This window comes from Streptomyces sp. NRRL S-455 (assembly GCF_000717875.1).
Taxonomy (GTDB): Bacteria; Actinomycetota; Actinomycetes; order Streptomycetales; family Streptomycetaceae; genus Streptomyces.
In genome coordinates this window covers 171,788-228,719 of record NZ_JOCT01000018.1, presented here as the reverse complement: position 1 = coordinate 228,719, position 56,932 = coordinate 171,788, and the positions used below count along the sequence as shown (strand labels likewise).

Genomic DNA, 56,932 nt, shown 5'->3' with positions numbered 1-56,932 from the left:
ACGGTGCGGCGCCGCCCCCTTCCTTCAAACATACCGACCGGTTAGTCTGACGCCATTGCGAAGCCGCGTCTAAGGAGCCGATGGTGGGAGCCTTTCAGGGGTCTGGGGTCGTTGTCACGGGGGCCGGCGGTGGGATCGGGGCCGCGCTCGCCCGGCGTTTCGCCGCCGAAGGCGCCCGGGTCGTCGTCAACGACCTGGACGCCGAGCGGGCCAAGCACGTCGCGGAGGAGATCGGAGGGATCGCCGTGCCCGGCGATGCCTCGGCGATCGTCGACGAGGCCCGGGACGCGCTCGGCGGTGCCGTCGATGTCTACTGCGCCAACGCCGGAGTCGCCTTCGGGGGCGGCGACGCGGACGCGCCGCTGGACGAGAAGGGGTGGGCGACCTCCTGGGAGGTCAACGTCATGGCGCATGTCCGCGCCGCCCACGCACTGCTGCCCGCCTGGCTGGAGCGCGGGAGCGGTCGGTTCGTCTCCACCGTCTCCGCCGCCGGGCTGCTGACCATGATCGGTGCCGCGCCCTACGCCGTCACCAAGCACGGCGCCCTCGCCTTCGCCGAGTGGCTGTCGCTGACGTACCGGCACCGGGGGGTGAAGGTCCACGCCATCTGCCCGCAAGGCGTCCGCACCGACATGCTCGCCGCCACCGGCAGCGCGGGCGACCTGGTGCTCCAGCCGACCGCGATCGAGCCGGAGGCCGTGGCGGAAGCCCTGCTGAAGGGCATCGAGGAGGACCGTTTCCTGATCCTGCCGCACCCGGAGGTCGCCGCGTACTACCAGGCCCGGGCAGGTGACCCCGACCGGTGGCTGACCGGCATGAACCGTATCCAGCAGCAGTGGGAGGAGAACCGGTGACCGGGTCCCGTTACGCGGCCAAGCCCTGGCTGGGCCTGCTGAGCGACGCCCAGAAGAGCGCGATCAGCCCCGCCGGTTCCCTCGTGCACGCCCTGCGCCGGGTCATGGCCGAGGCGCCCGACACCGAGTGCCTGGCCTACTTCGACGGCCGGCTGACCTACCGGGACGTGGACCGGCTCAGCGACTCCGTCGCCGGGCACCTCGCGGCGCGCGGGCTGGAGCCCGGCGACCGGGTCGCGGTCCTCCTCCAGAACTCCCCGCACTTCGTGCTCGCCCTGCTGGGCGCCTGGAAGGCGGGCGCGGTCGTCGTGCCGGTCAACCCGATGTACAAGTCGGGCGAGGTGGCCCACGTCCTGCGGGACGGCGAGGTGACCGCGCTGATCTGCTCGGACCGGGCGTGGGAGTCCTATCTGCGCGAGACGGCCGCGGACTCGCCCGTCCGGATCGTGCTCACCGGATGCGAACGGGACTTCCAGAGCCGGGACGACGCGCGCGTGCTGACCTGCGAGCGACAGCCGCAGGCCTCCGACGCAGACGACCTGGCGGCCGTCGCGCGGGCCGGGAACAAGCCGCCCGAGGGACGCGAGCCCGGCCCCTCCGACATCGCGCTGATCAGCTACACCTCGGGCACGAGCGGCACGCCCAAGGGCGCCACCAACACGCACGGCAACATCATGTACAACGCGGAACGGCAGCGGACGGGGCTCGGGCTGCCCGAGCGGCCGGTGTACTTCGCGCTGGCGCCGCTGTTCCACATCACCGGCATGGTCTGCCAGCTCGCCGCCTGCCTGAACAGCGGGGGCACGCTCGTGCTGGCCTACCGCTTCGAGGCGGGCGTGGTGCTCGACGCGTTCGCCGAGCACCGTCCGCACTACACCGTCGGCCCGTCCACGGCCTTCATGGCCCTGGCCGCCCACCCCTCCGTCGCCCGCGACCACTTCTCCTCCTTCCGGGTGATCTCCTCCGGCGGCGCCCCGCTTCCGCCGGCGCTGGTCGAGAAGTTCCGGGCGGGTTTCGGGCCGTACATCCGCAACGGCTACGGGCTGACCGAGTGCACCGCGCCCTGCGCCTCCGTGCCACCCGGTCTGGAGGCGCCTGTCGACCCGGTGTCCGGCACCCTCGCCGTGGGTGTGCCCGGCCCCGACACGGTCGTACGGATCGTCGACGACAACGGCGACGAGGTCCCGTTCGGCGAGCAGGGCGAGATCGTCGTACGGGGCCCGCAGGTCGTGCCCGGCTACTGGCGCCGCCCCGACGCCACCGCCGAGACCTTCCCCGGCGCGGAACTGCGCACCGGCGACATCGGATTCATGGACGAGCAGGGCTGGCTGTACGTCGTCGACCGCAAGAAGGACATGATCAACGCGTCCGGCTTCAAGGTGTGGCCGCGTGAGGTCGAGGACGTGCTCTACACGCACCCGGCGGTGCGTGAGGCAGCGGTCGTCGGCGTGCCGGACGGGTATCGCGGGGAGACCGTCAAGGCGTACATCAGCCTGCGTCCGGACACCGAGACGGACCCGGATGCGCTCGCCGCCTACTGCAAGGAGAGACTGGCCGCCTACAAATACCCGCGCCAGGTGGAGATCCTGCCCGACTTGCCGAAGACGGCCAGTGGGAAGATCCTCCGTCGGGAACTGCGTTCCCGGACGCGAGACAACTGACAGCAGAACGGAAAGGCAGGTGGCGGCAGTGCCCAGGACCACGGACTCGGACGGCACTCCCGTGCCTCAGCGGCTCCTGGCCGCCGCCACCCGGCTCTTCGCCGAGCAGGGCTACGACCGCACCTCGGTGCAGGAGATCGTCGAGGCGGCCGGAGTCACCAAGGGTGCGCTCTACCACTACTTCGGCTCCAAGGACGACCTCCTGCACGAGGTGTACGCCCGCGTGCTGCGCATCCAGCAGGAGAGACTGGACGCCGTCGCGGACGCCGACGAGCCGGTGGAGAAGCGCCTGCGGGCCGCCGCCGCGGACGTCGTGGTGACGACCATCGACAACCTCGACGACGCGATGATCTTCTGGCGCTCCATGCACCACCTCAGCCCCGAGAAGGACAAGCAGGTGCGCGCGGAGCGCCGCCGCTACCACGAACGCTTCCGCGCGCTGGTCGAGGAGGGCCAGGAGTCGGGCGTCTTCTCCAAGACGACCCCGGCGGACCTGGTCGTGGACTACCACTTCGGCTCGGTCCACCACCTGTCGACGTGGTACCGGCCGGACGGGCCGTTGACCCCCCAGCAGGTAGCCGACCACCTGGCCGACCTCCTGCTGCGCGCCCTGCGCCCGTAACCAAGGGGTTCCGCCCCTGGGGCCACATCCAGCCCGTCCGGCGCTTGAGGACGAGGCCGTTCAGGCCGAAGGGGGGTCTGGGGGCGCAGCCCCCCAGCGGGGCCGGAGGGGCAGCGCCCCTGGGATGGGACGGGAAGGGGCGGCGGGGGCGAAGAACCCCCACCGCCGGCCCCCGGTCACAGGTACTTCTTCAGCTCCCGCCGAGCCAGCGACCGCTGATGCACCTCATCGGGCCCGTCCGCGATCATCAGAGTGCGCGCCCCGGCGTACAGCTCCGCCAGCGGGAAGTCCTGACTCACCCCGCCCGCACCGTGCAACTGAATCGCCCGGTCGAGAATCTCCACCACCGCCCGAGGCGTCGCGATCTTGATGGCCTGGATCTCGGTGTGCGCCCCCTTGTTCCCCACCGTGTCCATCAGCCAGGCCGTCTTCAGCACCAGCAGCCGCAACTGCTCCACGGTCACCCGCGCGTCCGCGATCCAGTTGTGCACCACCCCCTGCTGAGCCAGCGCCTTCCCGAACGCCGTCCGCGACACCGCCCGTTGGCACATCAGCTCGATCGCCCGCTCCGCCATGCCGATCAGCCGCATGCAGTGGTGGATGCGCCCGGGACCGAGCCGCGCCTGCGCGATCGCGAAACCGCCGCCCTCCTCACCGACCAGGTTCGACACCGGCACCCGCGCGTCGTCGAAGATCACCTCGGCGTGCCCGCCGTGGTAGTGGTCCTCGTAGCCGAACACCTGCATCGCCCGCTTGACGGTGACGCCGGGAGTGTCACGCGGCACCAGCACCATGGACTGCTGACGGCGGATGTCCTCCCCATCCGGGTCCGTCTTGCCCATCACGATGAAGATCTTGCAGTCGGGGTGCATCGCCCCGGAGATGTACCACTTGCGGCCGGTGATGACGTACTCGTCGCCGTCCCGCGCGATGTGGGTCGTGATGTTGGTGGCGTCCGAGGAGGCCACCTCCGGCTCGGTCATCGCGAACGCCGAGCGGATCTCGCCAGCCAGCAGCGGCTCCAGCCACTGCTTGCGCTGCTGCTCGTCGCCGAACTGCGTCAGCACCTCCATGTTGCCGGTGTCGGGCGCCGCGCAGTTCGTCACCGTCGGCGCCAGCTGCGGGGAGCGGCCCATGATCTCGGCGAGCGGCGCGTACTGGAGGTTCGTCAGGCCCGCCCCGTACTCGGAGTCCGGCAGGAAGAGGTTCCACAGGCCCTGCCTGCGTGCCTCGGCCTTCAGCTCCTCCACCACGGGCACCGTCTCCCACGGGGAGGCCAGCCGCTCGCGCTGCTCGTGCGCGACGGCCTCGGCCGGATAGACGTACTCGTCCATGAAGGCGAGGAGCTTGGCGCGCAGCTCTTCGGTGCGCGCGTCGAAAGCGAAGTCCATGTGGATCAGCCCTCCTGGAGGCCTTCGTGGAGCGTGGTCAGTCCGTGCCGGACGAAGACGGGCACGAGGTCGCCGATGCGGTCGAAGCCGTGCCCGACCGTCTGGCCCAGCGTGTAGCGGTAGTGGATGCCCTCGAGGATCACGGCGAGCTTGAACCAGGCGAACGCCGTGTACCAGGAGACCGCGGAGACGTCGCGCCCCGAGCGCGCGGCGTACCGCTCGATGAGTTCGGACGGCGCCGGATGCCCGGGGGCCTCGGCGGTCGTGGAGACGGGGGAGTCGGGCATGGCGAGCGGCATGCTGTACATCACCAGCAGGCCGAGGTCGGTGAGCGGGTCACCGAGGGTGGACATCTCCCAGTCGAGGATCGCCTTGATCCGGTCGTCGGCGCCGATGAGGACGTTGTCCAGGCGGTAGTCGCCGTGCACGACGGCCGGCGCGGGGGAGCGGGGCAGGTCCCGGCCGAGCGCGGCGTGCAGTTCGTCGATGCCGTCCAGGTCGCGGTTGCGGGAGGCGTCCAGCTGCTTGCCCCAGCGCCGCAGCTGCCGGTCCAGGAAGCCCTCAGGCCGGCCGAAGTCGGCGAGCCCCACCTCGACCGGGTCCACCGCGTGCAGCTCCACCAGCGTGTCCACCAGGTTCAGCACCGCGCCCCGGGTCCGCTCCGGGCCGAGCGGGGCGAGCTGGTCGGCGGTCCGGTAGGGGGTGCCCTCGACGAACTCCATGACGTAGAACGGCGACCCGAGCACCTCCTCGTCCTCGCACAGCAGCACCGGCTCCGGTACCGGCACGGCCGTCGGGTGCAGTGCGCTGATCACCCGGTGCTCGCGCTTCATGTCGTGCGCGGTGGCCAGCACATGACCGAGCGGAGGCCGCCGTACGACCCACCGGGAGGTGCCGTCGGAGACCGCGTAGGTGAGATTCGACCGTCCGCCCTCGATCAGCCGGCCGGACAGCGGGCCGGTCACCAGGCCGGGCCGCTCCCGTTCGAGCAGGCCGCGCAGCCGGTCGAGATCGAGTCCGGGCGGATGGTCGGGGCTCATGTGTCACTCCTACAGGCAGGTGAACGGTTCCCGACTCATGATGCCGACCGGTCGGTATGTAGTCCAGAGTGGGACACGAACGTGATCGGAGCCACGATAGGCCGACGGCGTCGGCGGTGCGGCGCCGGGGAGTGTCCGGCCGGTTCGTTCAGGCCATTCCGGGTTGCGTGGCACGCGGGGAGCCCGGAAGGTCGGACCCATGAAGGCCATCAGCTACTCACGGTACGGCGGTCCAGAGGTGCTGGCTTTCGGGGAGGTCCGCGACCCGAAGGTCGGCCCCGACTCGGTGCTGGTGAAGGTGCGGGCCGCGGCCGTGAACCCCGTCGACTGGAAGGCCCGTGAGGGCTACCTCGAGCCCCTCTTCGAAGCCGCCTTTCCCGTGGTGCCCGGCTGGGACGTCTCGGGCGTCGTCGTACGAGCCGGCGTGGCCGTCTCGGAGTTCGACGTCGGGGACGAGGTCATCGGGTACGTGCGCGAGGACTTCCTCTCCCGCGGCACCTTCGCCGAGTACGTGGCCGCGCCGCTGCGCACCCTCGCGCGCAAACCGCGCAACCTCTCCTTCGAGGAGGCGGCGGGTCTGCCGCTGGCCGGGCTCACCGCCTACCAGGTGCTGATCAAGAGGCTGCGGGTGCGGCGGGGCGAGACGATCCTGGTGCACGCCGCGGCCGGGGGCGTCGGCTCGCTCGCCGTGCAGCTCGGGGTCCATCTCGGCGCCCGGGTGATCGGCACGGCGAGCGAGTCCAACCACGACTTCGTGCGCAGTCTCGGCGGGGAGCCGGTGACGTACGGCGACGGCTTGGGCGATCGGGTGCGGGGGCTGGCGTCGGAGGGCGTGAACGCGGTGTTCGACACGGTCGGTGGGGACGCGCTGAAGGTCTCGGCGAACCTGCTGGCCCCCGAGGGCCGCCTGGTGTCGATCGCCGACGGCGATGTCGTGACCTACGGCGGCCGCTACTACTTCGTCCGCCCCGACCCCGAGGATCTGCAGCACTTGTCCGAACTGGCCGAGCAAGGCGTCGTGAGCGTGCACGTCTCCGAGACGTTCCCCCTGGAGCGGGCTGCGGACGCGCACCGGCTGAACCAGGAGGGGCGGACCCGCGGCAAGATCGTCGTGACGGTGGACTGGGAGGCGGAGAGCGCGTAGCGCCGCCGACGGTGACCGTGTGGCCGCCGCCACCGGGCCGTGTGGCCTGCTTCGGGCCGCCTGCCCGGGAGCCGTGAGCCGGCTGCCCGGCCCCGCAGCGCGGTCTGCCTGGAGGGCCAGTGTGGCCTCGCACGCCGCCATGGCCACCGTGCCCAGCACCGCGGCCGTGGCGTGCCGGGTGAGCACGATGCCGGACTGGTGGAGGCCGCCGCCCCTGTACTGGCCGTGTGGCCGCCGCCCCCGGATTGACCGTGTGGCCGCCGGCCCTGGACCGACCGTGGCCGCCGCCACCGGACCGCGTGGCCTGCTTCGGGCCGCCTGCCCGGGAGCCGTGAGCCGGCTGCCCGGCCCCGCAGCGCGGTCTGCCCTAGAGAACCAGCGCTGCCCCGCACGCCGCCATGGCCACCGTGCACAGCACCGCGGCCGTGGCGTGCCGGGGTGAGAACGCCGCCGGGCTGGCGGAGGCGGAGAGGGTGCGGATTCGACGGTGGGCGACGCTCAGGAAGCCCAGCCACAGCGCGCAGCACAGGGCGCACGCCACGATCCCTGGCGCCGACGCCCCGCCGTGCAACGCGGCCCTCACGGCGAGCACGGCGGCCACCGTGCTGGAGAGTGTCGTACGCCGCCACGCGAGGCGGGTCCGCTCGGGCTGGAGCCCGGGGTCGCGGTCGGGGTCCCGCGGCACGCTCTCCCGTGCGCTCACCCCTCCCACCCCACGAGCACCACGACGACCATGGCGAGAGCCACGACCGCGACGACGAGGCTCAGTACCGCGGGGAACCGGGACACCGGCAGATCCTCGCCCCGGCGCATGGCCCGTTCGCAGCGCACCCAGTGGTTGACCGCCCGCAGTGAGCAGAGCACGCCCGCGGCCAGCAGCGCGAGAGCCAGCCCCACCCGCCAGCCCCAGCGCAGGTCCGGCAGGAACTGGTCCACCGCGAAACCGCCGCCGATCAGCGCGAGCGCGGTGCGCAGCCAGGCGAGGAAGGTGCGCTCGTTCGCCAGTGAGAACCGGTAGTCGGGCGTCTCGCCGTCCCGCCGGATCTCGGCGGGCGCGAACCACAACCGGACGTTCCGTACGAACTCGATCACGTGCGCGACCCTACCGGCACGCCGTCCGCGGCCCCGGCGCCGGCCGCTCAGTCCATCGGCCGGAGCGCCGTGAGCCGCTCGTACGCCGCCAGTCCGTCCGGCACCCACTCCCAGTCCCGCAGCCGCCGCCGCACCTCGTCCTCGGACAGGAAGTCGTGCCAGGCGATCTCCTCGGACTGCGGCCGGACCGGAAGCTCGCAGGTGACCTCGTACACCGCCGACCACCAGCTCCGGCCCGCGCCGTCGTCGTAGAGGAACTTGAAGAGGTACCGGGGGCGTGGCAGTCCGGTCACGCCGAGTTCCTCCTCGGCCTCGCGCAGCGCCGCCGACTCGTAGGTCTCGCCCGCGCCGACCACTCCGCCGACGAACATGTCGTAGAGGGAGGGAAAGACCAGCTTGGTCGGCGTCCGCCGGTGCACGAAGATCCGGCCCTCGGCGTCCCTGGCCAGGATGAACACACAGCGGTGGCGCAGGCCCCCGGCGTAGGCCTCGCCCCGGGGAGACTGCCCGATGACCTGGTCGTGCTCGTCGACGATGTCGAGGATCTCGTCAGCGCTCATGCCGTCATCCAAGCAGGGCGCTCTCGCGGGCGGGAGGAGGCCTCACGACGACTGGGGCTGCGGCTGCAGTCGTCCCACGTGTGCCGGCTCCGCCGATCCCGTCGGCATGGCCGGGTGCATGCCCAGCATCATGATCCCGGCCACCACGGCCAGGAGGCCGCCCGCCTCCCAGGACAGGGCCACCGCGTCGGTCCGCAGCCGGTCGCCGAGGAAGCCGACGCCGCAGATGATCCCGGCGAGCGGCTGGGCCGCGGTCAGCGCGGGCAGCGACTTGCGCAGGGACGCGGTCTCGAAGGCGCTCTGCACGAGGAGCAGGCCGGTGATGCCCAGTGCGATGACCGCGTAGGGCTGCCAGCCGGTGAACAGTTCGGCGAAGCCGCCCTCGGAGAACTTCTGGCCGCTCACCCGGGTCAGCGCGTCCTGCACGCCGTACAGCAGCCCGGCGGCCAGCGCCAGCAGCACGGGTCCGGAGCTCAGGCGGGAGCGCTTCGCGTGCGTCGTGAGCAGCAGGGCGAGTCCGGTCATGGCGCCGATGATCACCCATTGCCGCGTGGGATCGGCTGTCGCGGTGCCGCCCTGCGGCTGGCCCGCCACGATGAACGCGGTCACCCCGCCCGCCAGCAGAAGCAGGCCCGCCCAGCCCTGGCGGCCCAGCGGCTGCCGGGTCTGCCTGCGGGACAGCGCGAGCGCGAAGAGCAGGTTCGTCGCCAGGAGCGGCTCCACCAGCGACAGCTCGCCCTGCCCCAGTGCGGCGGCGCCCAGCGCCATGCCCGCCACCATCAGCGCGATACCGGCGAGCCAGCGCGGCACCTTCACCAGGTCGACGAGCAGCCGGAAGGACAGGAAGTCGTTGAGCGGGGCGCGCTGGGCCGCGTTCTGCTGCAGGACGAAGCCGAAGCCCAGACAGCAGGCAGCACTCACGGCGAGCACCAGGACTAGAACCGACACGCGGTGTACCTCGATGAATCAGGTCGGGTCACGGTTGCGTAAGGGCCGACTGTACCGGCCGGCTCCGCCCGGCGCGCCCGTACGTCAGGCCATCGTGCGGGGCGGTTGCCACCCTGCACTATGACGTACGTCACAAAGGGCGAAAAGGAAAAATCGGATGGACGTCACCGTGCTCTCCTGGCCCCCGCTGATCACGGGAACCTCACAAGTGGCAGCAGTTGACGCGTGTAACGCCCTGGCGGCCCTTGACGCCAACCGTTGGCTGAGGGTTGGCTGTGTGTGATCAGTTCATGGCATTGCGCACACCGCGCTCCATCGACCGCCGTGAGCCGAAACACCAGAAGAGCGCGTGAGGAAGTCCGCGGTGCCCCCACCCCCGCCTCCCCTCGGCCGTGGCCGCAGACGTGCGTCACAGGCCTTCGACGAGGCCCTCGACGACGCCGACCTCGCCGCCGCGCGCGCCGCACTGGCGCAGGGCCGCTGGCAGAACGCCCGTTCGCTGCTCGTGCACACCGGAGACGACTGGGACCGGCGCTGCCACCGCGTCACGGTCCTCGCGCGGGAGTCCTACTGCGCCGCGTGGGCCCGCGAGTGGCTGCTCGCCGAACCCGAGTCCGCCGACGCCTCCGTCCTGCTGGCCCTCGCCCTGGTCCGGCGCGTGCTGCACGGCAAGGGCAAGCCGGCCGGCGCCCGCGAGGCCTGCATGACGGCCGCCGCGCGCCTCCCCGCCGACCCCACACCCTGGCTCGGCCTGCTCATGCTGGAGTGCGCGGTCGGCACCGACCAGGACGTGGTCCGGACGTTCGAGCAGGTCCGCGCGCGGTACGCCGACCACCATCATGCCCATCACCTGATGGTCGCCCGGCTCGCCGGACGCCGCCCCGAGGCCGGCCCGGACCCGCTCCACGAGGTCTACGACTTCGCCGCCTGGGCCGCCGAACAGGCACCGGCCGACTCCCCGCTCGCCATCCTGCCGGTCATCGCCCACGCCGAGCGCTATCGCGTCCTGGCCGCCGCCGGGCACGAACCCGCCGATCCGTCCGCCTCCGGCCACTGGACCGGCCGCCGTGCCCGGCAGGTGATGAAGGCCGCCTTCGACTGGTGGCTGGAGTGGGAGCTCGAAGGCCATCCGCGCCGGCTGATCGACCTCAACTTCCTCGCCCACGCCAAGTACTGCGAGGGGCGGGGCGCCGAGGCCGCCGCCCTGTTCCACCGGATCGGCCGGCACGCCACCCCGGCGCCCTGGTCGTACCCGGACCGCGACCCGCACACCGCCTTCGCCGCCGCCCGGGCCGGCGCGCTCGGCACCGCCTGACACCCCCGTATCCCAGAGATGAGGACGCTCTCCCGATGACCACGGACAGTCCGAGCACGAGCACGTCCGCCGCCGGCGGCGGCATCAGTACGTTCAAGGGGCAGGAGCGAGCCCTGCGCGCCGACCGCCTCGGCACCGGGGGACTCCTGCTCTCCGTCCTCGCCGCGACCGCCCCGCTCATGGTGGTCGCGGGTGTCATGCCCACCACCTTCGCGGTGATGGGCATCGTCGGCCAGCCGCTGCTCTTCGTCGTCCTCGGTGTCGTCCTGATCCTCTTCAGCGTCGGCTACGCCGAGATGAGCCGCCACGTCCACAACGCGGGCGCCTTCTACGCGTACATCTCCCGCGGCCTCGGCGGCACCGCCGGCGCGGGCGCCGCCCTGGTCGCCCTCGTCGCCTACAACGCGCTCCAGGTCGGCATCTACGGGATCTTCGGCTTCGAGGTCTCCGGGCTCTTCGCCACCTACGCCGACATCGAGGTCGCCTGGTGGATACCGGCCCTCGTCGCCGCGCTCGGCGTCGGCCTGCTGGGCTGGCTGAAGATCGACGTCAACGCACGGGTGCTCGGCGTACTGCTCGTCATCGAGGTGCTCCTCGTCGTGATCTTCGACATCGCCGCCCTCGCCGACCCCGCCAAGGAGGGCCTGTCGCTGCACGCCTTCAACCCCGACACCCTCACCGGCGCGGGCGTCGGCACCGCGCTGTGCTTCTGCATCGCCGCCTTCCTCGGCTTCGAGCAGGCCCCCGTCTACGCCGAGGAGACCAGCCGCCCGCATGTCCTGGTGCCGCGCGTGATGTTCCTCGCCGTCGGCGGCGTCGCCGTGTTCTTCGCCCTGAGCAGCTGGGCCCTCACCGTCGCCACCGGCCCCTCCGCGATCGTCGGCACGGCCCAGAAGCAGAGCGCCGGACTGCTGTTCTTCCTCACGGAGTCCCGCCTCGGCGGCACCTTCACCGACGTCCTGCACGTCCTGTTCGTCACCGGCATGTTCGCCGCCCTGCTCAGCTTCCACAACGTCGTCGCCCGGTACGCCTTCGCCATGGGCCGCGAGGGCCTGCTGCCCGCCGCCTTCGGCCGTACCAGCGGCAGCAGCGGCGCCCCAGGCACCGGCTCGCTGCTCCAGAGCGTGGTGTCCGTGGTGATCGTCGTCGCCTTCGCGATCGCCGACGACAAGCCGGTCGGCGACCCGACCGCGCCCGTCCTGCACCTGTTCACCTGGTTCGGCAACATCGGCGCCCTCGGCGTGATCGTGCTGATGGCGGCGGCCTCCCTGTCGGTCGTCGTCTTCTTCGTCCGCCGCGGCGCCGCCGGCGCCCAGGCCTGGCGGCTGGTCACCTCCGCGCTGGCGGGCCTCGCCCTGGTCGTGATCGCCGGATACACGGTGAAGGACTTCGAGGTGCTCGTCGGCGCCGGCCCCGGCTCCGCCCTGAGCTGGGTGCTGCCCGGCACCATCGGGCTCGCCCTGGTCGCCGGCCTGGTCCTCGGCCTGGTGCTGCGCGCCCGCGCCCCCGAGAAGCACGCCCGCATCGGCCTCGGCAACGAGGCGTTCCAGCTGGACAAGGCGGCCTCGTCCTGAGGCGGCCGGCGCAAGAAGTGGTTACGGAAGTCTGACGAGCACCCGCGATCCCTGTCGCACGGGGGTCGCGGGTGTTCGAATGAGAACGTGGACGAGGACGTATACAAGGGTGTGAACGACGCCCACCCCGAACAGCGGGGCACCCCGGTCGGCCGCCGCGTCTTCCTCGGCACGCTCGGTCTGGGCGCCCTCGGCGTGGTCGCCGCGCCCACGCTGCAACGCGGCCTGGAGGGATTCCTCGGCGGCGCCGCCGACAAGGACCCCACCGGCCTCACCGGACTGCTTCCCAACGGCGGCGGCTTCCGCTACTACTCCGTGGCCTCGTCCGTCCCGCGCAAGAACGCCGACACCTACCGCCTGAAGGTCGACGGCCTGGTCGACCACCCCACCACCTACACCCTGGCCGACCTCGAGGCCCTCCCGCAGACCCGCATGGTCCGCGACGTCCAGTGCGTCACCGGCTGGCGCGTCCCCGACACCCCCTTCGAGGGCGTACGCCTCTCCCGCCTGCTGGACGCGGCAGGGGTCCGCCCCACCGCCAGGGCCATCCGCTTCACCTGCTTCGACGGCACGTACACCGAAAGCCTCACCCTTCGTCAGGCCCGCCGCGCGGACGTCCTGGTCGCCCTGCGCATGCAGGACAAGGACCTCGGCCACTCCCACGGCGGCCCGGTCCGCCTCTACGTGGCGCCCATGTACTTCTACAAGTCCGCCAAGTGGCTCTCCGGCATCACCGTCACCGACGAGGTACGGCCGGGCTACTGGGAGGAGCGCGGCTACGACATCGACGCCTGGGTCGGCCGCTCGAACGGACGCGACGATGAGCCCACGAGCTGACACCACGTCCGGTGTCAGGCGCTTCAGCCGGACCGAGCGCTGGGTGCACCGCACGACAGCCGCCCTGATGGGCGTCTGCGTGCTCACCGCGGCCTGTCTCTACGTCCCCCCGCTCGCCGAACTCGCCGGCCGCCGCGCCCTGGTCGTCACCCTGCACCAGTGGTCCGGCCTCGCACTGCCCGTCCCCGTCCTGGCAGGCCTCGCCTCCCGCGCCTTCCGTGCTGACCTCGGCCGCCTCAACCGCTTCGGCCCGCACGACCGCACCTGGCTGCGGGCCGCCCTGCACCGCGACAAGCGCCACGAGTCCCGCCCGGCCGGCAAGTTCAACGCCGGCCAGAAGATCTATGCGGCCTGGATCGCCGGCGCCACCGTCGTCATGCTCGCCACCGGCCTCATGATGTGGTTCACCCACCTCACCCCCCTCGTCTGGCGCACCAGCGCGACCTTCGTCCACGACTGGCTGGCCCTCACCATCGGCATCGTCCTGGCCGGCCACATCGGCATGGCCCTGGCGGACCCGGAGGCCCGCAAAGGCATGCGCACGGGCGAGGTGAGCCGAGAGTGGGCGGACAGACAGCACTCGTTGTGGCGCCCGTAGCCATCGGACCTCAGGGGTGCGGGGTACTGCGCTACAGCCACAGCCCACCCGCAGCCGCCCGCCGACAACAGCCCCTACGGCGCCGAGGCGAAGTCCAACAGCACCTTGCAGGACCGACTCCGGTCAGCCGCCAGCACGAACGCCGACTCGGCCTCCCGCACGGGAACCACCGCACTGACCAGACCGTCGAACACCGGCTCCACCGCCAGCAACCCCAACGCCTCGTCAAACTCCGTATCGAAGCGGAACGCCCCGCGCAGCTCGATCTCCCGGCTCACCACGAGGTTTCCGGCAAACGAGCTCTGTCCCGGCGGCAACATCCCCAGCTGCACCACGACTCCGCCCCTGCGCACCCGCCGCAGACACGCGTCGAGCCCCGCGGCCACCCCGGACGCCTCGATCGCCACATCCACCTCACCGGGCCACCCGGCGTCGTCCGGATCGTCGGCCCGCACCGTCACGTCGGCCCCGGCGACCCGGGCGTATTCCAGAGCCTCCGGCACCAGGTCCGTGACGGTCACACGCGAGGCCCCGGCCGCCTTCGCCGCCGCGACCACCAGACACCCGATGGGCCCGGCACCGGTCACCAGCACCTGCCGCCCCGCCACCTCGCCGGCCCGCCGCACCGCGTGCAGGGCGACGGACAACGGTTCGGCCAGCGCGGCCCGCCGCAGCCCGAGCCCCTCCGGCAGGGCCCGCACCTGCTCACCCGGCACGACCACATGAGCCGCGAATCCCCCCTGCACATGCGGGAACCGTGCCGCACTGCCGAGATACCGCGTGTCCCCGCAGACGTTCCGCCGCCCGTCCCCGCACTCCGGACACACACCGCACGGGGTCGCCGGATGCACGGCCACAGCGGTACCCGGAGCCGGCCCCGAAGCGCCGGGACCGTACTCCACCACGGTCCCCACCACCTCGTGCCCCAGCACCATCGGCTCCCGGAGCCGGAAGTCACCGACCCCGCCGTGCCGCCAGTAATGCAGATCGGACCCGCACACCCCGCCGTACCGTACGGCGACCAGCGCCTGCCCCGGCCCGGGCACCGGCACCGGCAACTCCGCGACCCGGAGATCGCCCTGACCGTGGATCACACAACCCAGCATCACAGCCTCCCGGCCGGTCACAGCACGCTCGTCATGCCGCCGTCGACGTACAGCACCTGCCCGCTGACGAAGTCCGCGGCGGGAGAGGCGAGGAACAGCACCCCGCCCACCAGGTCCCGCGTACGGCCCCAGCGCCCGGCCGGGGTGCGCCGCCGCACCCATGCGCTGAACTCCTCGTCCTCGACGAGCGGCTGGGTCAGCTCGGTCTCGATGTAACCCGGGCCGAGCCCGTTGACCTGCACGCCGCTGGGACCCCAGTCCGCGCACATGCCCTTGGTCAGCATCTTCAGCGCGCCCTTGGTGGCGGCGTACGGCGCGATCCCGGGCCGTACCACCTCGCTCTGCAGCGAGCAGATGTTGATGATCTTGCCGTGGCCGCGCTCCGTCATCCGGCGCGCCGCCTCACGGCCGACCAGGAAGGCACTGGTCAGGTTGGTGTCCAGGATCCGGTGCCAGTCGGAGTCGGTGAACTCCAGCAGCGGCGCCCGCAGTTGCATGCCCGCGTTGTTGACGAGAATGTCGAGCGGGCCCACCCGCTCCTCGACGTCCGCGATGCCGTCCGCCACGGACGGCCCGTCGGTCACGTCGAACGCCGCCGTGCGCACCGTGCCGCCGGGCAGTCCGGCGGCGGCCTCGGCGAGCCGGTCCTTGTCGCGTCCGTTCAGGACGACGGTGCAGCCGGCCTCGGCGAGACCACGGGCCAGGGCCAGTCCGATGCCCCGGCTGGAGCCGGTCACCAGGGCGGTGCGGCCGCTGATGTCGAAGAGAGGGTGAGCCGTCATCGCGTAACTCCTAGATCACCAGGGACAACAGCAGGACGATGCCGCCGGCGACCACCGAGATGATCGTCTCCATGACGGACCAGGTCTTGATGTTCTGGCCGACACTCAGCCCGAAGTACTCCTTCACCATCCAGAACCCGGCGTCGTTGACATGGCTGAAGAAGAGCGAGCCGGCGCCGATGGCCAGGACGAGGAGGGCGGCGTGCGTGGTCGACATGTCGGCCGCGAGCGGGGCGACCAGACCGGCCGCCGAGACCGTCGCCACCGTCGCCGAGCCGGTCGCCAGCCGGATCGCCACCGCGATCAGCCAGGCCAGCAGCAGCGCCGGGATCGACCAGTCCTTCGAGATGTCCAGGACCATCCGGCCCACCCCGGTGTCGATCAGCGTCTGCTTGAAGCCGCCGCCCGCGCCGACGATCAGCAGGATGCCCGCGATCGGCGCGAGGCTCTTCTCGACGAGCGGCGATATCCGCTCCTTGTGGAACCCGGCGGGCCGCAGCAGCGTGAAGATGCCGACCAGTACCGAGGCGAGCAGCGCGATCATCGGGGCGCCGATCACGTCGAAGACGCGCTGGACCAGGTTCTCCGGGTCGTCGATGACGATGTCGACGAGCGCCTTGGCCAGCATGAGGATCACCGGCAGCAGGACCGTGAACAGCGTGGCACCGAAGCCGGGGCGCTTCTCGAGGTCTTCCGACGCACGCTGCGGAATCATGCGCTCCGGGGCGGGGACGTCCACCCAGCGGGCCGCGTACTTCGAGAACACCGGACCGGCGATGATCACGGTGGGTATGGCGACGAGGACACCGAGGGCCAGCGTCACGCCGAGATCGGCCCCGACCGCGTCGATCGCGACCAGCGGACCGGGGTGCGGCGGCACCAGGCCGTGCATCACGGACAGGCCCGCGAGCGCCGGGATGCCGATCCGCATCAGCGAGTAGTTGCCGCGCTTGGCGACCATCAGGACCACCGGGATCAGCAGCACGATGCCGACCTCGAAGAACAGCGGCAGTCCGATCACGGAGGCGATCAGCACCATCGCCCAGGGCATCGACCGCCCGCCGGCCTTGGCGAGGATCGTGTCCACGATCTGGTCGGCACCGCCGGAGTCGGCGAGCATCTTGCCGAGGATCGCCCCGAGGGCGATCAGCACACCGACACCGGCGACCGTGGTGCCGAGTCCGGTGCTGAAGCTGAGGAGCACCTTGTCCAGCGGCGCCCCGGCGATCGCGCCCAGCGCCAGCGACCCGATGGTCAGCGACAGGAAGGCGTGCAGCTTGAACTTGGTGATGAGCAGGACGATGACGGCGATGCCCGCCAGGACGGCGATGCCCAGCTGAGCGTGGCCGGCCGAGGTGATCGGCTCGGGTGCGTCCGCTGCCAGCATCTCGACGCTGAGTCTGGTCACGGGGTGGGTTCCCTTGCGTTGGGGAGTAGGGGACGGGTCCCGTCAGGGGCTACTGGGCGGGCTCGGGGAGGTCCTCCAGGGCGAACGCCGCCCGCTGGGTGATCTCCTCCGGGCTGCCCGAGACGTCCACCACGACCCCCGCCTCGTCCGCCTCCAAGGGCTGGAGCGTGGCGAACTGGGAGTCGAGCAGCGCTGTGGGCATGAAGTGCCCCTGCCGGTGCGACATCCGGTCCTCGATCAGCGCACGGTCACCCGCGAGGTGCACGAAGACCACGCCGGGCGCGGCGGCCCGCAACCGGTCGCGGTACGACCGCTTCAGCGCCGAGCAGCTGACCACCCCGCCGAGCCCGGCCCGCCCGTGCGCCCACGCGCCGATGGCGCCCAGCCAGGGCCGGCGGTCCTCGTCGGTGAGCGGGGTCCCGGCCGACATCTTGGCGATGTTGGCCTGCGGGTGGAAGTCGTCGCCCTCGGCGTAGGGAACGCCGAGCCGGGCCGCGAGCAGGGGACCGATGGTGGTCTTGCCGGTGCCGGCGACGCCCATGACCACGACGACGTGGGGGGTGTTCATCGCTGCCTCACTGTCTGCTGTCTCCGTCGACACGTGATGTCGACGCAACTGAAACCCATTAGGTACGACGAATTCAAGGGACCGGACCAAATAAGTCTGACTTTTTGCCTCCGTGATCTACCCCGTACGCTGAGTGCATGACCACACCGGGCCGGGGGCTGCACGGCCATGTTCTGGACACCCTCGGCCCCGAGATCACGGCGGGTGAGTACCCGCCGGGCAGTGTCCTGCGCACGGACGAACTGGCCCAGCGTTTCGACGTCTCACGCTCCGTGATGCGCGAGGCGGTCCGCGTCCTGGAGTCCATGCACCTGGTCGAGTCACGCCGCCGCGTCGGCGTGACGGTGCGGCCGAAGTCGCAGTGGAACGTCTACGACCCGCAGGTCATCCGCTGGCGCCTGGCGGGCAAGGACCGCCCCGGGCAACTGCGCTCCCTCACTCTGCTGCGCTCCGCCGTCGAACCGGTCGCGGCCGGCCTCGCCGCCCGGCACGCCACCTCGGAGCAGTGCGCCGAACTCACCGAGTGCGCCCTCGGCATGGTCGCCAATTCACGCGGTCACAAGCTCGAGGAGTACCTCGTCCACGACGTCGCCTTCCACCGCGTCATCCTCGACGCCTCCGGCAACGAGATGTTCGCCCGCCTCGGCGACGTCGTCGCCGAGGTCCTGGCCGGCCGCACCCATCACGACGTGATGTTCGAGGACCCCGACCCGGCAGCCGTCACCCTGCACGTCCAGGTGGCCGAGGCCGTGCGCGCGGGCGACGCGGCCCGGGCGGAGGAACTGACCCGCGAGATCACGGTCGGCGCCCTCCAGGAACTCGACATCCTGGCGCCGTGAGGCCCGGCTACGCCGGGAAGTCCCCGTCGACGTAGACCCACGCCCCGTCCACCCGCTCGAACCGGCTCCGCTCGTGCAGCGTCCCGCCCCGGTACGACGCCCGGAACTCCACGGTCCCGGTGGTGTGGAACGCTGTCCCGTCACTCGTGTGCAGGATCTCCAGCCCGGTCCACCGCATCCCTGGATCGAGCTCCAGCCGCCCGGGCCGTGTCCGCGGATGCCACGTCCGCAGCAGGTAGGCGACGTCCCCCTTCACGAAGGCGCAGTACCGCGACCGCATCAACGCCTCTGCGGTCGGCGCGGCGGCGGAGGCGGAGTGGTAGCGCCCGCAGCACGCCTCGTAGGTGCCGGGCAGTCCGCACGGGCAGGAACGGCTGGTCATGGTCACCCTTCCGCGACAACGCCTGAGGGCCGTGACCTCGCGGTCACGGCCCTCAGCTTCATGTGTCCGAGGGGGGACTTGAACCCCCACGCCCGATAAAGGGCACTAGCACCTCAAGCTAGCGCGTCTGCCATTCCGCCACCCGGACAAGGTGTCTGTCGCGCGGGTTCTCCCCGCGGCGACGACGTAAACATTACCAGGCTTTCAGGGGTGACCGATCACCCCCCACCCGGCCCCGGCCGGGCGTGAACGACGTGTGACGGGCCGGGAGCGCTCTTGGGGAGCGCGCCGCGGAGAGGGAGGATGTGGGGGACCCACCAGCAGTGACAGCGGGAGGAAGCACGTGAGCGAGACGGACACGGCCAGGAGCGTCACCGGCGAGGACGAGGTCGTGGACCTCTGCCGCGAGCTGATCCAGATCGACACCAGCAACTACGGCGACCACTCGGGTCCGGGCGAGCGCAAGGCGGCGGAGTACGTCGCCGAGAAGCTGGCCGAGGTCGGGCTCGAACCGCGGATCTTCGAGTCCCATCCGGGCCGCGCCTCCACGGTGGCCCGGATCGAGGGCGAGGACCCCTCCCGGCCCGCGCTCCTCATCCACGGCCACACCGACGTCGTACCGGCCAACGCGGACGACTGGACCCACCACCCCTTCTCCGGCGAGATCGCCGACGGCTGCGTGTGGGGTCGCGGGGCCGTCGACATGAAGGACATGGACGCGATGACCCTCGCGGTCGTACGGGACCGCCTGCGCAGCGGGCGCAAGCCCCCGCGTGACATCGTCCTCGCGTTCCTCGCGGACGAGGAGGCCGGCGGCACGTACGGGGCCCGCCACCTCGTCGACAACCACCCGGACCTCTTCGAGGGGGTCACGGAGGCGATCAGTGAGGTGGGCGGATTCTCGTTCACCGTGAGCGAGCAACGGCGGCTGTACCTGATCCAGACGGCCGAGAAGGGCATGCACTGGATGAAGCTCACCGTGGCCGGCACCGCCGGTCACGGGTCGATGATCCACCGGGACAACGCCATCACCGAGCTGTCGGAGGCCGTCGCGCGGCTGGGCCGGCACAAGTTCCCGGTGCGGGTCACCAAGACCACCCGCGCCTTCCTCGACGAGCTCGGTGACGCCTTCGGCACCGAGCTGGACCCGGAGGACATGGAGTCGACCCTGGCCAAGCTCGGTGGCATCGCCAAGCTCATCGGCGCGACCCTGAGCAACACGGCCAACCCCACGCAGCTCGGTGCCGGGTACAAGGTCAACGTCATCCCGGGCGAGGCGACCGCCCATGTCGACGGCCGGTTCCTGCCCGGGTTCGAGGACGAGTTCCTGGCCGACCTCGACCGCATCCTCGGCCCGAAGGTGCGGCGTGAGGACGTCCATGCCGACAAGGCCGTCGAGACCACCTTCGACGGGAAGCTCGTGGAGGCGATGCAGTCCTCGCTGCTGGCCGAGGACCCGACGGCCAAGGCGATCCCCTACATGCTCTCCGGCGGGACGGACGCGAAGTCCTTCGACGACCTGGGCATCCGGGGATTCGGCTTCGCACCGCTGAAGCTGCCGCCGGAGCTGGACTTCGCCGGCATGTTCCACGGCGTGGACGAGCGGGTGCCGGTCGACGGCCTGAAGTTCGGCGTGCGGGTGCTCGACCGGTTCATCGATGCTTCCTGAACCGGACAAGGGAAACGCCGGTATTCGGTCGAGCGTGCGAGATCGACTGGGAAGGGTGAATGTGACCATAAGCTCGTAGCCTCATTACTCCCTCCTCGTTACAGGTAATGCGATCGCAAGATGGGTCGCTTTGCCAACTAGGAGGAATAATGATCAAGAAGGTCGTCGCTGCTGCGGCTGCTACCGGTGGGCTCGTTCTCGCGGGCGCGGGCATGGCCGTCGCCGACTCGGGTGCCCAGGGTGCCGCTGTGCACTCCCCGGGCGTCGTGTCCGGCAACGTCATTCAGGTGCCCGTTCACGTCCCGGTGAACGCCTGCGGCAACACGGTCTCCGTGATCGGGCTGCTGAACCCCGCCTTCGGCAACACCTGCATCAACAAGTGATGCTTCCCCCTCTCTGAGGGGAGTTCCAAGCCATCGGTCCCGGAGCGCGTGCCATGTGCTCCGGGACCGAACGCTTCTTTGAGGAATTCAAGACGAATTCGAGAAGAATTCGAGCAAGGTCGAAGGCAGGTACTCAGCAATGCGACAGGTCACCCGCAAGGGTCTGATGACCGTGGCGGCCGCGACCGGCGTGCTCGCCGCCGCGGGCGGCGCGGCTCACGCCGACTCGGGCGCCCAGGGCGCCAGTTCGGGCTCGCCCGGCGTGCTGTCCGGGAACACGGTGCAGGCGCCGGTGCACGCGCCGGTCAATGTCTGCGGCAACACGGTCAACGTGATCGGGGTTCTCAACCCCTCGGTCGGCAACGCGTGCGCCAACAAGGGTGGCGGTTCGTCCTCGGGGGAACACGGCGCGCAGGGCGGACACGGCGGCTCGCACGCCGGCGGACACGCCACCGACTCGCCAGGCGTCGGCTCGGGCAACCACGTCCAGGTACCGATCCACGTGCCGGTGAACGTCTGTGGCAACACCGTCGACGTCATCGGCGTCGGGAACCCCAGCACGGGCAACGGCTGCGGGAACGGCGGTTCCGGCGGGCAACGCACCGACCCGCCCGGCGGCGGCCACGAGAACCCCGGACAGCCCGGTAACCCTGGCAATCCGGATAACCCTGGCAATCCGGGTGACCCCGGCACCCCCGGCAACCCGGGCGACCCGGATAACCCCGGGGACCCCGGAACCCCCGGGGACCCTGGCAGCCCTGAGGAGCCCGGTCAGCCCGGCCAGCCCGGTCAGTCGGGCACCCCGGGCACGCCGCCCGGCACCGGCGACGAGACGCCGGGCGGTTTCTCGGACGGCAACAAGCCGGGCGGCCAGTTCGTCACCGAGCCCAAGGGCGATGCCCAGCTCGCGAGCACCGGCACCGACCTGCCGCTCGGGCTCGCCCTGCCGGCCGGCGCCGGAGCGCTGCTGGCGGGCGCGATCCTCTACCGCAAGGCCCGCGCCTCGGCCTGATCCCCGGTGAACGGAGCGGGCCCCGCCGTGGCGGGGCCCGCTCCGTAGGTGCCTTCCTCCCGTGCGCCGTCTCAGCTCACCACGTGGCCCGCACCTGGCGGATGATCCGCCGGCGCAACCGCACCCTGCGGCTGCCGTCGCGGAGCAGGCTCAGACGGTACAACTCCCAGTGTCCGTACTCGGCATGGTCCGTCAGCAGACGTGCCGTCTCCTTGCGGGAGACCCCGCGAGGTACGTACACGTCGACAAATTCGTATTCCGGCATCGCATCTATTGTGCGGGCTGGGGCCTGGTACGGATAGCGTCTGCACTATGTCTGATGCTGCGCAGCCCACCGCTGCCGAGGTACGCGCCGCCGCCGAGGCGGTCAAGACCGCGCTCGACCGCCACCTGGCCGCGGTCGAACGCAGGTCGGGGGAGGACGACCCGGCCGTCTACGAGGCGTTCAACCAGCTGGCCGCGGCCGCAGAGGTGTACGACGAACTGCTCTATGACCGTTACGACGAGGTCACACCCTTCGAGATCCCCGGTGCGGAGGACGCGCTGCCCCCGTACAACGGGCCTGAGGAACCGAACGCGCTGAGCGTACTGATCCGCCGCGACTACGCGGTGGCGGAGCCGCAGCGGCTGCTGGCACACGCTCAGCGGATCGAGGCCGCGGAGGGCGAGGACGGCCCGGCCGCCTCCGGGACGGTCCACGGCGCGCTCGGACTCCTCTTCGGCGAGTTCGAACCCGACGAGATCGCCTCCCGGCACAAGGAGTTCGGGCTGGAGGAGGGCGACTCCACGCTCTGGGTGACAGCGGCGGACGAACCCGCGGAGCCCGGCGAGTGGCTGGAGGCGCCGTTCGAGCAGGTCGATCCGCAGCAGGTGGTCTGCCGCTTCGACGTCAGCGCCGTCTTCGACGACGACATCGACGACGGCGTCGATGACGACGACGATGACGAGACCGAGGAGACGGACGACTTCGACAGCGACCTCGACGAGGACGAGGACCTGGAGCCACTGGACGTGGACCGCCGCTGAGCGCGGACGTCAGCCACCACGTGGGGGGGTGGTCACGGGCCGGACCCGTGACCACCCCCCACGTCATTCACCCAGCCACCTGCGGGGCGAGCAGCACGGGAAGGCGGGTCGTCCGGGGCTTGGCCGGAACCTCGGCCACGGCCTTCGGCAGTGCCTGCTCCACGCCGTGCACGACGGACAGATGGCGGTCGGCCCGCCCGAACGCCGTGTACACCCACGGCCGGCTGAGGGCCTGCGCCGCGTCACCGGGCAGCACCACGACCACCGCGGGCCAGCGGCTCCCCACGGCCTGGTGCGCGGTCAGCGCCCACCCGTGCCGAACGGACTGTTCCACCCGTTCCTTCGGTACGACGACGGCCTCGCCCCCGCACGACAGGTGCAGCCCCTCGGCGTCCGCCGTCACCACACGACCTGGAAGCACCCGCCCGGGAACGGGGGAGTGGACGACCCGGTCACCGGGGTCGAAGCCGCCGAAACGGCCCGGGCCCGGGTTGAGCCGCTCCTTCAGCGCCGCGTTGAGCGCACGCGTACCGACGGCGCCACCGTGCCCCGGTGTGATCACCTGCGTCTCCTCGGCCGGGACACCGATCGCCCGCGGCACCGAGTCCACGACGAGCTGCACCGTCCGGTGCACCGCCTCACCGGCGTCCCGCACCGGCACGATCACGACCTCCTTGCCGGGGGCCTCGACCTGGTTCAGCTCGCCGATGCCGATACCGGAGACCAGCTCTCCCAGCGGCCCCGGGTCCGGCCGCCGCGAGGCGACCTGCGGGCAGATCCGCGCCGCGAGCAGGTCCGCGAACACCCGCCCAGGACCCACGGACCACAGCACTCCCGGGTCCCCGGCCAGCACCAGCCGCGCCCCGTCCGGCAGCGACTCCGTCAGCAGAGCCGCCGTCTCGACGTCCAGCTGCGGGGCGTCGAGCACGACGAGCAGATCGAGATCCAGCGCCCCGTCGGCATCCCGCCCGGGGCCTTCGAGACCGGAGAGCAGGCCCGCCACGGTGGCGACGGGGGAGTGCGCGGCCGGGGGCGGAGCGTCTGCGGCCACAGCGCGATCCGGCCTGTCCCCGGCCGTCGCACCGGGCGGCTCGGTGCCCGCCGCCTCGTTCGTCCCCGGGCCCGTCGGCCCGCCGGACCGCCCCAGCAGGGTCGCGAAGCGGTCGCGGCCGATCGGCCCGTGGGTGGCCGCCCAGGCACGCAGCCCGAGGGAGCGTGCGGCGTGCAGCAGCGCCGCCGGCTCTGCCAGCGACGCCTCCCCGCCGGTGTGCAGAACCAGACCGTGAGCGGCGACCGTGCGGATCAGCTCACCCGCCGACCCCTGGGCCGAGGCGGCGGCCCGCTCCCATTCCTCGGTCGAACCGTCCTGCTTGGGCGCCGAGTTGACCAGCCGGGCCAGACCGTCGGCGAGGCTCTCCTCCGCGAGTGCGTACCGCTCCAGCCCGACCAGCACACGGACCGGTCGTTCCTCGGCCTCCGCGTCCTCCTCCTCGGTCCGGGCCGGCGCCGCACCGGTCTCCTCCAGGGCGTCCTGGAAGACCAGCGCCTCGCCCTCCGCGATGGTGTCCTGCACGGCACGGTCCGGGTCCGGCACGCCCCGCTGGGCCAGGGCCGTCAGCAGGGCCGGCATCTCCAGGGCGGTGTGCCCGGCCAGCGCGGCCTGCTCCAGGAGCCAGACCGTGACGGCCCGGCCGCGCCGCTCGTCGTCCGGTCCGCACTCGGCGCCCAGCAGCGCCCGCGCGAACCCGTCCGCCTGCTCAGGGCGCACGCCGGCGATCCGCAGCAGCTGCCAGGGGTCCGCACGCAGCTGTTCGTCCGCACCCTCGCCGAGGGCCGCGGCCACCTGCGGCGCGAGCGCCTCGGGGGCACCGCCCTCGCCGAGCAGCCCCCGCACGGCACGCACCGTCTCCGGCGCGGGCGCCGCCGACGTGGCGACGGCCTCGGCGGTCACCGGCTGCGGTCGCCGCACCGGCTCCGGGGCGGAGCGCCGGGGAGCGGGCCCGGGCTCCGCGAGCACCGTGGCCGCCGGCTTCTCACCGCTCTCCACGGCCCGTACGGCCGCGAGCAGATCGGCGGCCTTGCCGCTCAGCTTCCCACCGCTCTCGACCGGTCCCTTCTTCTCGGCCTTCCGCCGCTCGATGCGCTCCCGCTCGGCCTGCTGAGCCCGCAGCTCGGCCTCCGCCTCGGACACCTGACCGGCATCGGGGGCGTCCGCCTCGGCCCCCTGGGTTGCCTCGGTTCCCGCACCACCGGTCGGCGTCCCCGGCTCGGCGTCCCCCGTGGTCTCCGGCTCCGTGCTCACAGCGTGCTCCAGTCGTGATCGGGATAGCGGTGCACAGGCGCCGACACGTCGTCGAGCGCCCGGCAGATCTCGTCAGGAAGACTAAGGTCCTCCACTGACAATGCCGCCGTGAGCTGCTGCGCGGTGCGCGCGCCGACGATGGGCGCGGCCACGCCCGGCCGGTCGCGGACCCAGGCCAGGGCCACCTGGAGCGGCGTCACCGCGAGACCGTCGGCCGCGGTCGTCACGGCGTCCACGATGCGGCTCGCCGTGTCGTCGAGGTACGGCGCGACGAACGGCGCGAGGTGCTCCGAGGCGCCACGCGAGTCCGGTGGCGTCTCGCCGCCCCGGTACTTGCCCGTCAGCACGCCACGTCCGAGCGGGGAGGACGGCAGCAGTCCGATGCCGAGGTCCAGAGCGGCCGGCAGCACCTCCCGTTCGACGCCGCGCTGGAGCAGCGAGTACTCCAGCTGTGTCCCGGCCAGCCGGGTCCGGGTGCCGGGGGCCGCCAGCTGCCAGGTCGCGGCCTTGGCCAATTGCCAGCCGCAGAAGTTGGACACGGCGGCGTAGCGGGCCCGGCCGCTGGCGACCGCGAGGTCGACGGCCTGCAGGGTCTCCTCCAGCGGCGTGTCCGGGTCGAAGGCGTGTACGTGCCAGAGGTCGACGTAGTCGGTGCCGAGCCGGGTGAGCGAGGCGTCCAGGGCCGAGAGCAGGTGTCCGCGGGAGGCGTCGAAGCGGCGGTCGGGGTCCGGCACACTGCCGGCCTTGGTCGAGATGACCAGGTCCCGGCGGGGCACCAGGCCGTCTATGAGCCTGCCGATCAGATACTCGACCTCTCCGTCGCCGTACACGTCCGCGGTGTCGACGAGAGTCCCGCCCGCTTCCCAGAACGTCTTCATCAGGTCCGCGGCGTCATGCTCGTCGGTGTCGCGTCCCCAGGTCAGGGTGCCGAGCCCGATCCGGGACACACGCAGGCCGGTGCGGCCGAGATGCCTCTGCTCCATGAACGCCGAGATTACTGGCCAGAGCCTTTCGTGTGAGGGGGCTGTGGACGACGGCTTTCCCGGCGGCGGCACGACTGCCCACAGCTGAGTGCCGCAGGCGACGACGCCGCGCTATGGTCTCCGGACAAGGCACGTTACTGATGGGTAAGGGGATGCGGCATGCAGCTCGGTATCAACCTCGGCTACTGGGGTGCCGGAATGGACGCGGACAATCTGGCCGTCGCCCAGGAGGCCGACCGGCTCGGATACGCCGTCTGCTGGGCCGCCGAGGCCTACGGTTCCGACGCCGCCACCGTCCTGAGCTGGGTCGCCGCCCAGACGGAACGGATCGACGTCGGCTCCGCCATCTTCCAGATCCCGGCCCGCCAGCCCGCCATGACCGCCATGACGGCCGCCACCCTCGACTCCCTCTCCGGCGGCCGCTTCCGCCTCGGCCTCGGCGTCTCCGGCCCGCAGGTCTCCGAGGGCTGGTACGGCGTCAAGTTCGACAAGCCGCTCGCCCGCACCCGCGAGTACGTCGAGATCGTCCGCAGGGCCATGACCCGCGAGCGGCTCGCCTACGAGGGCGAGCACTGGACCCTCCCCCTCCCGGGCGGCCCGGGCAAGCCCATCAAGCTGACCGTGCACCCGCAGCGCGAGCACATCCCCCTGTACATCGCCGCGATCGGCCCGAAGAACCTCGAGCAGACGGGCGAGATCGCGGACGGCGCGCTGCTGATCTTCCCCTCCGCCGACCACCTCGAGGACACCGCGATCACGTACCTGCGCGCCGGCCGCGAGAAGGCCGGCAAGACCCTCGACGGCTTCGACGTCTGCCCGACCCTGCCCCTCGCCGTCGGCGACGACAAGGACGTGACGTCGCTCGCCGACACGTTCCGTCCCTACACCGCGCTGTACGTCGGCGGCATGGGCAGCGCCAAGCAGAACTTCTACAACCAGCTCGCGCAGCGCATGGGGTACGAGAAGGAGGCCGCCGAGATCCAGCAGAAGTACCTGTCCGGGGACAAGCAGGGCGCCGCCGCCGCGGTCCCGCAGGACCTCATCGACAAGACCACCCTGCTGGGCTCCGTGGACCGGATCGCCGACCGGATGAAGGCCTATGCCGCCGCCGGGGTCACCACCCTCAGCCTGGCTCCGGCCGGTTTCACGCTCGAGGAGCGGCTCGCGTCCCTGCGGGCCGGCAGCGAGGCCCTGGAGCGCGCCGGGCTCGCGTAGGTTTCCGCGGCCGTGGTGGGGGCTCGGGGGTCTTCCCCGCCACGGCCGTCACGCGGAACAACGCGCCGGGCCCCCGGCGGGTTACGCCCGTGCCGTCCCGGACCGGACCGGCGCAGCCCCGCCGCGTCCTCCATTCGGCGGAGTTCTCCCACGCACCTGTTGCAGCGCCCGCAACCCCGCATTTGACTCGTTCTCTGCGGAATCCTGCGGAATCACGCAGCACGCGCACGTGCGCGGGAGAGGTGCACACGATGCTTTCGGCCAAGAGTCTGTTCCAGGAGATCCTCGCCAACGACGATTCCTTCGCCCTGTTCTGCTCCATCGCCGCGAGCGGCGAGTCCCAGGGCGGCTGGGAGAACGCCCGTATCGCCGCGCTCGTCCCCGAGAGCGAACGCGAACTCGCCCCCAAGATCACCCGGCACGGCGCCGACGAGGACAAGCACGGCCGGATCTTCAACGCCCTGCTGAAGAAGCGCGGCCTGGAACCGGTACCGGTCCCGCCGGAGACCGACTACACCATGCTGCTGGAGAAGCACGGCATCGGCCTCGCACACGAGCAGCTGAAGCGCGACGAGCGGCTCACGGTCCAGGACATCGTCACGTACCTCTCGCACAGCAGGGTCACCGAACAGCGCGCCTCGGAGCAGATGGACCTGCTCCGCAAGCACTTCGCGGACCACCCCGACATCGGCCGCGCGGTCAGGCAGATCTCCAACGACGAGGACAACCACCTCGCCTACTGCCACGAGGAACTGCTCCGCTTCGCCTACGCGGGCCACGGCCGGGCCATCCAGCGGACCCTGCGCGAGTGTGCGCTGGCCGAGATCCGGATCTACCGGGACGTCAGCCTCGCGGTGATGGCGAACATGGGCCGCATCCTCGGCTGGTCCAAGGCCAAGTCGGCGGTGCTCGCGGCGGGCATCCACGCGATGTACGCCTACGAACGGCTGGGCGGCTGGCGACGGATGGTGTCGCTGAAGACGCCCGAGCGCCGCAACGCCCTCGGCGGACCGGCGTCCCCGGAACCCGAGTTCGCTTGAGCGCCCCTGGTCCTTCGGCGCGCAACGCCTACAACCACCCCCGGTGCTTGAACAGCCGGAACACCGCAACCTCCAGCACGGCCATCAACGCGATCAGCGCCGGATAGGACCACACCCAGCGCAGCTCGGGCATGTGCTCGAAGTTCATGCCGTAGATCCCCGCGAGCATCGTGGGGATCGCGGCCATGGCCGCCCACGCGGAGATCTTCCGCATGTCGTCGTTCTGCCGGACGCTCATCTGCGCCAGGTGGGCCGAGAGGATGTCGGACACCAACCGGTCCAGGTTCTCCACGGACTCGTTGACCCGCGTGAGGTGGTCACTGACGTCCCGGAAGAAGGGCCGGGCCCGGTCGTCCACGAACGGCACCGTCACGCCGTACGGTGCCGTGCCCGCCAGCCGGCTCATCGGCAGGGCCAGCGGACCGGTCGCCCGGCGAAACTCCAGGACCTGCCGCTTGAAGGTGTAGATCCGGGACGCGGTGTTCCGCGATCCGCCGCTGTCCGGTGAGAAGACCTCCGCCTCCAGCTCCTCCAGGTCGGTCTGCAACTCGGTCGCCACGTCCAGGTAGTGGTCGACGGCGGCGTCGGCGACCGCGTACAGGACGGAGGTGGGGCCGTTGCCCAGCAGTTCCGGCTCCTGCTCCAGCCGGTGTCGTACCGCCTTGAGCGGGGCGCCCTCGCCGTGCCGGACGGTCACCACGAACGAGTCGCCCAGAAAGATCATGATCTCGCCGGAGGAGACGGTGTCGCTCTGCGGCTCGTACGCCACCGGCTTGAGCACGACGAACAGCGAGTCGTCGTACACCTCCAGCTTGGGCCGCTGGTGGGCCTTGAGGGCGTCCTCGACGGCCAGCGGGTGCAGGCCGAACTCCTGGGTGACATGGTCGAATTCGCGCTCCGTGGGCTCATGCAGCCCGATCCACACGAAACCGCCCGCCGCCCGGGCCTCACCCAGGGCGTCGGAGAAGTCCTCGGGCCCTTCCGACCGGTGTCCGTCGCGGTAGATGGCACAGTCGACGATCACGAAGCGAATCTCCCGTCACTCGAACGACACCGCACGCGCGCGTGCGCCTACGCTGGACCGCATGCCCACGCTGATCCTGGTCAGGCACGGACGCTCCACCGCCAACACCGAGGGACTGCTCGCCGGCTGGACGCCCGGTGTCGCCCTCGACGAGCGCGGCGCCGCGCAGGCCGCCGCGCTGCCCGGGCGCCTGGCCGAACTGCCCCTCGCCGAGATCGTCACCAGCCCGCTCCAGCGCTGCCAGGAGACGATCCGCCCCCTGCTGGACGCCCGGCCGGACCTGACGGCCCACACCGACGAGCGCATCGGCGAGTGCCACTACGGCGACTGGTCCGGACGCAAGCTCGACGAACTCAAGGACGAGCCCCTGATGGAGGTGGTGCAGGCACACCCGTCCGCGGCGGCGTTCCCCGGCGGGGAGTCCATGCGGGCCATGCAGACGCGCGCCGCCGAGGCGGTGCGCGAGTGGAACGCGCGCGTGGAGCGCGACCACGGCAAAGACGCCGTCTACCTCATGTGCTCGCACGGCGACATCATCAAGTCTCTCGTCGCGGACGCCCTCGGACTTCATCTGGACCTCTTCCAGCGGATTTCTGTCGAACCGTGTTCCATCACCGCGATCCGCTACACACGACTGCGGCCGTTTCTCGTCCGCCTCGGCGACACCGGGAACTTCACGTCCCTGGTGCCGCGCGAGGAACCGCCGGGCGACGAAGCCCAAGTCGGGGGTGGTGCGGGCGCACCGTGATCGTCGGCCGCAGTAGGGTGAAGCGGTCGCAGCAGTGCCGTGGTCACACGGTTCCCACGATTCCAATGGAGACAGGACGTGTCCCGTCAGGTGTTCCTCTACGACCATCCGGAGCGTTTCGTGGCCGGTACGGTCGGACTGCCCGGGCGTCGTTCGTTCTTCCTCCAGGCCACAGCCGGCACCCGGGTGACCAGCGTGGCCCTGGAGAAGACCCAGGTCGCAGCACTCGCCGAACGCATGGACGAACTGCTCGACGAGGTCGTACGCCGTAGTGGAGGCAGCGCCTCCGTACCCGCCGTCGCACCGTCGGAGATCACCGACACCGCCCCTCTGGAAACCCCCGTCGAGGAGGAGTTCCGGGTCGGCACCATGGCCCTCGCGTGGGACGGCGACGAACAGCTCATGATCGTCGAGGCGCAGGCGCTCGTCGAACTCGACGCCGAATCCGAGGAGGATCTCGCCGAGGCCGAGGAACGGCTGCTCCAGGACGAGGAGAACGGGCCCCCGATGCTGCGGGTCCGGCTCACCGGCGCGCAGGCGAGGGCCTTCGCCAAGCGCGCCCTCGACGTCGTCAACGCGGGGCGCCCGCCATGCCCGCTGTGCAGCCTCCCGCTCGACCCGGAAGGACACGTATGTCCGCGCCAGAACGGATACCGCCGCGGAGCGTGACACCTCCCCAGGACACCGCAGAGCTGCTCGCCCGCGGCGAACTCACCGTGCGCGGACGCATCCGTGAGGCGTCCAACGCGGTCCTGTACTGCACCGTGTCGTACGACGGCCGGGACGCGGCCTGCGTCTACAAGCCGGTCGCCGGGGAGCGGCCCCTGTGGGACTTCCCGGACGGGACGCTGGCCCAGCGCGAGGTCGCCGCGTACGAGGTCTCCGAGGCGACCGGCTGGGGGCTCGTGCCGCCCACCGTGCTGCGTGACGGGCCGTACGGCGAGGGCATGTGCCAGCTGTGGGTCGAGGCGGCGCCGGAGGCGGAACTGCTGGCGCTGGTCGACCGGGAGGAACCCGGGCCGGGCTGGAAGGCGATCGGCTTCGCCGAGGTCGGCGAGGGGCGCACCGCGCTGCTCGTGCACGCCGACGACGTGCGGCTGCGGCGGCTCGCGGTGCTCGACGCCGTACTCAACAACGCCGACCGCAAGGGCGGGCACCTGCTGCCCACCGGTGAGGGGCGGCTGTACGGGATCGACCACGGGGTCACGTTCAACGCCGAGAACAAACTGCGGACCCTGCTGTGGGGGTGGGCGGGGGAGCCGCTCACGCGGGAGGCCGTCGACGTCCTCGAAGGCCTCAGGAAGGACCTGGCGGAGGGCGGTCCCCTCACCGCCCGGCTGCAGCCGCTGATCACCGGCGCGGAGATCGACGCCACACGCGCGCGGGTCGGCGCGCTGCTGGCCTCGGGGAAGCATCCGGAGCCGAGCGGGGAGTGGCCGGCCATTCCCTGGCCACCCGTGTAGCAGCACAGCGGCCGGTTCGCCGCAAGAGCGCCTTCTCGGCCGACCGGCCGCTCCCATTCGTATATGGAACTTCAGTCCGGTTAGGCTCATGGCATGCATGCCTGGCCCGCTTCCGAGGTCCCCGCCCTGCCTGGTCAGGGCCGCGACCTGAGGATCCACGACACCGCGACCGGCGGTCCGGTCACCCTCGACCCCGGTCCCGTCGCCCGTATCTACGTCTGCGGCATCACCCCGTACGACGCCACCCACATCGGACACGCGGCGACCTACAACGCGTTCGATCTCGTGCAGCGCGTGTGGCTCGACACCAAGCGGCAGGTTCACTACGTCCAGAACGTCACCGACGTCGACGACCCGCTCCTGGAACGCGCCCGGCGCGACGGCCTCGACTGGGCCGCGCTCGCCGAGCAGGAGACGGCCCTCTTCCGTGAGGACATGACGGCCCTGCGGATGCTGCCGCCGCAGCAGTACATAGGCGCCGTCGAGGCCATACCCGGGATCGTCCCGCTCGTCGAGCGGCTCCGGGACATGGGCGCCGCGTACGAGCTCGACGGGGACGTCTACTTCTCCGTCGAGTCCGACCCGCACTTCGGCAGGGTCTCGAACCTGGACGCCGCCGCGATGCGGCTGCTGTCCGCCGAGCGCGGCGGCGACCCCGACCGGCCGGGCAAGAAGAACCCGCTCGACCCGATGCTGTGGATGGCGGCCCGTGAGGGCGAGCCCAGTTGGGAGGGCGGCTCGCTCGGACGCGGACGGCCGGGCTGGCACATCGAGTGCGTGGCCATCGCCCTCGACCACCTCGGCATGGGCTTCGACATCCAGGGCGGCGGCTCCGACCTCGCCTTCCCGCACCACGAGATGGGCGCGTCCCACGCCCAGGCCCTCACCGGCGAGTTCCCCATGGCCAAGGCGTATGTGCACGCCGGCATGGTCGCCCTCGACGGCGAGAAGATGTCCAAGTCCAAGGGCAACCTGGTCTTCGTCTCCAGGCTCCGGCTCGACGGCGTCGACCCGGCCGCCATCCGGCTCGCGCTGCTCGCCCACCACTACCGCGCCGACTGGGAGTGGACCGACCAGGTCCTCCAGGACGCCGTCGCCCGGCTGGGCCGCTGGCGGGCCGCCGTGTCCCGCCCCGACGGGCCCTCGGCGGAGGCGCTCGTGGAGGAGATCCGCGAGGCCCTCGCGAACGACCTGGACGCCCCGGCCGCGCTCACCGCGGTCGACCGCTGGGCCGCACTCCAGGAGGAGAACGGCGGCACGGACACCAGCGCGCCCGGGGTGGTCTCCCGGGCGGTGGACGCGCTGCTCGGCGTCGCGTTGTAGTCGAGAACGGCCAGAGGGGCGTCCCCGACGGGGACGCCCCTCTGGCGTGGGTGGTGCGGCGGTCACGCCCTGCGCCCTGCGCGTTGCGCGTGCCGCTGGGTGGTGGGTCGGGGCCGCGCCGGGGGGTGTCCGTCCTCGGAACGGCGCGATGGGCTTGCGAACCAACCAACTGTCCGTTGACGCGCCAACCAGCTGCGGGCGGACACCCCCCGACACGTCCCCTTCCGTGCGTGCGCGGGTGCGGTCGCGTTTCGCCCCCGCTGCGGGCAACAGTCGTGCCGCCGCTGCGGGCAGTCGTGCCGCTGGGGCGGCACGGGTGGGCGCAGCGGCACCCCGCTCCGCCGGGCTGCGCAACGCCCCGCCCCCAGCACCGACGTCAGGGCCGCGCACACCCTTCCCGTCGTCCTCGTCGCGCCGTCGACCGGCCAGGGCACCCCACGGTGAGGCCCGCTCCCCGGGCTCAGTCCTCCGACGACTCCTCGTCGTCGGCGCCGCCGGCCTTCGGAGGCTTCGGCGGGCGCGTACGGCCGCTGGGGTTGTCCCGGAGGTACGACGTGCTGTCGCTGCCGTCCGCTGTCGCGTGTCCGCCGGAAGCGGGCGGTCCGCCGCCGTCCCTCCGGCGCAGGTAGCGCTCGAACTCGCGGGCGATCGCCTCGCCCGACGCCTCCGGCAGCTCGGCCGTGTCCCGGGCCTCCTCCAGCGACTGGACGTACTCGGCGACCTCGCTGTCCTCGGCGGCCAGCTGGTCCACGCCGACCTGCCAGGCCCGCGCGTCCTCGGGCAGCTCGCCCAGCGGGATGCGCACGTCGATCAGGTCCTCCAGCCGGTTCAGAAGGGCCAGCGTGGCCTTCGGGTTCGGCGGCTGGGACACGTAGTGCGGCACCGCCGCCCACAGCGAGACCGCCGGCACGCCCGCGTGCGTGCACGCCTCCTGGAGGACGCCGACGATGCCCGTGGGGCCCTCGTACTTGGTCTCCTCCAGGTCCATGCGGCGAGCCAGGTCCGGGTCGGACGTCGTCCCGCTGATCGGCACCGGACGGGTGTGCGGGGTGTCGCCGAGCAGGGCGCCCAGGACGACCACCAGCTCCACGCCCAGCTCGTGCGCGAAGCCGAGCAGTTCGTTGCAGAACGAACGCCACCGCATGGACGGTTCGATTCCCCGGACCAGGACCAGATCGCGTGGCTTCTCGCCACCGACCCGGACCACCGACAACCTTGTCGTCGGCCACGTGATCTTGCGGACGCCCGCTTCCATGAACACCGTGGGGCGGTTCACCTGGAAGTCGTAGTAGTCCTCGGCGTCCAGCGCCGCGAACACCTCGCCCTTCCACTCCCTGTCGAGATGCGCGACCGCGGTGGAGGCGGCGTCGCCGGCATCGTTCCAGCCCTCGAACGCGGCCACCATGACCGGGTCGATCAGCTCGGGAACCCCCTCGAGCTCGATCACCCAGTGCCTCCTTCCGACGTGCCCAAGCTTGACCACCCAACCTTACGGCGTGCCAAGGGGGCGTCCGCAGCCCCCTTGCAGGGGGAGTGACCCCATGACTGCCCCGTGATCCACCTCTGAACACCCCGGACGGATCCGAGCCGTCCGTGAGGCCCTCGTCACAGCGTGGAGCGCAGCCACTGCTCCACGCTCGCGATGTGCACCGTCGCCCACGAGCGCGCCGCCTCGGCGTCCCGGTCGCGCAGCGCGTCGAGGATCGCCCGGTGCTCGCGCAGCGTGCGGCCCACGGCGTCCTCCTGGGTGAGACCCCGCCAGATCCGGGCCCGGGTGGTGGGGCCCGACAGGCCGTCGAGCAGCGAGCACAGCACCGAGTTGCCCGAGCTCTGCACGATGCCCTGGTGGAACTCCAGGTCGCAGGCGACGAGGTCCTCGACGGACGGCGCGTCGCCGAGCTTGTCCAGCTGGGCCGAGAGCGCGTCCAGCTGCTGCTCGCTGATCCGAAGGGCCGCCATGGCCGTCGCGGCCGGCTCCAGGATGCGGCGTACGGCGAGGAACTCCAGGACCGTGTCGTCGCGGTGGAAGTCGACGACGAAGCTCAGCGCCTCCAGCAGGAGTTGCGGATCGAGGCTGGTGACGTACGTGCCGTCGCCCTGCCGGACGTCCAGGATCCGGATGAGCGACAACGCGCGTACGGCCTCCCGCAGGGAGTTGCGGGACAGGCCGAGGCCGGCGGCGAGTTCGCTCTCCTTGGGCAGCCGGTCGCCCGGCCGCAGCGCGCCGGAGACGATCATGCCTTTGATCTTCTCGATCGCCTCGTCGGTGACTGCCATGGCGGCCTCCCTGTCGCTCAAGACCTCCGACGTATCCGGTCATTATGCGGGGTCCGAGACGCGGAAGGGGCGGCTCCGTCGGCGTGGAGCCGCCCCTTCCGCAACGGGGATCCCCGGTGCCTACTTCTTGTCGAGCAGGTCCTGGACCTTGGCGCGGACGTCGTCCGTCGCGAGGCCCCGGATCGTCAGCGTCGTGCGGCGGCGCAGCACGTCGTCCTGCGTCTCGGCCCACTCGTGGTCCCGGGCCCAGACGACCTGCGCCCAGATCTCCGGGGCGTCCGGGTGGACCCGCTCGGCCAGCTCGGGGCTCTCGTTGGCCAGGCGGGCGATGTCGAAGGCCAGCGAGCCGTAGTGGGTGGCCAGGTGCTTGGCCGTGTCGGCGGCCATGCGCGGGCCGGGCGCCGGGCGGTCGGTGAGCAGCCGGTGGGCGACCGCGCGCGGGTTGGCGATGCCGGGCAGCGGCAGCTTCTTCGGCAGCGAGCTGATCGGCTCGAAGTCGTCGCCCAGCGGGTGGCCCGGCAGTGCTTCCAGCTTCTGCATGACCGTACGGCCGATGTGACGGAAGGTGGTCCACTTGCCGCCCGCCACGGACAGCATGCCGCCCTTGCCCTCGGTCACGACCGTCTCGCGCTTGGCCTTGGCGGTGTCGCCGGGGCCGCCCGGCAGCACCCGCAGACCGGCGAAGGCGTACGTGATGAGGTCGCGGCTGAGCTGCTGGTCGCGGACCGAGAAGGCGGCCTCGTCGAGGATCTGGGATATGTCCTGCTCGGTGACCGCGACGTCCGCCGGGTCGCCCTCGAACTCCTCGTCGGTGGTGCCGAGGAGCAGCATGTCCTCCCAGGGGAGGGCGAAGGTGATGCGGTACTTGTCGATCGGGGTGGCGAGCGCGGCCTTCCAGTGGGAGGTGCGCTTCAGGACCAGGTGCGCGCCCTTGGACAGGCGGATGGACGGCGCCGCGTTCGGATCCTCCATCTTGCGCAGGTGATCGACCCACGGGCCGGTCGCGTTCAGCACCAGCCGGGCGCTGACGCCGAACTCGTCGCCCGAGAGGCGGTCCTTCAGCTCGGCGCCCGTGACCCGGCCCTGGGTGAAGCGCAGGCCGGTGACCTCGGCGTGGTTCAGGACGACCGCGCCCGCCTCGACGGCCGCGCGGACCGTCATCAGCGCCATGCGCGCGTCGTTCATCTGGTCGTCGCCGTACACGGCCACGGCCTTGAGGTTCTCGGTGCGCAGTTCCGGCACGTCCTGCGCCGCCTTGGCGGGGGAGAGGAGGTGGCCGACGCCGTCACCGAACGCGGAGAGCGCGGAGTAGGCGAAGACGCCCGCGCCCAGCTTCGCCGCGCCGTGCGGCCCGCCCTTGTAGACGGGGAGGTAGAAGGTGAGCGGGTTCGCCAGGTGGGGGGCCACCTGGCGGGAGACCGCACGGCGCTCGAAGTGGTTCTCCGCCACCAGCTTCACCGCGCCGGTCTGCAGGTAGCGCAGGCCGCCGTGGAGCAGCTTGGAGGAGGCGGAGGAGGTGGCGCCGGCGAAGTCGCCGGCGTCGACCAGAGCCACCCTGAGGCCGGACTGCGCGGCGTGCCAGGCGGTGGAGATGCCCAGGATGCCGCCGCCGATGACGAGAAGGTCGTACGACGCCTTGGAGAGCTGCTCCCTGGTCTCGGCCCGGCTCGGGTTCGAGCCGGAGGCCGGGTGCGTCCCCAGGGCAGGCACGGACTGCAGGGTGGACTGACTGGTCATGCTGTTTCTTACTCCTCGTCCTCGAGCCAGCCCATGGTCCGCTCGACGGCCTTGAGCCAGTTCTTGTACTCACGGGCGCGGGTGTCCGCGTCCATGCGGGGGGTCCACTCGGCGGCCCGGCGCCAGTTGGCGCGCAGGTCGTCGGTGCTGTTCCAGAAGCCGACGGCGAGACCGGCGGCGTAGGCGGCGCCGAGGCAGGTGGTCTCGGCGACCATCGGGCGCACCACGGGGGCGTCCACGAAGTCGGCGAGGGTCTGCATCAGCAGGTTGTTGGAGGTCATGCCGCCGTCGACCTTGAGGGCGGCCAGTTCGACGCCGGAGTCCTTCGTCATGGCGTCAGCGATCTCCCGGGTCTGCCAGGCGGTCGCCTCCAGGACGGCACGGGCCAGGTGCGCCTTGGTGACGTACCGGGTCAGGCCGGCGATCACACCGCGGGCGTCGGAGCGCCAGTACGGGGCGAACAGGCCGGAGAAGGCCGGCACGAAGTAGGCGCCGCCGTTGTCCTCCACCGACAGCGCGAGCGTCTCGATCTCGGCGGCGGTGGAGATCAGGCCCATCTGGTCGCGCATCCACTGCACCAGCGAGCCGGTGACGGCGATCGAGCCCTCCAGGGCGTAGACCGTGTCCTGGTCGCCGATCTTGTAGCCGACGGTGGTCAGCAGCCCGCTGTACGAGTTGATGATCTTGTCGCCGGTGTTCATCACCATGAAGGTGCCGGTGCCGTACGTCGACTTGGTCTCGCCCTCGGCGAAACAGGTCTGGCCGAACAGGGCCGCCTGCTGGTCACCGAGCGCGGAGGCGACCGGGATGCCGCCGAGCAGGTCGCCCAGCTTGCCGCCCTTGATCTCGCCGTAGACCTCCGCGGAGGAGCGGATCTCGGGCAGGATCTGCTGCGGGACGCCGATGGACTCGCAGATCTTCTCGTCCCACTGCATGGTGTGCAGGTTCATGAGCATGGTGCGGGAGGCGTTGGTGACGTCGGTGACGTGCTTGCCGCCGTCGGTACCACCGGTCAGGTTCCAGATGACCCAGGTGTCCATGGTGCCGAAGAGGATGTCGCCCGCCTCGGCGCGCTCCTTCAGCCCGTCGACGTTGTCGAGCAGCCAGCGGGCCTTCGGGCCGGCGAAGTAGGAGGCCAGCGGCAGGCCCGTCTCGCGGCGGAAGCGGTCCTGGCCGACGTTGCGGCCGAGCTCGCGGCAGAGGGCGTCGGTACGGGTGTCCTGCCAGACGATGGCGTTGTGGACGGGCTCACCGGTGTTCTTGTCCCACAGCACGGTGGTCTCGCGCTGGTTGGTGATGCCGATGGCCTTGATGTCGTCGCGGGTGATGCCGGCCTTCTCGATGGCTCCGGCGACGACCTCCTGGACGTTGGTCCAGATCTCGGTGGCGTTGTGCTCGACCCAGCCCGGCTTCGGGAAGATCTGCTCGTGCTCCTTCTGGTCGACGGAGACGATCCGGCCGTCCCGGTCGAAGACGATGCAGCGGCTGGAGGTGGTGCCCTGGTCGATGGCGGCGATGAAGGGGCCGGCGGTGTGCGCGTCGGTCACTGTGTGCTCCTGGAAAATTCCGTGTTTATGGGGCTTTACGTACGGCGCGTGCTGAGAGTTTCGCGAAGGGGGCGGTAATCGCTCCTAGGCGAACGCGACGTTGTAGATGCCCGCCGCGATGGCACCGCCGAGCAGCGGACCCAGCACGGGCACCCAGGCGTAGCCCCAGTCGGAGCCGCCCTTGTTGGGCAGGGGCAGCAGGGCGTGCACGATGCGCGGACCGAGGTCACGGGCCGGGTTGATCGCGTACCCCGTCGGGCCGCCGAGGGACAGGCCGATGGAGACCACGACGAGCGCGGTGATCAGCGCGCCCAGGGTGCCGAGGCCGTTGCCCTCGTCGTTCAGGCCCTGGGTGAGCACGGCCAGCACCAGCACGATCGTGCCGATGATCTCCGTGGCGACGTTCTGCCAGGCGACGCGGACCTCGGGGCCGGTGGAGAAGACGCCGAGCACGGGGCCCGCGCCCTTCTCCTGCGCCTCGACGGCCTTCGCCGTGGTGTCCTGCGCACCCGGACCGCCGACGATCTCGCGGTCGGTGAGGTGCGCGTGGAACTGACCGTAGTAGGCGATCCAGACGAGGGCGGCACCGATCATGGCGCCGAGGACCTGTCCGGCCCAGTAGACCGGGACGTTCTTCCAGTCGCCGTCCTTGATGGCGAGGGCGAGCGTCACGGCCGGGTTCAGATGGGCGCCGGAGAGCGGCGCCGTGGTGTAGACGGCCGTGAGCACAGCGAAGCCCCACCCGAAGGTGATGGCGAGCCAGCCGGCGTTGCGTGCCTTGGAGGCCTTCAGCGTAACGGCGGCGCAGACTCCGCCGCCGAGGAGGATGAGTATGGCGGTACCGATGGTCTCGCCGATGAAGATGTCGGAGCTGGACACCCGCGACTCCTTTGTCCTACGTCCAGGGAAGTTCGATACCGGCCTGGCGTTGTCACACTCTAGCGCGTATTGCCGGTAGCTGTTCGACAATGTCGACCGATGGGCGGGAGTCTTGCTTCGGCGTTACGAGCACGTCAAGGGCTGTGGACTCGAAAATCTGATCGTTACTGATCGCGGCGGGCTCGGTGATCTTTGCCGCAGGTGAGCACGGACATGCCGAGGACCGGGACGCCGTACGGCGTCCCGGTCCTCGGCATGTGCCGACGTGTGCCGTCAGAACCGCCCGGCGCCCAGATCGCGGGACACCGCGCGGGCGCAGTCCCGTACCGCCGCGATCAGCTCGGGGCGCAGCTCTCCGTCACGGCACAGCCGCTCCACGGCGCCGGTGATGCCGACCGAGCCGACCGGCATGCGGCGCCGGTCGTGGATGGGGGCGGCCAGGGAGGCGACGCCCTCCCAGGTCTCCTCGACGTCCGCCGCGTACCCGCGGGCGCGCGTGACGTCGAGGATGTGCTCGAAGCCCTCCGGCTCGCACACCGTCCGGTCGGTGAACGCCTTGCGGTCGGACTCCAGCGCCTCGCTGTGCGCGACGGGGTCGTAGGCGGACAGCACCTTGCCCAGCGCCGTGGAGTGCAGCGGCTGCATGGCCCCGATCTCCAGGACCTGCCGGCTGTCGTCGGGCCGGAAGACGTGGTGCACGATCAGCACGCCCTGCTGGTGCAGGACGCCCAGGTAGACGCTCTCGCCGCTGGACCGGGCCAGGTCGTCGGTCCACACCAGGGCGCGCGCCCGCAGCTCGTGCACATCGAGGTAGGTGGTGCCGAGGCGCAGCAGCTCGGCGCCCAGCTGGTAGCGCCCGGAGGCGTCGTCCTGCTCCACGAAGCCCTCCTGCTGGAGGGTGCGCAGTATGCCGTGGGCCGTGCCCTTGGCCAGGCCCAGCGACGAGGCGATGTCCGACAGGCCGAGCCGCCGCTCGCCGCCCGCGAGCAGCCGCAGCATCGCGGCCGCCCGTTCGAGCGACTGGATGTTCCGTGCCATCGCCGTACTGCCTCCGTCCCCTTCGACCGCCGACCAGCGGCGTCCGCAGCCCCTCGTTCGGCAATGTCGAACACTACCGGTCGATGCCGACCTCTCGCTAATGGCGAGTCACCATTTGTTGCGTCGGCAGCGCGAGATGTGTCGCTCAGCGGGCTCGCGCGTGGTGCGGCAGGCTGGTCGCAGCCGCCTCATACGGTGCACTGCGGGCGCCCGGCCGCCATCCGCGTCCGCCTCGTGGACGCCCTGCCCATCCCGGGCGACTCCCGGTTAGGCTGGCGCCGTGCGCCGATCCCCGGGGTGACCTCCGGGTGTCCGGGAAGCCGCATAGCCGACAGCCGTCGCATTTGAGGGAGCCCTTACATGGCCTCGTTGCCGCCGACCCCTTCCGCAGACAGCCGGACCCGTGTGTCCGCCCTTCGAGAGGCCCTGGCCGGCCGTGTGGTCGTGGCCGACGGGGCCATGGGCACCATGCTCCAGGCGCAGGATCCGACGCTCGAGGACTTCCAGAACCTCGAGGGCTGCAACGAGATCCTGAACCTGACCCGGCCGGACATCGTCCGTTCCGTCCACGACGCGTACTTCGCGGTGGGCGTCGACTGCGTCGAGACCAACACCTTCGGCGCCAACCACACCGCCGCGGCGGAGTACGAGATCTCCGACCGTGTGCACGAGCTGTCCGAGGCGGGTGCCCGGATCGCCCGCGAGGTGGCCGACGAGTACGCCGCCCGGGATGGCCGCCAGCGCTGGGTCCTGGGCTCCATCGGCCCCGGCACCAAGCTGCCCACCCTCGGCCACGTCACCTACACCGCCATCCGCGACGGCTACCAGGCCAACGCCGAGGGCCTGCTCGCGGGCGGCGCGGACGCGCTGCTCGTGGAGACCACCCAGGACCTGCTCCAGACGAAGGCGTCCGTCCTGGGCGCCCGCCGGGCCATGGAGGCCACCGGCGTCGAGGTGCCCCTGCTCTGCTCGATGGCCTTCGAGACCACCGGCACCATGCTGCTCGGCTCCGAGATCGGCGCGGCCCTGACCGCTCTGGAGCCCCTCGGCATCGACATGATCGGCCTGAACTGCTCCACCGGCCCCGCCGAGATGAGCGAGCACCTGCGCTATCTGACGCGCCACTCGCGCATCCCGCTGCTGTGCATGCCGAACGCCGGTCTGCCGATCCTCACCAAGGACGGCGCCCACTTCCCGCTCGACCCCGAGGGCCTGGCCGACGCCCAGCAGAACTTCGTCCAGGACTACGGCCTCTCCCTCGTCGGCGGCTGCTGCGGCACCACCCCCGAGCACCTGCGTCAGCTGGTCGAGCGGGTCCGCGACGTCACCCCGACCGAGCGCGACCCGCAGCCCGAGCCGGGCGCCGCCTCGCTCTACCAGAGCGTGCCGTTCCGGCAGGACACCTCCTACCTGGCCATCGGTGAGCGCACCAACGCCAACGGCTCGAAGAAGTTCCGCGAGGCCATGCTGGAGGGCCGCTGGGACGACTGTGTGGAGATGGCCCGGGAGCAGATCCGCGAGGGCGCGCACATGCTGGACCTGTGCGTGGACTACGTCGGCCGGGACGGCGTCGCCGACATGGAGGAACTGGCCGGGCGTTTCGCGACCGCCTCCACGTTGCCGATCGTGCTGGACTCCACCGAGGTCGACGTCATCCGGGCCGGGCTGGAGAAGCTCGGCGGCCGCGCGGTGATCAACTCGGTGAACTACGAGGACGGTGACGGACCCGAGTCCCGCTTCGCCAAGGTCACGCAGCTCGCCAGGGAGCACGGCGCCGCCCTCATCGCGCTGACCATCGACGAGGAGGGCCAGGCCCGCACCGCGGAGAAGAAGGTCGAGATCGCCGAACGGCTCATCGACGACCTGACCGGCAACTGGGGCATCCACGAGGAGGACATCCTCGTCGACTGCCTGACCTTCACCATCTGCACCGGCCAGGAGGAGTCCCGGGGGGACGGCGTCGCCACCATCGAGGGCATCCGCGAGCTGAAGCGGCGCCACCCGAAGGTGCAGACCACGCTCGGCCTGTCCAACATCTCCTTCGGCCTCAACCCGGCCGCCCGCATCCTGCTGAATTCCGTCTTCCTCGACGAGTGCGTCAAGGCGGGCCTGGACTCGGCGATCGTGCACGCGTCGAAGATCCTGCCGATCGCCCGCTTCAGCGAGGAGGAGGTCCAGACGGCTCTGGACCTCATCTACGACCGCCGCGCCGAGGGCTACGACCCGCTGCAGAAGCTGATGCAGCTGTTCGAGGGCGCCACCGCCAAGTCCCTGAAGGCCGGCAAGGCCGAGGAGCTGGCCGCGCTGCCGCTGGACGAGCGCCTGAAGCGGCGCATCATCGACGGCGAGCGCAACGGACTGGAGGCCGACCTGGACGAGGCCCTCCAGCAGCGGCCGGCGCTGGACATCGTCAACGAGACGCTGCTGGACGGCATGAAGGTCGTCGGCGAGCTGTTCGGCTCCGGCCAGATGCAGCTGCCGTTCGTGCTGCAGTCCGCGGAGGTCATGAAGACGGCGGTGGCCCATCTGGAGCCGCACATGGAGAAGAGCGACGAGGCGGGCAAGGGCACCATCGTGCTGGCCACCGTGCGCGGCGACGTGCACGACATCGGCAAGAACCTCGTCGACATCATCCTGTCCAACAACGGCTACAACGTGGTCAACCTCGGCATCAAGCAGCCGGTCTCCGCGATCCTGGACGCCGCCGAGGAGCACAAGGCCGACGTCATCGGCATGTCCGGACTCCTGGTCAAGTCCACCGTGATCATGAAGGAGAACCTGGAGGAGCTGAACCAGCGCGGCCTGGCGGCGAACTTCCCGGTCATCCTGGGCGGCGCCGCCCTCACCCGCGCCTACGTCGAGCAGGACCTGCACGAGATCTACGAGGGCGAGGTCCGCTACGCCCGCGACGCCTTCGAGGGCCTGCGCCTGATGGACGCCCTGATCGGCGTCAAGCGGGGCGTGCCCGGCGCCAAGCTCCCCGAGCTGAGGCAGCGCCGTGTCCGGGCCACCGCCCCGGCCGCCGTGGAGGAGCGCCCCGAGGAGGGCCACGTCCGCTCCGACGTCGCCACCGACAACCCCGTCCCGAAGGCACCCTTCCAGGGCACCCGCGTGATCAAGGGCATCCAGCTCAAGGAATACGCGAGCTGGCTCGACGAGGGCGCCCTGTTCAAGGGCCAGTGGGGCCTGAAGCAGGCCCGCACCGGCGAGGGCCCCTCCTACGAGGAGCTCGTCGAGACCGAGGGCCGACCCCGGCTGCGCGGCCTGCTCGACCGGCTCCAGACGGAGAACCTGCTGGAGGCGGCCGTGGTCTACGGCTACTTCCCGTGCGTCTCCAAGGACGACGACCTGATCATCCTGGACGAGCAGGGCAACGAGCGCACCCGCTTCACCTTCCCGCGTCAGCGCCGTGGCCGCCGCCTGTGTCTGGCCGACTTCTTCCGCCCGGAGGAGTCCGGCGAGACGGACGTCGTGGGCCTCCAGGTCGTCACCGTCGGCTCGCGCATCGGCGAGGAGACCGCGCGGCTCTTCGAGGCCAACGCCTACCGGGACTACCTCGAACTGCACGGCCTGTCCGTGCAGCTGGCCGAGGCGCTCGCCGAGTACTGGCACGCGCGCGTGCGCTCCGAACTCGGCTTCGCGGGCGAGGACCCGGACGAGATGCAGGGCATGTTCGAGCTGAAGTACCGGGGCGCCCGCTTCTCCCTCGGCTACGGTGCCTGCCCGAACCTGGAGGACCGCGCGAAGATCGCCGACCTGCTCCAGCCGGAGCGCATCGGCGTCCACCTGTCCGAGGAGTTCCAGCTCCACCCCGAGCAGTCCACGGACGCGATCGTGATCCACCACCCGGAGGCGAAGTACTTCAACGCCCGCTGAGCGGCCTTTCCGGTGCACGTCACAGCGCCCCCGGGCGTATGCATGATGTGCCCCGGGGCACAGCGGTTAAACGAGGCACTTCGCTCGCAGACGTCGTAGAATGGTCGGTCCACTGCAGGCCGGTTCCCCGTGCGGGAACCGGCCTGATCGTCCCTCAAGGAGGTAGGTGGATGACCAGTACGGTCCCCGCGCTCAGTACCCGTACGGCCGATGGGTCGGCCCTGCAGGCCGTGCTCCTCGACATGGACGGCACCCTCGTGGACACGGAGGGCTTCTGGTGGGACGTCGAGGTCGAGGTCTTCGCCTCCCTCGGCCACACACTCGACGACTCCTGGCGCCATGTCGTGGTCGGCGGCCCCATGACCCGCAGCGCGGGCTTCCTGATCGAGGCCACCGGCGCCGACATCCCGCTCGACGAACTCACGGTGCTGCTGAACGACGGCTTCGAGGAGCGCATCGGCCGCGCGCTGCCGCTGATGCCGGGCGCCGGCCGGCTGCTGGCCGAGCTGTACGAGTACGAGATCCCCACGGCCCTGGTCTCCGCCTCGCACCGGCGCATCATCGACAAGGTGCTGGACTCGCTGGGCGCGCACCATTTCGGCCTGACGGTTGCCGGTGACGAGGTGCCGCGCACCAAGCCCCACCCCGACCCTTACCTGAAGGCAGCCGTCGGGCTGGGCGCGGAGCCGGCCCGGTGCGCCGTCATCGAGGACACCGCGACCGGGGTCGCCGCGGCCGAGGCGGCGGGCTGCCACGTCGTGGCCGTACCTTCGGTGGCCCCCATCACCCCGGCCCTCCGCCGTACGGTCGTCAGCTCCCTGGAAGAGGTCGACCTGACTTTTCTGCACGGTCTGATGACGGAAATGCGCTAGGTGTTCACCCAGCGTGCAGTGGAGTTAGGGCGGTAATTCCGAAGGGGAATTCGCCCCCCTCCGGCGGCTGAATTCCCGTACCTTCGAACCCGTTTACGTGTGTGACGTTCCCCACGTGAATCGGGGTCGACACTGGATCCGCCATGTGCTGCGTACCCCCTTCAGGGGGTCATCGGCGTGCCCTTGTGTCCCGATTGGTGGAACGCTGTACCAAAGCTTCCGCTGACGGTCTTTCGGTGTGTCCACGCCCGGTTCCGCAGCGTGATGGGCCCTCAACTCCGGTGGCTGCGAACCCTCGTGCAAGCGCGGACTAATCTCGTTGCGAGAACATCGCCCCACCTCCGTGATCCGCTGCGCCACCCCTGCATGCCGGATACACGGAGTCGACAGCTCTGGAGAAACTCGAGCATGAACCGCAAGACTTTGGTGCTGCCGGCCGTGATCGGCCTGCTCGCGCCGGTGCTCGCCGCCTGCGGCGGATCGGGCAGCGGGAGCGGCGACGACGGCGCGATCGTCGTCGGCACCACGGACCGGTTCACCGCCTCGAAGGACGCGCCCGCGCCCCTCGACCCGGCGTACGCCTACGACGTCGGCACCTGGAACATCCTGCGCCAGACCGTGCAGACCCTGATGATCCAGCCCCGCGGCGAGGGCGAGCCGGTGCCCGAGGCCGCCGAGCGCTGCGGCTTCACCGACACCGGCAACGAGCGCTACGCCTGCACCCTGCGCGACGGCCTGAAGTTCGCGAACGGCGACCCCGTCACCGCGGCCGACGTCAAGTACTCCATCGACCGCGCCCTCTCCCTCAAGGCCGACAGCGGAGTGTTCGCGCTGCTGTCCACCATCGACACCGTCGAGACACAGGGCGACCGCGAGATCATCTTCCATCTCAAGACCGCCGACGCGACCTTCCCGTACAAACTGTCGACGCCCGTCGCCGGCATCGTCGACCCCGACGACTATCCGAAGGACAGGCTGCGCGACGGCTTCGACCTCCAGGGCTCCGGCCCGTACACCCTCAAGGCCGACGTCGAGAACGGCGAGATGGTCAAGGCTGAGTTCACCCGGAACCCCGGTTACAAGGGGAGCCTGAAGGTGAGCAACGACAAGGTCTCCATGGTCTCCTTCAAGGACGCCGACGCCATGGGCGCGGCGCTGGACAAGGGCGACATCGACCTGATGACCCGCGCCATGTCCCCGAAGCAGATCCGGGAGCTCTCGGGCGACGCGGACACCGGCATCGACCTCGTCGAGATGTCCGGCCTGGAGATCCGCTACCTGGGCTTCAACACCGACGCCCCGACGGTGAAGTCCAAGACCGTGCGCCAGGCGATGGCCCAGGTCGTCAACCGCGGCGAACTGGTCTCCAAGGTCTACGGCTCCCAGGCCGAGCCGCTGTACTCGCTGGTCCCGGCCAGCGTCACCGGGCACTCCAACTCGTTCTTCAACAAGTACGGCGAGCCGAACGCCGTCAAGGCCCGTGCCCTGCTGAACCAGGCGAACATCACCACCCCGGTGAAGCTGACGCTGCACTACACGACCGACCACTACGGCCCGGCCACCAAGGAGGAGTTCGAGATCCTGCGCGACCAGCTGAACTCCAGTGGCCTGTTCGACGCCGACATCAAGGGCACGCCCTGGGACACGTTCCGCCCGGCCGAGAAGAAGGGCGAGTACGACGTCTACGGCATGGGCTGGTTCCCCGACTTCCCGGACGCCGACAACTTCCTCGCGCCGTTCCTGGACAAGGACAACACCCTCGGCTCGCCGTACGACAACAGCCAGATCCGCGACACCCTGATCCCGGACTCGCGCCGTGAGGCGGACCGGCTGTCCGCATCCAGCAGCCTGACGGATATTCAGGACATCGTCGCCACCGACGTGCCGGTGCTGCCACTGTGGCAGGGCAAGCAGTACGTCGCCGCGCGCGACGACATCACGGGTACCGCCTACGCGCTCAACTCCGCGTCGACGCTCCAGCTCTGGGAGCTCGGCCGGGGCGTGAGCGGCTGACGGACCCGCTGGAACCCCGGGGCCCCTGACCGTGGCCCCGGGGAACCGTGCCCCGGAGCCAGGGACATGCTCCGGGTGTTCTCGAGAACCGACGACAAGGCACACACGTGAACATTCGCAACCAGTGGCCGGTCCTGCCCATCGTGGCGGGGCTCGCCTCCGGCCTGCTGACCGGCTGCGGCTCGGAGACCGGAGACTCATCGGGGGACGGCTCCAACGTGGTGGTGGGGATGTCAGACGACGTCCTCGCCACGGACCCGGCCTCCGGCTACGACCCCGGCTCCTGGCTGTTGTTCAACAACGTTTTCCAGTCGCTGCTCAGCTTCCCCAAGGGCGCCACGGAACCCCAGCCGGAGGCCGCCGAGAGCTGCGCCTTCACGGACACGCAGAGCTCGGTCTACAGGTGCACGCTGAAGGACGGCCTCAAGTTCAGCAACGGTGACGCCCTCACCTCCGAGGACGTCAAGTTCTCCTTCGACCGGATGCTGAAGATCAACGACCCCGACGGGCCCGCGATCATGTTCCCCACGCTGGACGAGGTCGAGACGCCGGACGAGACGACGGTCGTCTTCCACCTCAACACGTCCGACGCCACCTTCCCCAGCAAGATCGCCTCCGGCGCCGGTTCCATCGTCAACCACAACGAGTACGACGCGGGCAAGCTGCGCAAGGACCGGCAGGCCGTCGGCTCCGGCCCCTACAAGCTCGACTCGTTCGACGGCGACCAGGCGGTCTTCTCCGTCAACGAGAACTACAAGGGCACCGCCAAGGTGAAGAACACCGGCGTGACCCTCAAGTTCTTCGACGGTGACCAGACCGCCCTGAAGCAGGCCATCCAGAACGAGGACATCGACATCGCCTACCGCGGCCTCACCGCGAGCGACATCGCCGACATGGAGAAGGCCGACGACGGCACCGGCACCGAGGTCGTCGAGGGAAGCAGCGCCGAGGTCCAGCACCTCGTGTTCAACATGGACGACCCGGTCGCCGGAAAGCTCGGCGTCCGCAAGGCCATCGCCCACCTGCTCGACCGCGAAGCCCTCATCAGGGACGTCTACCAGGGCACCGCGACCCCGCTGTACTCGATCATCCCGGCCGGCATCGGGGGCCACAACACGGCCTTCTTCGACACCTACGGCGCCCGCCCGTCCAAGTCCAAGGCCGAGGCCGCGCTGCGCGCCGACGGCATCACCGGCAAGGTGAAGCTGACCCTCTGGTCGACCCCGTCCCGCTACGGCCCGGCCACCGACCAGGAGTTGACCGCCATCGCCGGCCAGCTCAACGCCAGCGGCCTGTTCGACGCCAAGGTCAAGTCCGTGCCGTTCGGCCAGTACGAGAAGGACATCGCCGCCGGCAAGTACGGCGTGTACGTGAAGGGCTGGGTGCCCGACTACCCGGACGCCGACAACTTCACGGCGCCCTTCTTCGGCCAGGACAACGTGCTGGGCAACAACTACGAGAACAACACCATCACCGGCTCGCTCATCCCTCGTACCGCCGCCCTGACCAACCGCGCCTCCACCGACAAGGAGTTCGGTGAGCTCCAGGACATCGTCGCCGACGAGCTGCCCGTCCTGCCGGTGTGGCAGGCCAAGCAGTACGCGGTCGTCCGCGACGGCGTCTACGGTCTGGAGTACTGCCTCGACGCGTCGACCGTGTTCCGCTTCTGGGAGCTGAGCAAGGACGCCTGACACACACACGGAATGAGGCCGCCCCTGCTCCCGGCAGAGGGCGGCCTCGTCGCACCGGGGGTTACTGCGCTCCGGGGCGCACCAGCCCGCTCTCGTACGCGTACACCGCGGCCTGCACGCGGTCGCGCAGGCTCAGCTTGGTGAGCACATGCCCGACATGCGTCTTGACGGTGGTCTCGCTGACGAACAGGTCGGCGGCGATCTCGGCGTTGGACAGCCCGCGCGCCACCAGCTTCAGCACCTCGACCTCGCGGTCGGTGAGCGTGTGCAGCGTGTCCGGCACCGGCTCGTCGCCGGACGGCAGATGCGTGGCGTACTTGTCGAGCAGGCGGCGCGTGATGCTCGGCGCGAGCATCGCCTCGCCCGCGGCCACGACCCGGATCGCCTGCACCAGCTCATTGGCCGGCGCGTCCTTCAGCAGGAAGCCGCTGGCACCGGCGCGCAGCGCCTCCACCACGTACTCGTCCAGGTCGAAGGTGGTCAGCACCAGCACCTTCGCCGGGCCGTCCCGCCCGGGGCCGGTGATCTGCCGGGTCGCCTCCACACCGTCCATCCGCGGCATGCGGATGTCCATCAGGACCACGTCGGGCTGCAGAGCCCGCACCTTGTCGAGCGCCTGTAGGCCGTCTCCGGCCTCGCCCACGACCGCGATGTCCTGCTCGGCCTCCAGGATCATCCGGAAGCCCGTACGGAGCAGCGGCTGGTCGTCGACCAGTAGGACGCGGATGGCCACGTGAGTCTCCTTCGCTAGTCCCGCCCATTCTGCCCTGCGCGGACCTGCTCGGCTCAGGCGCCCTCACCGTCCGCGGCCGTGTCCCCTTGGGGGAGAGGCAGCGGATACGGCGGGGGAGTGCCGCCGAACTCGGGGCAGTGGGCCTGGTGGTCGCACCAGCCGCACAGTTTCGTCGGCCGCGGCCGCCAGTCGCCCGTCTCGGTCGCCCGCCGGATCGCCTCCCACAGCGCCAGCAGCTTGCGCTCGACCCGCTCCAGATCGGCGAGGACGGGGTCGTACGTCAGCACCTCGCCGCTGCCGAGATAGACCAGCTGGAGCCGCCGCGGCACGACGTTCTTCAGCCGCCACACGACGAGCGCGTAGAACTTCATCTGGAACAGGGCGCCCTCGGAGTACTCGGGCCTGGGCGCCTTCCCCGTCTTGTAGTCGACGATCCGGACCTCGCCCGTGGGCGCCACGTCGACCCGGTCGATGATCCCGCGCAGCCGCAGCCCGGACTCCAGCTCCGCCTCGACGAACAGCTCCCGCTCGGCCGGCTCCAGCCGGCTGGGGTCCTCCAGCGTGAACCAGCGCTCGACGAGCTGCTCCGCCTCGCCCAGCCAGCGCGCCAGCCGCTCGCCCTGCGGATCGTCGGCGAACAGCTCCACGACCTCGGGTCGCGTCTCGCGCAGCCGGTCCCACTGGCCCGGGATCAGCGCCTTCGCCCGAGGCGCCGTGCGCTCGGCGGCCGGGGCGTCGAAGAGCCGCTCCAGGACCGCGTGCACCAGGGTGCCCCTCGTCGCCGCCTCGCTCGGCTTCTCCGGCAGCCGGTCGATGACCCGGAAGCGGTAGAGCAGCGGGCACTGCATGAAGTCGCCGGCACGTGAGGGGGACAGCGAGGCGGGCGGTATGGCGGCGGGCACGGTCTCGGTCGCGGTCTCCATGGCGGTCTTCACGGCCGCGTCCACTGCCGCGTCCGCGGTCGTCTCCGCGGGCCCGGCCGGGACCGGCGGACCGGCAGCCGCGGCCGGGCTGCTGTCGGGCTGCGCCGCGCCCTCGGTGCTCGTCTCCATGCCTCAGACCATACGGCCCGCCACTGACAGTGACCCAGCCACGGGCCCCACCGTGGCGCGAGGCGGACGGGGACAGGGGGAAACACAGGGGTGCCGGGGAGAAACGCGGCTCGACGGACGCATACCATCGACTCGAGAACCTCCCGTCCGGCAGGTGCGGGAGACGCTTCGAACGAGGGGACACCGGTGGACGAGAGCGGCGGGCGCGGGCAGCCGCGGTCCGGCAACGACGAGTCGGCCGAACGCCACGCGGGACCTCCGGCCCGGGCCACCGACCCGACTCCCGCCGACGAACGGCCCGCGGACGGACGGCGGTTCACCCCCGAGCGTGACGACGACGCCGCTTCCGCGACACCACAGCCGGAGGAACACACCGGTTCCGGCGGCCACTCGTCCGCGCGGGCGCCTCGGGCAGCCGGCTCGGCTCCGGACCGGGCACCCGCCACCGGGGACCGCCCGGCCGGGCAGGCTCCCGGACCGACGGCGGACTCGGCGACCGGCCAGGACACCGACGGCCCGCAGCCACCGCCACGGCCGGCAAGCTCCGCGGACGCCTCTCAGACCCGGCCGGGGCGGGCCGATTCCGCGGACGGTTCGCAGGCTCCCCGAGGGCCGGCCGACTCCGCCGACGACCGCCAGGCCCCGCGAGGGCCGGCCGACTCAGCCGGCGGCTCGGCGGCGCAAGCCGGTCCGGAACCCTCCCGTTACGCAGGTGCCGACGGTTCCGGCGCTGCCCCCGCCCAGGGCGAGCGCGACGGAACCCGTTCACCCGAGGGCGACACGCACCCCGACCGCTCCTACGCCCGCGGCCCCCACGCGGCCCCTGCCCCCGGCGAGCCCGACGCGGACCGCCGGCCCACGGCGCCGGCCCAGGACGCGGCTGGTCCCCACCGCCGCCCCGAGCCTCCTGCCCCCGCCGACGGCCCCCTGGCCCACTCCGCCGACGGCAAGGGCCCCGCCCCCCAGCGGCCCCCGGAACCACGAGGCGGGCTGCTCATGGGACGGCCGTTCGGGGTACCCGTGTACGTCGCGCCCAGCTGGTTCCTCGTCGCGGCGCTGATCACCTGGGTGTTCGGCGGACAGCTGGAACGAGTGCTGCCCGAGCTCGGTGCCGCCCGCTACCTGGTCTCCCTGTTCTTCGCGGTCGCCTTCTACGCCTCCGTACTCGTCCACGAGCTGGCCCACACGGTCGCCGCCCTCCGCTTCAAGCTCCCGGTCCGCCGCATCCAGCTCCAGTTCTTCGGCGGCGTCTCCGAGATCGAGAAGGAGGCCGAGACCCCCGGCCGCGAGTTCGTGCTCGCCTTCGTCGGTCCGCTGCTCTCCCTCGTCCTGGCCGGCGTCTTCTACGGCGCCCTGCAAGCCGTGGAACCCGGTACCGTCCCGGCTGTGCTGCTGGCCGGCCTGATGATCTCCAACCTCATCGTGGCCGCGTTCAACCTGCTGCCCGGCCTGCCCCTCGACGGCGGCCGTATGCTCCGCGCCGTCGTCTGGAAGCTCACCGGCAAGCCGATGAGCGGCACCGTCGTCGCCGCCTGGGTCGGCCGCTTCCTCGCCGTCTCCGTCCTGATCGGCCTGCCCCTGCTGACCCAGTCCGGCGCACTCGGCACCGACGCCGCTGACAACGTCGGCATGGACACCGTCCTGGACGCACTGCTCGCCGCCATCCTCGCCGCGATCATCTGGACCGGCGCCGGCAACAGCCTGCGCATGGCCCGGCTGCGCGAGCACCTCCCCGAACTGCGCGCCCGTGCGCTCACCCGCCGTGCCGTCCCGGTCGAATCCCACACCCCCCTCTCCGAGGCCCTGCGCCGGGCCAACTCCGCCGGCGCCCGCGCCCTGGTCGTCGTCGACGCGAACGGCAGTCCGGTCTCCCTCGTCCGTGAGGCCGCCATCGCCGGCGTACCCGAACACCGCCGCCCCTGGGTCGCCGTCAGCGGCCTCGCCCAGGAGCTCACCGACGGCATGCGCGTCTCGGCGGAACTCTCGGGAGAGGAACTGCTGGACGCCCTGCGCGCCACCCCCGCCACCGAGTACCTGGTGGTGGAGGAGACCGGTGAGATCTACGGCGTGCTGTCGGCGGCCGACGTCGAGCGCGCCTTCGTGAAGGCGATGGCGAGGCCGTCCTAGTGCCTGCCGCGGCACCAGTGGTCGGCGGCCCTCCCGGCTGCCGGTAGGCTGGTCACATGTCCGAACCGACCGGTGCCGCCCGCAGGCGCGGGCCCTTCAAGGTCGGGGACCAGGTACAGCTGACCGACCCCAAGGGCCGCCACTACACGTTCACGCTCGAGGCCGGAAAGAACTTCCACACCCACAAGGGTTCTTTCCCGCACGACGAACTGATCGGTGCTCCCGAGGGCAGCGTTGTCCGCACCACGGGAAACGTCGCCTACCTCGCGCTGCGCCCCCTGCTCCCCGACTACGTCCTGTCCATGCCCCGCGGGGCGGCCGTCGTCTACCCGAAGGACGCGGGGCAGATCCTCGCCTTCGCGGACATCTTCCCCGGCGCCCGCGTCGTGGAGGCCGGCGTGGGCTCCGGCTCGCTCAGCAGTTTCCTGCTGCGCGCCATCGGCGACCAGGGCATGCTGCACAGCTACGAGCGCCGCGCGGACTTCGCCGAGATCGCCCAGGCGAACGTGGAGCGCTACTTCGGCGGCCCGCACCCCGCCTGGCAGCTCACCGTCGGCGATCTCCAGGACAACCTGTCCGACACCGACGTGGACCGCGTCATTCTCGACATGCTCGCCCCCTGGGAGTGCCTGGAGGCCGTCTCCAAGGCGCTCGTCCCCGGCGGCATCCTCTGCTGCTACGTCGCCACCACCACGCAGCTCGCCCGGACCGTCGAGTCCATCCGCGAGATCGGCTGCTTCAACGAGCCGACCTCATGGGAGACGATGATCCGCAACTGGCACATCGAGGGCCTGGCCGTCCGCCCGGACCACCGGATGATCGGCCACACCGGCTTCCTGCTCACCGCCCGCCGCCTCGCCGACGGGGTCGAGCCGCCCATGCGCCGCCGCCGCCCGGCCAAGGGCGCCTACGGCGAGGACTACGCCGGACCCAACGCCGACGGCGGCAACGGCCGCTGAGACCGCCCGTCCCTCGCACAACGAACAGGCGCGGTGGCGGAGTTCCCGGAGCCACTCCGGAACTCCGCCACCGCGCCTCTCGGTTGCCACCGCGTGGTGCCGCGGGGACACGGGCTTGCTGACAGAGCGGCAGGAACCGTAACTCTTCTGACTTCCCCGGCACCGGACATGCACACCCCGCCGTTCCCTCGTGGTGTGACGTGTGGCACCATGCTGGCCACCGCACCCCACCGGCACAGCCTCAGGAGACTCTCCTAGTGCAGCCTTCCGCCGTCCCGGAGCTCGCCCACACCCACACCCGCCCGATCCACTGGCTCGCCACCGCCACGGCCGTCGCCGGCGTCGTGGCCCTGTCCTCGCTGCTGCAGCCGGATGCCGCGACGGCGGCCCAGGCAGCCGGTCCCCGGGCGAAGAGCGCCCCGGCGCACAGCGCTCCGCCCGACCCGGCCGCGGTGACGTTCCCGATCGAGTGCGGACCGGTACGGGCGGTGGTGAAGAAGAAGGCCTCCGGAGATCTCGACGGCGACGGCAACCCCGAGACGGTGGCCGTGGTCCACTGCGACTCCCCGATGGGCACGCCGCCCGACGGCGTGTACGTCCTCACCCAGGACGGCGAGGGAGGGAAGCCCCGTGTGGTGGCCACGCTGCTCGGCCCCGAGGACCGCACCAACGTCAGCGACTTCGCCGTGCACGGCGGCGCCGTCACGGCCACGCTCCTCGGCTACTCGTCGTCCGACGTGCCGCGTTGCTGCCCCGACGTGAAGAGCGACGTGAAATGGCGTTGGCAGAACGGCGCGTTCGTCCGCTCGACGCCGTCAGGGGCCCGCAGCGTGTGAAGCCGGCGTGGCGCCGGTGTGTGAGATATCAGACAGTATTAACGCAGCGTACGGAAATGGTCACTGCGCGTCCGGTCCGTAGACCTCGGTGCTGTCCGAAACTCGACGCACGTGGATGCACTCGCCCGGACACTCCTTCGCGGAGTCGATCACGTCCGTGAGTAGCGGCAGCGGAACGGGCGTTGTCGCGCCCTTGTCCTGGAGCAACTCGTCGTCGGCGCTCTTCACATAGGCCAGACCGTCGATGTCCAGCTCGAACACCTCGGGCGCGTACTGGGCGCAGATGCCGTCGCCGGTACACAGGTCCTGGTCGATCCAGACCTCCAGCGCCTCGCCCTCGACTCCGGCCTCCTGCTGCACGCTCATGTCTCCTGCCGTTTCATACGTCGAGCCGTGTCGGGAATCCGGCCAGCTCTGACGGGTGTTGAACGCTTCGACCCTACCTCCGGCTGGGTTCCAATCATGTTCGCTGGGTATTCCCCTGGCGTGAGGGAGAGCGCAAGGGTGAAGATCGGACACACCCCGACCGTCTTTGTGATCTAGGGGTTTCAATCGACACCCGCCCAGGTAGGGTCTGGAAGCGTCCAGCTCCCCTTGGAGGAGGTGAGGACCGTGGCAGCCCACGACGACGACATGAACCGCGGCATCCGCCCGGGACGCGGGTCCGACGACCCGGCCGGGCAGATCGCCTACCTTGAGCAGGAGATCGCCGTCCTGCGACGCAAGCTCGCCGACTCTCCGCGACACACGAGGATTCTCGAAGAGCGGATCGTCGAGCTGCAGACCAATCTGGCCGGCGTGTCCGCACAGAACGAGCGACTCGCCAACACACTCCGTGAGGCCCGGGATCAGATCGTGGCCCTCAAGGAGGAGGTCGACCGGCTCGCGCAGCCGCCGGCCGGCTTCGGGGTCTTCCTGCAGGCGAACGAGGACGGTACGGCCGACATCTTCACCGGCGGCCGCAAGCTCAGGGTGAACGTCAGCCCCAGCGTCGAGCTCGACGAGCTCCGGCGCGGCCAGGAAGTGATGCTCAACGAAGCTCTCAACGTGGTCGAGGCCATGGAGTACGAGAGCGTCGGCGACATCGTCACACTGAAGGAGATCCTCGAGGACGGTGAGCGGGCCCTGGTGCTCGGGCACACCGACGAGGAGCGGGTGGTGCGGCTCGCCGAGCCGCTGCTGGACGTCACCATCCGCCCCGGCGACGCCCTGCTCCTGGAGCCCCGCTCCGGATACGTCTACGAGGTCGTCCCGAAGAGCGAGGTCGAGGAGCTCGTCCTCGAAGAGGTCCCCGACATCGGCTACGAGCAGATCGGCGGACTCGGCGGCCAGATCGAGGCCATCCGGGACGCCGTGGAGCTCCCGTACCTCTACCCGGACCTGTTCAAGGAGCACGAACTGCGGCCGCCGAAGGGCGTCCTGCTGTACGGGCCCCCCGGATGCGGTAAGACCTTGATCGCGAAGGCCGTGGCCAACTCGCTGGCCAAGAAGGTCGCCGAGGTGACCGGCCAGGCCGCCGGCAAGAGCTTCTTCCTCAACATCAAGGGCCCCGAGCTGCTGAACAAGTACGTCGGTGAGACGGAGCGGCAGATCCGCCTCGTCTTCCAGCGGGCCCGTGAGAAGGCCAGCGAGGGCACGCCCGTCATCGTCTTCTTCGACGAGATGGAGTCCCTCTTCCGCACCCGTGGCTCCGGCGTCAGCTCGGACGTGGAGAACACCATCGTCCCGCAGCTGCTCGCCGAGATCGACGGTGTGGAGGGCCTGCAGAACGTGGTCGTGATCGGCGCCTCCAACCGTGAGGACATGATCGACCCCGCCATCCTGCGGCCCGGCCGGCTGGACGTGAAGATCAAGATCGAGCGTCCGGACGCCGAGGCGGCCAAGGACATCTTCGGCAAGTACCTCACCGAGCGCCTCCCGCTGCACGGCGACGACCTCGCCGAGCACGGCGGCTCCAAGGCCTCCACCGTCCAGAGCATGATCCAGACGGCCGTCGAACAGATGTACGCTGAGTCCGAGGAAAACCGCTTCCTGGAGGTCACTTACGCCAATGGTGACAAGGAAGTCCTGTACTTCAAGGACTTCAATTCCGGCGCCATGATCGAGAACATCGTGGGCCGCGCCAAGAAGATGGCGATCAAGGACTTCCTCGAGAAGAACCAGAAGGGTCTCCGCGTCTCCCACCTCCTCCAGGCCTGCGTGGACGAGTTCAAGGAGAACGAGGACCTGCCGAACACCACCAACCCGGACGACTGGGCCCGGATCTCCGGAAAGAAGGGCGAGCGGATCGTGTACATCCGTACGCTCATCACCGGAAAGCAGGGCGCGGACACCGGACGCTCCATCGACACGGTGGCGAACACCGGTCAGTACCTGTAAAAGGCAG

At 70.9% G+C, this 56,932-nt stretch carries 51 protein-coding genes and 1 tRNA gene; 27 read left to right on the top strand and 25 right to left on the bottom strand.

The genetic code is table 11. The annotated features are described in order from the left end of the window. The first annotated feature begins 80 nt into the window (after positions 1 to 80). Genes IE97_RS0123830 through IE97_RS0123820 form a run of 3 tightly spaced genes read left to right on the top strand, consistent with a single transcriptional unit; the run spans position 81 to position 3,137 of the window. Positions 81 to 854: an SDR family oxidoreductase gene (locus IE97_RS0123830; RefSeq protein ID WP_030244145.1), complete on the top strand. Its 774-nt coding sequence runs from the start codon at positions 81 to 83 to the stop codon at positions 852 to 854. Continuing rightward, positions 851 to 2,515, top strand: coding sequence for a class I adenylate-forming enzyme family protein (locus tag IE97_RS0123825; RefSeq protein ID WP_030244142.1), 1,665 nt, complete (start codon positions 851 to 853; stop codon positions 2,513 to 2,515). The genes IE97_RS0123830 and IE97_RS0123825 overlap by 4 nt, the downstream gene beginning before the upstream one ends. Positions 2,516 to 2,543: 28 nt before the next feature. Further along, positions 2,544 to 3,137, top strand: a complete 594-nt coding sequence (locus IE97_RS0123820; RefSeq protein WP_030244140.1) for a TetR/AcrR family transcriptional regulator — start codon at positions 2,544 to 2,546, stop codon at positions 3,135 to 3,137. A 176-nt stretch (positions 3,138 to 3,313) separates the two neighbouring features. On the opposite strand, the gene IE97_RS0123815 is transcribed toward IE97_RS0123820, so the two are convergent. Then, a complete protein-coding gene (locus IE97_RS0123815; RefSeq protein WP_030244138.1) occupies positions 3,314 to 4,528 on the bottom strand; it encodes an acyl-CoA dehydrogenase in 1,215 nt (404 codons plus the stop codon). A gap of 5 nt (positions 4,529 to 4,533) precedes the next feature. Further along, positions 4,534 to 5,568 carry a phosphotransferase family protein gene (locus tag IE97_RS0123810; protein ID WP_030244137.1) on the bottom strand — a complete coding sequence of 345 codons (1,035 nt, stop codon included), beginning with the start codon at positions 5,566 to 5,568 and terminating at the stop codon, positions 4,534 to 4,536. A gap of 199 nt (positions 5,569 to 5,767) precedes the next feature. Here IE97_RS0123810 and IE97_RS0123805 point away from each other — a divergent pair, with 199 nt between their 5' ends. After that, positions 5,768 to 6,712 (top strand): NADP-dependent oxidoreductase, encoded by a 945-nt coding sequence (locus IE97_RS0123805; protein ID WP_030244134.1) that lies wholly within the window; start codon positions 5,768 to 5,770, stop codon positions 6,710 to 6,712. Positions 6,713 to 7,079: 367 nt separating this feature from the next. Here IE97_RS0123805 and IE97_RS0123800 read toward each other — a convergent pair whose 3' ends face one another. From IE97_RS0123800 to IE97_RS0123785, 4 genes are read right to left on the bottom strand one after another with little or no spacing between them, the layout of a single operon-like run. Beyond that, positions 7,080 to 7,415, bottom strand: a complete 336-nt coding sequence (locus tag IE97_RS0123800; protein WP_030244132.1) for a DUF202 domain-containing protein — start codon at positions 7,413 to 7,415, stop codon at positions 7,080 to 7,082. Continuing rightward, positions 7,412 to 7,804, bottom strand: coding sequence for a YidH family protein (locus IE97_RS0123795; RefSeq protein WP_030244128.1), 393 nt, complete (start codon positions 7,802 to 7,804; stop codon positions 7,412 to 7,414). Before IE97_RS0123795 ends, IE97_RS0123800 begins: the two co-directional genes overlap by 4 nt. Before the next feature lie 47 nt (positions 7,805 to 7,851). Beyond that, entirely contained in the window at positions 7,852 to 8,364 is a 513-nt protein-coding gene (locus IE97_RS0123790) for an NUDIX hydrolase (protein WP_030244120.1), read from the bottom strand. Positions 8,365 to 8,406: 42 nt separating this feature from the next. Continuing rightward, positions 8,407 to 9,312: a DMT family transporter gene (locus tag IE97_RS0123785; RefSeq protein ID WP_030244117.1), complete on the bottom strand. Its 906-nt coding sequence runs from the start codon at positions 9,310 to 9,312 to the stop codon at positions 8,407 to 8,409. A 364-nt stretch (positions 9,313 to 9,676) separates the two neighbouring features. Here IE97_RS0123785 and IE97_RS0123780 point away from each other — a divergent pair, with 364 nt between their 5' ends. The 4 genes from IE97_RS0123780 (at position 9,677) to IE97_RS0123765 (ending at position 13,636) form a co-directional block, all read left to right on the top strand. Further along, complete coding sequence (locus tag IE97_RS0123780) at positions 9,677 to 10,627, top strand: hypothetical protein (protein WP_030244115.1); 951 nt, start codon at positions 9,677 to 9,679, stop codon at positions 10,625 to 10,627. A gap of 35 nt (positions 10,628 to 10,662) precedes the next feature. Then, positions 10,663 to 12,201 carry an APC family permease gene (locus tag IE97_RS0123775; RefSeq protein WP_030244113.1) on the top strand — a complete coding sequence of 513 codons (1,539 nt, stop codon included), beginning with the start codon at positions 10,663 to 10,665 and terminating at the stop codon, positions 12,199 to 12,201. An 87-nt stretch (positions 12,202 to 12,288) separates the two neighbouring features. Next, on the top strand, positions 12,289 to 13,038 hold the full coding sequence (locus IE97_RS0123770; protein ID WP_420706132.1) for a molybdopterin-dependent oxidoreductase: 750 nt from the start codon (positions 12,289 to 12,291) through the stop codon (positions 13,036 to 13,038). Further along, on the top strand, positions 13,022 to 13,636 hold the full coding sequence (locus tag IE97_RS0123765) for a cytochrome b/b6 domain-containing protein (RefSeq protein WP_030244108.1): 615 nt from the start codon (positions 13,022 to 13,024) through the stop codon (positions 13,634 to 13,636). The genes IE97_RS0123770 and IE97_RS0123765 overlap by 17 nt, the downstream gene beginning before the upstream one ends. Positions 13,637 to 13,710: 74 nt before the next feature. Here the strand turns inward: IE97_RS0123765 and IE97_RS0123760 are convergent, their stop codons facing one another. The 4 genes from IE97_RS0123760 to IE97_RS0123745 are packed head-to-tail and all read right to left on the bottom strand — an operon-like array spanning position 13,711 to position 17,500. After that, positions 13,711 to 14,742 carry an L-idonate 5-dehydrogenase gene (locus IE97_RS0123760; protein ID WP_030244105.1) on the bottom strand — a complete coding sequence of 344 codons (1,032 nt, stop codon included), beginning with the start codon at positions 14,740 to 14,742 and terminating at the stop codon, positions 13,711 to 13,713. Positions 14,743 to 14,759: 17 nt separating this feature from the next. Further along, entirely contained in the window at positions 14,760 to 15,524 is a 765-nt protein-coding gene (locus IE97_RS0123755) for an SDR family oxidoreductase (protein ID WP_030244103.1), read from the bottom strand. A 10-nt stretch (positions 15,525 to 15,534) separates the two neighbouring features. Then, entirely contained in the window at positions 15,535 to 16,932 is a 1,398-nt protein-coding gene (locus tag IE97_RS0123750; RefSeq protein WP_030244101.1) for a gluconate:H+ symporter, read from the bottom strand. 49 nt (positions 16,933 to 16,981) lie between these two features. Further along, positions 16,982 to 17,500 carry a gluconokinase gene (locus tag IE97_RS0123745; RefSeq protein WP_030244098.1) on the bottom strand — a complete coding sequence of 173 codons (519 nt, stop codon included), beginning with the start codon at positions 17,498 to 17,500 and terminating at the stop codon, positions 16,982 to 16,984. 137 nt (positions 17,501 to 17,637) lie between these two features. Here IE97_RS0123745 and IE97_RS0123740 point away from each other — a divergent pair, with 137 nt between their 5' ends. Beyond that, positions 17,638 to 18,339: a FadR/GntR family transcriptional regulator gene (locus tag IE97_RS0123740; protein WP_030244096.1), complete on the top strand. Its 702-nt coding sequence runs from the start codon at positions 17,638 to 17,640 to the stop codon at positions 18,337 to 18,339. Between the two features lie 7 nt (positions 18,340 to 18,346). Here the strand turns inward: IE97_RS0123740 and IE97_RS0123735 are convergent, their stop codons facing one another. Next, entirely contained in the window at positions 18,347 to 18,721 is a 375-nt protein-coding gene (locus IE97_RS0123735; protein WP_030244094.1) for a YchJ family protein, read from the bottom strand. A gap of 63 nt (positions 18,722 to 18,784) precedes the next feature. After that, positions 18,785 to 18,869, bottom strand: a tRNA-Leu gene (locus IE97_RS0123730). Positions 18,870 to 19,064: 195 nt separating this feature from the next. Between IE97_RS0123730 and IE97_RS0123725 the strand changes: the two genes are divergently transcribed. From IE97_RS0123725 to IE97_RS0123715, 3 genes are all read left to right on the top strand, one after another. Continuing rightward, a complete protein-coding gene (locus tag IE97_RS0123725; protein WP_030244091.1) occupies positions 19,065 to 20,390 on the top strand; it encodes a M20/M25/M40 family metallo-hydrolase in 1,326 nt (441 codons plus the stop codon). A gap of 149 nt (positions 20,391 to 20,539) precedes the next feature. Further along, the gene (gene chpH / locus IE97_RS0123720) at positions 20,540 to 20,773 is read left to right on the top strand and encodes a chaplin ChpH (RefSeq protein WP_030244089.1); all 234 of its coding nucleotides are present in this window, start codon (positions 20,540 to 20,542) and stop codon (positions 20,771 to 20,773) included. Positions 20,774 to 20,912: 139 nt separating this feature from the next. Beyond that, positions 20,913 to 21,785 carry a chaplin family protein gene (locus tag IE97_RS0123715; protein WP_030244087.1) on the top strand — a complete coding sequence of 291 codons (873 nt, stop codon included), beginning with the start codon at positions 20,913 to 20,915 and terminating at the stop codon, positions 21,783 to 21,785. Between the two features lie 76 nt (positions 21,786 to 21,861). Here IE97_RS0123715 and IE97_RS0123710 read toward each other — a convergent pair whose 3' ends face one another. Then, on the bottom strand, positions 21,862 to 22,050 hold the full coding sequence (locus IE97_RS0123710; RefSeq protein WP_030244084.1) for a DUF5703 family protein: 189 nt from the start codon (positions 22,048 to 22,050) through the stop codon (positions 21,862 to 21,864). A 47-nt stretch (positions 22,051 to 22,097) separates the two neighbouring features. Here IE97_RS0123710 and IE97_RS0123705 point away from each other — a divergent pair, with 47 nt between their 5' ends. Next, on the top strand, positions 22,098 to 22,811 hold the full coding sequence (locus tag IE97_RS0123705) for a hypothetical protein (protein WP_030244082.1): 714 nt from the start codon (positions 22,098 to 22,100) through the stop codon (positions 22,809 to 22,811). A 67-nt stretch (positions 22,812 to 22,878) separates the two neighbouring features. Here the strand turns inward: IE97_RS0123705 and IE97_RS0123700 are convergent, their stop codons facing one another. Together IE97_RS0123700 and IE97_RS0123695 are read right to left on the bottom strand one after the other, a co-directional pair. After that, positions 22,879 to 25,113 carry a helix-hairpin-helix domain-containing protein gene (locus tag IE97_RS0123700; RefSeq protein WP_063752212.1) on the bottom strand — a complete coding sequence of 745 codons (2,235 nt, stop codon included), beginning with the start codon at positions 25,111 to 25,113 and terminating at the stop codon, positions 22,879 to 22,881. Next, a complete protein-coding gene (locus IE97_RS0123695; RefSeq protein ID WP_030244077.1) occupies positions 25,110 to 26,096 on the bottom strand; it encodes an aldo/keto reductase in 987 nt (328 codons plus the stop codon). The genes IE97_RS0123700 and IE97_RS0123695 overlap by 4 nt, the downstream gene beginning before the upstream one ends. Before the next feature lie 159 nt (positions 26,097 to 26,255). Between IE97_RS0123695 and IE97_RS0123690 the strand changes: the two genes are divergently transcribed. Continuing rightward, positions 26,256 to 27,311 (top strand): LLM class F420-dependent oxidoreductase, encoded by a 1,056-nt coding sequence (locus IE97_RS0123690; protein ID WP_030244075.1) that lies wholly within the window; start codon positions 26,256 to 26,258, stop codon positions 27,309 to 27,311. A gap of 251 nt (positions 27,312 to 27,562) precedes the next feature. Further along, positions 27,563 to 28,351 carry a hypothetical protein gene (locus IE97_RS0123685; RefSeq protein ID WP_030244072.1) on the top strand — a complete coding sequence of 263 codons (789 nt, stop codon included), beginning with the start codon at positions 27,563 to 27,565 and terminating at the stop codon, positions 28,349 to 28,351. 28 nt (positions 28,352 to 28,379) lie between these two features. Here the strand turns inward: IE97_RS0123685 and IE97_RS0123680 are convergent, their stop codons facing one another. After that, on the bottom strand, positions 28,380 to 29,375 hold the full coding sequence (locus IE97_RS0123680; RefSeq protein ID WP_030244068.1) for a magnesium and cobalt transport protein CorA: 996 nt from the start codon (positions 29,373 to 29,375) through the stop codon (positions 28,380 to 28,382). A 61-nt stretch (positions 29,376 to 29,436) separates the two neighbouring features. Here IE97_RS0123680 and IE97_RS0123675 point away from each other — a divergent pair, with 61 nt between their 5' ends. The 4 genes from IE97_RS0123675 (at position 29,437) to mshC (ending at position 32,909) form a co-directional block, all read left to right on the top strand. Then, the gene (locus tag IE97_RS0123675) at positions 29,437 to 30,123 is read left to right on the top strand and encodes a histidine phosphatase family protein (protein WP_030244065.1); all 687 of its coding nucleotides are present in this window, start codon (positions 29,437 to 29,439) and stop codon (positions 30,121 to 30,123) included. 78 nt (positions 30,124 to 30,201) lie between these two features. Then, positions 30,202 to 30,792 (top strand): DUF3090 domain-containing protein, encoded by a 591-nt coding sequence (locus IE97_RS0123670; protein WP_030244062.1) that lies wholly within the window; start codon positions 30,202 to 30,204, stop codon positions 30,790 to 30,792. Then, on the top strand, positions 30,756 to 31,586 hold the full coding sequence (locus IE97_RS0123665) for an SCO1664 family protein (protein ID WP_051705079.1): 831 nt from the start codon (positions 30,756 to 30,758) through the stop codon (positions 31,584 to 31,586). The genes IE97_RS0123670 and IE97_RS0123665 overlap by 37 nt, the downstream gene beginning before the upstream one ends. A gap of 93 nt (positions 31,587 to 31,679) precedes the next feature. Continuing rightward, positions 31,680 to 32,909: a cysteine--1-D-myo-inosityl 2-amino-2-deoxy-alpha-D-glucopyranoside ligase gene (gene mshC, locus IE97_RS0123660; protein WP_030244057.1), complete on the top strand. Its 1,230-nt coding sequence runs from the start codon at positions 31,680 to 31,682 to the stop codon at positions 32,907 to 32,909. A gap of 460 nt (positions 32,910 to 33,369) precedes the next feature. On the opposite strand, the gene IE97_RS0123655 is transcribed toward mshC, so the two are convergent. The 6 genes from IE97_RS0123655 to IE97_RS0123630 form a co-directional block, all read right to left on the bottom strand. Next, positions 33,370 to 34,356, bottom strand: a complete 987-nt coding sequence (locus IE97_RS0123655; protein ID WP_030244055.1) for a PAC2 family protein — start codon at positions 34,354 to 34,356, stop codon at positions 33,370 to 33,372. A gap of 158 nt (positions 34,357 to 34,514) precedes the next feature. Next, a complete protein-coding gene (locus IE97_RS0123650; protein WP_030244053.1) occupies positions 34,515 to 35,186 on the bottom strand; it encodes a FadR/GntR family transcriptional regulator in 672 nt (223 codons plus the stop codon). 120 nt (positions 35,187 to 35,306) lie between these two features. Next, entirely contained in the window at positions 35,307 to 36,923 is a 1,617-nt protein-coding gene (locus IE97_RS0123645) for a glycerol-3-phosphate dehydrogenase/oxidase (RefSeq protein ID WP_030244051.1), read from the bottom strand. A gap of 8 nt (positions 36,924 to 36,931) precedes the next feature. Beyond that, on the bottom strand, positions 36,932 to 38,470 hold the full coding sequence (gene glpK, locus IE97_RS0123640) for a glycerol kinase GlpK (protein ID WP_030244049.1): 1,539 nt from the start codon (positions 38,468 to 38,470) through the stop codon (positions 36,932 to 36,934). A gap of 84 nt (positions 38,471 to 38,554) precedes the next feature. After that, positions 38,555 to 39,349, bottom strand: a complete 795-nt coding sequence (locus tag IE97_RS0123635) for an MIP/aquaporin family protein (protein ID WP_030244048.1) — start codon at positions 39,347 to 39,349, stop codon at positions 38,555 to 38,557. 273 nt (positions 39,350 to 39,622) lie between these two features. Next, a complete protein-coding gene (locus IE97_RS0123630; RefSeq protein ID WP_030244047.1) occupies positions 39,623 to 40,387 on the bottom strand; it encodes an IclR family transcriptional regulator in 765 nt (254 codons plus the stop codon). A 360-nt stretch (positions 40,388 to 40,747) separates the two neighbouring features. On the opposite strand from IE97_RS0123630, the gene metH reads away from it, so the two are divergent. The 4 genes from metH (at position 40,748) to IE97_RS0123610 (ending at position 48,839) form a co-directional block, all read left to right on the top strand. Continuing rightward, the gene (gene metH / locus IE97_RS0123625; RefSeq protein ID WP_030244045.1) at positions 40,748 to 44,263 is read left to right on the top strand and encodes a methionine synthase; all 3,516 of its coding nucleotides are present in this window, start codon (positions 40,748 to 40,750) and stop codon (positions 44,261 to 44,263) included. Between the two features lie 170 nt (positions 44,264 to 44,433). Beyond that, positions 44,434 to 45,135, top strand: a complete 702-nt coding sequence (locus IE97_RS0123620) for an HAD family hydrolase (RefSeq protein WP_030244042.1) — start codon at positions 44,434 to 44,436, stop codon at positions 45,133 to 45,135. A 408-nt stretch (positions 45,136 to 45,543) separates the two neighbouring features. Further along, the gene (locus IE97_RS0123615) at positions 45,544 to 47,148 is read left to right on the top strand and encodes an ABC transporter substrate-binding protein (protein ID WP_030244039.1); all 1,605 of its coding nucleotides are present in this window, start codon (positions 45,544 to 45,546) and stop codon (positions 47,146 to 47,148) included. A gap of 107 nt (positions 47,149 to 47,255) precedes the next feature. After that, on the top strand, positions 47,256 to 48,839 hold the full coding sequence (locus tag IE97_RS0123610; RefSeq protein ID WP_030244037.1) for an ABC transporter substrate-binding protein: 1,584 nt from the start codon (positions 47,256 to 47,258) through the stop codon (positions 48,837 to 48,839). A 61-nt stretch (positions 48,840 to 48,900) separates the two neighbouring features. On the opposite strand, the gene IE97_RS0123605 is transcribed toward IE97_RS0123610, so the two are convergent. Together IE97_RS0123605 and IE97_RS0123600 are read right to left on the bottom strand one after the other, a co-directional pair. Next, positions 48,901 to 49,572: a response regulator gene (locus tag IE97_RS0123605; protein ID WP_030244034.1), complete on the bottom strand. Its 672-nt coding sequence runs from the start codon at positions 49,570 to 49,572 to the stop codon at positions 48,901 to 48,903. Between the two features lie 53 nt (positions 49,573 to 49,625). After that, a complete protein-coding gene (locus tag IE97_RS0123600; protein ID WP_030244032.1) occupies positions 49,626 to 50,624 on the bottom strand; it encodes a RecB family exonuclease in 999 nt (332 codons plus the stop codon). A 186-nt stretch (positions 50,625 to 50,810) separates the two neighbouring features. Between IE97_RS0123600 and IE97_RS0123595 the strand changes: the two genes are divergently transcribed. The 3 genes from IE97_RS0123595 (at position 50,811) to IE97_RS0123585 (ending at position 54,546) form a co-directional block, all read left to right on the top strand. Continuing rightward, positions 50,811 to 52,751: a site-2 protease family protein gene (locus tag IE97_RS0123595; RefSeq protein ID WP_030244030.1), complete on the top strand. Its 1,941-nt coding sequence runs from the start codon at positions 50,811 to 50,813 to the stop codon at positions 52,749 to 52,751. 56 nt (positions 52,752 to 52,807) lie between these two features. Beyond that, complete coding sequence (locus IE97_RS0123590) at positions 52,808 to 53,710, top strand: tRNA (adenine-N1)-methyltransferase (RefSeq protein ID WP_030244027.1); 903 nt, start codon at positions 52,808 to 52,810, stop codon at positions 53,708 to 53,710. Positions 53,711 to 53,967: 257 nt separating this feature from the next. Continuing rightward, positions 53,968 to 54,546 carry a hypothetical protein gene (locus tag IE97_RS0123585; protein WP_030244025.1) on the top strand — a complete coding sequence of 193 codons (579 nt, stop codon included), beginning with the start codon at positions 53,968 to 53,970 and terminating at the stop codon, positions 54,544 to 54,546. Between the two features lie 60 nt (positions 54,547 to 54,606). Here the strand turns inward: IE97_RS0123585 and IE97_RS0123580 are convergent, their stop codons facing one another. Next, positions 54,607 to 54,912, bottom strand: a complete 306-nt coding sequence (locus IE97_RS0123580) for a ferredoxin (RefSeq protein WP_030244023.1) — start codon at positions 54,910 to 54,912, stop codon at positions 54,607 to 54,609. Positions 54,913 to 55,158: 246 nt separating this feature from the next. On the opposite strand from IE97_RS0123580, the gene arc reads away from it, so the two are divergent. Next, the gene (gene arc / locus IE97_RS0123575) at positions 55,159 to 56,925 is read left to right on the top strand and encodes a proteasome ATPase (protein WP_030244020.1); all 1,767 of its coding nucleotides are present in this window, start codon (positions 55,159 to 55,161) and stop codon (positions 56,923 to 56,925) included. Positions 56,926 to 56,932 lie beyond the last annotated feature (7 nt).

What these genes read in the sequence shown, in the direction of transcription:
- IE97_RS0123685 (WP_030244072.1), top strand. Translation starts at nt 27,563, where the DNA reads ATGCTTTCGGCCAAGAGTCTGTTCCAGGAGATCCTCGCCAACGACGAT.
- IE97_RS0123645 (WP_030244051.1), bottom strand. Translation starts at nt 36,923, where the DNA reads ATGACCAGTCAGTCCACCCTGCAGTCCGTGCCTGCCCTGGGGACGCAC.
- IE97_RS0123650 (WP_030244053.1), bottom strand. Translation starts at nt 35,186, where the DNA reads ATGGCAGTCACCGACGAGGCGATCGAGAAGATCAAAGGCATGATCGTC.
- IE97_RS0123590 (WP_030244027.1), top strand. Translation starts at nt 52,808, where the DNA reads ATGTCCGAACCGACCGGTGCCGCCCGCAGGCGCGGGCCCTTCAAGGTC.
- IE97_RS0123690 (WP_030244075.1), top strand. Translation starts at nt 26,256, where the DNA reads ATGCAGCTCGGTATCAACCTCGGCTACTGGGGTGCCGGAATGGACGCG.
- IE97_RS0123705 (WP_030244082.1), top strand. Translation starts at nt 22,098, where the DNA reads ATGTCTGATGCTGCGCAGCCCACCGCTGCCGAGGTACGCGCCGCCGCC.
- chpH (WP_030244089.1), top strand. Translation starts at nt 20,540, where the DNA reads ATGATCAAGAAGGTCGTCGCTGCTGCGGCTGCTACCGGTGGGCTCGTT.
- IE97_RS0123745 (WP_030244098.1), bottom strand. Translation starts at nt 17,500, where the DNA reads ATGAACACCCCCCACGTCGTCGTGGTCATGGGCGTCGCCGGCACCGGC.
- IE97_RS0123600 (WP_030244032.1), bottom strand. Translation starts at nt 50,624, where the DNA reads ATGGAGACGAGCACCGAGGGCGCGGCGCAGCCCGACAGCAGCCCGGCC.
- IE97_RS0123735 (WP_030244094.1), bottom strand. Translation starts at nt 18,721, where the DNA reads ATGACCAGCCGTTCCTGCCCGTGCGGACTGCCCGGCACCTACGAGGCG.
- IE97_RS0123790 (WP_030244120.1), bottom strand. Translation starts at nt 8,364, where the DNA reads ATGAGCGCTGACGAGATCCTCGACATCGTCGACGAGCACGACCAGGTC.
- IE97_RS0123775 (WP_030244113.1), top strand. Translation starts at nt 10,663, where the DNA reads ATGACCACGGACAGTCCGAGCACGAGCACGTCCGCCGCCGGCGGCGGC.
- IE97_RS0123810 (WP_030244137.1), bottom strand. Translation starts at nt 5,568, where the DNA reads ATGAGCCCCGACCATCCGCCCGGACTCGATCTCGACCGGCTGCGCGGC.
- IE97_RS0123760 (WP_030244105.1), bottom strand. Translation starts at nt 14,742, where the DNA reads ATGCTGGGTTGTGTGATCCACGGTCAGGGCGATCTCCGGGTCGCGGAG.
- IE97_RS0123665 (WP_051705079.1), top strand. Translation starts at nt 30,756, where the DNA reads ATGTCCGCGCCAGAACGGATACCGCCGCGGAGCGTGACACCTCCCCAG.
- IE97_RS0123830 (WP_030244145.1), top strand. Translation starts at nt 81, where the DNA reads ATGGTGGGAGCCTTTCAGGGGTCTGGGGTCGTTGTCACGGGGGCCGGC.
- IE97_RS0123615 (WP_030244039.1), top strand. Translation starts at nt 45,544, where the DNA reads ATGAACCGCAAGACTTTGGTGCTGCCGGCCGTGATCGGCCTGCTCGCG.
- mshC (WP_030244057.1), top strand. Translation starts at nt 31,680, where the DNA reads ATGCATGCCTGGCCCGCTTCCGAGGTCCCCGCCCTGCCTGGTCAGGGC.
- IE97_RS0123695 (WP_030244077.1), bottom strand. Translation starts at nt 26,096, where the DNA reads ATGGAGCAGAGGCATCTCGGCCGCACCGGCCTGCGTGTGTCCCGGATC.
- IE97_RS0123755 (WP_030244103.1), bottom strand. Translation starts at nt 15,524, where the DNA reads ATGACGGCTCACCCTCTCTTCGACATCAGCGGCCGCACCGCCCTGGTG.
- IE97_RS0123675 (WP_030244065.1), top strand. Translation starts at nt 29,437, where the DNA reads ATGCCCACGCTGATCCTGGTCAGGCACGGACGCTCCACCGCCAACACC.
- IE97_RS0123805 (WP_030244134.1), top strand. Translation starts at nt 5,768, where the DNA reads ATGAAGGCCATCAGCTACTCACGGTACGGCGGTCCAGAGGTGCTGGCT.
- IE97_RS0123740 (WP_030244096.1), top strand. Translation starts at nt 17,638, where the DNA reads ATGACCACACCGGGCCGGGGGCTGCACGGCCATGTTCTGGACACCCTC.
- IE97_RS0123620 (WP_030244042.1), top strand. Translation starts at nt 44,434, where the DNA reads ATGACCAGTACGGTCCCCGCGCTCAGTACCCGTACGGCCGATGGGTCG.
- IE97_RS0123580 (WP_030244023.1), bottom strand. Translation starts at nt 54,912, where the DNA reads ATGAGCGTGCAGCAGGAGGCCGGAGTCGAGGGCGAGGCGCTGGAGGTC.
- IE97_RS0123710 (WP_030244084.1), bottom strand. Translation starts at nt 22,050, where the DNA reads ATGCCGGAATACGAATTTGTCGACGTGTACGTACCTCGCGGGGTCTCC.
- IE97_RS0123765 (WP_030244108.1), top strand. Translation starts at nt 13,022, where the DNA reads ATGAGCCCACGAGCTGACACCACGTCCGGTGTCAGGCGCTTCAGCCGG.
- IE97_RS0123630 (WP_030244047.1), bottom strand. Translation starts at nt 40,387, where the DNA reads ATGGCACGGAACATCCAGTCGCTCGAACGGGCGGCCGCGATGCTGCGG.
- IE97_RS0123815 (WP_030244138.1), bottom strand. Translation starts at nt 4,528, where the DNA reads ATGGACTTCGCTTTCGACGCGCGCACCGAAGAGCTGCGCGCCAAGCTC.
- IE97_RS0123715 (WP_030244087.1), top strand. Translation starts at nt 20,913, where the DNA reads ATGCGACAGGTCACCCGCAAGGGTCTGATGACCGTGGCGGCCGCGACC.
- metH (WP_030244045.1), top strand. Translation starts at nt 40,748, where the DNA reads ATGGCCTCGTTGCCGCCGACCCCTTCCGCAGACAGCCGGACCCGTGTG.